The organism is Pseudomonas sp. MF6767, assembly GCF_016405475.1.
Taxonomy (GTDB): domain Bacteria; phylum Pseudomonadota; class Gammaproteobacteria; order Pseudomonadales; family Pseudomonadaceae; genus Aquipseudomonas; species Aquipseudomonas paracarnis.
The window spans coordinates 228,625-286,295 of the sequence record NZ_JAEKCY010000004.1 but is presented as its reverse complement, the minus strand read 5'-3'; the positions used below and the strand labels follow the sequence as shown (position 1 = coordinate 286,295).

Sequence of the window (57,671 nt, the reverse complement as noted above, 5' to 3'; positions counted from 1 at the left end):
CTTCGTAATATGAATATCGCCCCGAGGGCCTTCCTCGGCTTCGCGTTTATTGGCGCCTTGATGTTGTTGCTCGGTGTGTTCGCCCTGAACCAGATGAGCAAAATTCGTGCAGCCACCGAAGACATCACCTCGGCCAGCGTGCCCAGCATTCGCGCCCTGGATGAATTCACCCAACTGACCCTGCGCCTGCGCGTGCTGTCGTACCGCTTGCTGACCAACCGCGAGCCGGATGTACAGCAAAAGACCCTGGAAGCCTTCGAACTGCGCAATCAACAGATTCGCACAGCCCAGGACATCTACGAAAAACTGATCACCAGCACCGAAGAGCGCAACGTCTACAACGAGTACGTGCGCCTGCTGGGCCAGTACCGCCAGATTGAAGAGCGCATGAAGAGCCTGTCTCGCGCCAATCAGGTCAACGAGCTGCGCAGCCTGCTCAACACCGAGTTGCTGGACAACTCCGAGCAGGTCAATGCGGTCTTGACCCGCTTGCTGGATATCAATAACGACGACGCCAACGCCACCAACCAGCGCGCCAAAGACCAATACGACATGGCCTTTGACCTGGTGGTAGGCCTGCTGGTGATTGCCACGGCGCTGACCTTGCTGTTTGCCTGGTTGCTGACCCGCAGCATCACCCTGCCCATCGCCCAGGCGCTAGAAGCCGCCGAAGAAGTGGCCGAAGGTAACCTGACGCGCCCGATCACCGTGGACGGCAACGACGAAGCCGGGCGCCTGCTCGCGGCCATGGCCAAGATGCAACACAAACTGCGCGACACCCTGCAACGTATCGCCGGCTCCGCTACCCAGCTGGCGTCTGCCGCTGAAGAGCTGAATGCGGTCACCGACGAAAGCGCCCGTGGCCTGACCCAGCAGAACAACGAAATCGAACAGGCCGCCACTGCCGTCAACGAGATGACCAGTGCGGTGGAAGAAGTCGCACGCAACGCGGTGAGCACCTCCGAAGCTTCGCGCAACGCCACCACCTCCGCCGGTGACGGTCGCGACCTGGTGCAGGAAACCGTTAGCGCTATCGAACGCATGAGTACCGACGTGCAGGCCACCGCTTCCCTGATTGGCGACTTGGCCAATGAATCGAGGGATATCGGTAAAGTGCTGGACGTGATCCGTGGCCTGGCTGACCAGACCAACCTGCTGGCCCTGAACGCCGCGATCGAAGCAGCTCGAGCCGGGGAAGCCGGGCGTGGTTTCGCCGTGGTGGCCGATGAAGTGCGGGCGCTGGCCCATCGCACCCAGCAGTCCACCAGCGAAATCGAGCGCATGATCGGCAGCATCCAGACAGGCACTGAACACGCGGTGGATTCGATGCGCAACAGCACCGAGCGCGCCGAATCGACACTCAACATCGCCCGAGGCGCGGGCCTGTCGCTGGACACTATCAACACGGCGATTGTGGAGATCAACGAGCGCAACCTGGTGATCGCCAGTGCGGCGGAAGAACAGGCTCAGGTGGCGCGGGAAGTGGACCGCAACCTGGTGAATATCCGTGACCTGTCGGTGCAATCGGCAACCGGCGCCAGCCAGACCAGCGCGGCGAGCGGTGAGTTGTCGCGCTTGGCGGTGGATCTGAATGGGATGGTCGGAAGGTTCCGCCTCTGAAATAAGCCTTTGCTCACACCGCATACCTTGTGGGAGCTGGCTTGCCTGCGATAGCAATCTGTCAGCTGACGCCCATGGCGCCTGGCACACCGCAATCGCAGGCAAGCCAGCTCCCACATTTGAGCGATGTGCAGCCACAAAAGCTTTTTGACAGCGCAGCAATTCAACAGGTTAGAATCCCTGGCACGCAGACTGCATGGTCAGTTTGCGCCCCGTCTTCCCCTGCCCTGGAGTACTGCCTTTGAATGCGACGACCATCAACAGCCTGTTCTTGATCGGCGCGTTGCTGGTGACTGCGAGCATTCTGGTGAGTTCGCTTTCGTCACGCCTGGGTATCCCTATCCTGGTGATTATCCTGGCCGTGGGCATGACCGCCGGGGTCGATGGCGGTGGCATCATTTTCGATAACTACCCCACCGCCTATCTGGTGGGCAACCTCGCCCTCGCCGTGATCCTGCTCGACGGCGGTTTGCGCACCCGGGTGGCGAGTTTCCGCGTGGCGCTGTGGCCGGCCTTGTCCCTGGCCACGGTGGGGGTGTTGATTACCACCGGCCTCACCGGCATGGCCGCGGCCTGGCTGTTTAACCTCAATATCATTCAAGGCTTGCTGATCGGCGCCATCGTCGGCTCCACAGACGCCGCGGCGGTATTCTCGTTGCTGGGCGGCAAGGGCCTCAACGAGCGGGTCAGCGCCAGCCTGGAAATCGAATCCGGCAGCAACGACCCGATGGCGGTGTTCCTCACCGTCACCCTGATCGACATGCTCGCCAGCGGCCAGACCGGCCTGCACTGGAGCCTGCTCACGCACCTGATCCGCGAATTCGGCATCGGTGGCCTGGTGGGCCTGGGCGGCGGCTGGCTGATGTTGCAGCTGGTCAACCGCATCAACCTGGCCAACGGCCTGTACCCGATCCTTGTGATCGCCGGTGGCCTGTTCGTGTTTGCCCTGACCAACGCCCTGCACGGCAGCGGCTTCCTCGCCGTGTACCTGTGCGGCTTGGTCATCGGCAACCGCCCGGTGCGCAGCCGGCATGGCATTTTGCATATGCTCGACGGCATGGCCTGGCTGGCGCAGATCGGGATGTTCTTGGTGCTGGGCCTGCTGGTCACGCCTCACGATTTGCTGCCCATCGCCCTGCCCGCCCTGGGCCTGGCGCTGTGGATGATCCTGTTTGCCCGGCCGCTGTCGGTGATGGTTGGCCTGCTGCCATTCAAGGCGTTCCACGGGCGCGAAAAAGCCTTTATAGCCTGGGTGGGCCTGCGCGGCGCGGTACCGATCATCCTCGCGGTGTTCCCGCTGATGGCCGGCCTGCCCCATGCGCAGCTGTACTTCAACCTGGCATTCTTTATCGTGCTGGTCTCGCTGTTGGTGCAGGGCACCAGCCTGCCGTGGGTGGCCAAGTTGCTCAAAGTCACCGTACCGCCAGACCCGGCGCCGATCTCCCGCGCGGCCCTGGAAGTGCACGTTACCAGCGAGTGGGAGCTGTTCGTCTACCGCCTGGGCGCCGAAAAATGGTGCATCGGCGCGGCCCTGCGCGAGCTGAAAATGCCCGAAGGCACGCGCATCGCCGCGCTGTTTCGTGGCCAGCAACTGCTCCATCCGTCGGGTAGTACGGTGCTGGAAGTCGGCGATTTGCTCTGTGTGATCGGCCACGAACACAACCTGCCGGCCCTGGGCAAATTGTTCAGCCAGGCGCCGCAACGGGGCCTCGATTTGCGCTTCTTCGGTGACTTCGTACTCGAAGGCGACGCCCAGCTGGGCGCGGTTTCCGCCTTGTACGGGCTCAAGCTTGAAGGTATCGACCCGGACATGCCATTGAGCCGCTTCATTACCCAGAAGGTTGGCGGTGCACCGGTAGTCGGCGACCAGGTGGAGTGGAACAACACCATCTGGACCGTCGCCGTCATGGACGGGAACAAGATTGGCAAAGTCGGCGTCAGATTCCCCGAAGGAAGTCGCCCGGGCCCCGGACTCTTCCTCTAAACTGCGGGACAACGACGCCCCGATTCTTCACTTTGCAAGACCGGTCTCTATGCCAACCCTGCGTACTTTTCTCGCCACTGCCCTGCTGGGCCTGACCCTTTGTGTTGGCAGCGTATACGCCGCCGACCCGCCCAGCGCCGAAGCCGTCCAGCAAAGCCTGGATAAACTGCCCGACCGCAAGCTGCCTGACGCCGACATGAAGGCGCTGCAGGCGACCCTGCAACAGACCCTGACCTACCTGGGCAATCAGCAGGACTACGAGCAGCGCCTGGCCGACCTCAAGCGCCAGCTGGAAGAGGCCCCGCGCCAGACCAATGAGAACCAGCGTGAGCTGGCGCGCCTCAAGGCCACCAAAATCATTCCGGTGGCCCAACGCTACGCCAGCCTGCCGGTGCCGCAGCTTGAGCAGTTATTGGTGCAACGCAGCACCCAGCAAGGCGACCTGCAAAAAGAACTGGCCGACGCCAACAGCCTGACCATCGCCGCCCAGACCCGCCCTGAGCGCGCCCAGACCGAGATCAGCAGCAGTCAGACGCGCATCCAGCAAATCAACGCGACGCTCAAGCTTGGCAAAGACAATGGCAAACCTCTCAGCGGCGACCAGCGCAACCAGCTCAACGCCGAACTGGCGGCCCTGAATGCCTTGATTCCCCTGCGCCGCCAGGAATTGGCCGGCAACAGCCAACTGCAAGACTTGGGCAACAGCCAGCACGACCTGATTCAGGAAAAAACCGCACGCCTGGAGCAAGAAATCCAGGACCTGCAAACCCTGATCAACCAGAAACGCCTGGCCCAGTCCCAGCAGACGGTGACCCAACAGTCCATCGAAGCGCAGAAAGCCGGCGGCAGTAGCATCCTTGCCAAGGAAAGCGCAGACAACCTGAAGCTGTCCGACTACCTGCTCAAAAGCACCGACCGCCTCAACGACCTGACCCAGAAAAACCTGCAGACCAAGCAGCAACTGGACACCGTGACCCAAAGCGATTCGGCCCTGGACGAGCAGATCAACGTGCTCAAGGGCAGCCTGCTGCTGTCCAAGATTCTCTATAAACAAAAGCAGGCCCTGCCGCGTCTCACCGTGGACAAAGACCTGGCCGACGACATCGCCAACATTCGCCTGTATCAGTTCGAGGTCAACCAACAGCGTGAGCTGATCAGTTCCCCAAGCGCCTATGTGGACAACCTGCTGGCGAACCAGCCACCGGATGAGGTCACCCCGCAACTGCGCCGCACCTTGCTGGAAGTGGCGATCACCCGCAGCGACCTGTTGGAGCGTCTGAGCCGCGAGCTGAGTGCACTGCTCAACGAATCCATCACCCTGCAACTGAACCAGAAACAACTGCTCAGCACCGCCAGCACCCTGCGGGCCACGCTCGACGAGCAAATGTTCTGGATCCCCAGCAACAAGCCGCTGGACACTGAATGGCTGGAAACCGTACCGGCGCATCTGAGCAAACAGGTCACCACCCTGCCTTGGGCGTCCAGCGTCAGTGAGCTGTATGACGGCCTGACCCAACGCCCACTGCTGTTCCTGCCGTTGCTGTTGCTGATCGGCGCGCTGTTGTGGCGACGCAATGCGCTGTATGTGCGCCTGAAAAAGGTTCACCAGGACATCGGCCACTTCAAGCGCGACAGCCAGTGGCATACGCCGCAGGCCATCCTGATCAACATCCTGCTGGCGATGCCCGTGGCCCTGGGCCTGGCGCTGTGCGGCTACGCGTTGCAGATCGACGCCCGCGGGCAAAACGCCAACCTGGGCGCGGCCTTGCTGCAGATCGCCCAAGCCTGGCTGGTGTTCTACACCGCCTACCGCATCCTCGCGCCGGGCGGCGTGGCGGAGCTGCACTTTCGCTGGGAGAGGCCGCAGGTCGAATTCCTGCAAGGCTGGATACGCAAGCTCGGGCTGGTGGTACTGGCGCTGGTGGCCGTGGTCGCGATTGCCGAACATCAACCGGCCGCGCTGGCTGACGACGTGCTGGGTATCGCCGTGGTACTGACCTGCTACGGGCTGATGGCCTGGCTGCTGGGCCGCCTGCTGCTGAACAGCCCGACCCACGAAAAGGCCTCGTTGTTTCGCAAAGCTATCGGCGTGGTGTTCACCGCCCTGCCCATCGCACTGTTTATTGCCGTGTGCTTTGGCTATTACTACACCGCACTGAAACTCAGCGACCGGCTGATCAATACCCTGTACCTGCTGATGTTCTGGCTGGTGATCGAAGCCACCTTCGTGCGCGGCCTGGGTGTTGCCGCACGGCGCCTGGCCTACGCCCGGGCCCTGGCCAAACGCCAGGCAGCCAAGGAGGCCGGTGACGGCGAAGCGGTGATCGAAGAGCCGACCCTGGACATCGAGCAGGTCAACGAACAGTCCATGCGCCTGATCCGCCTGGCCCTGCTCGGCGGCTTTATCGCGGCGCTGTACTGGGTGTGGTCGGACCTGATCTCGGTATTTTCCTACCTGGACAACGTCACCCTGTACGAATACACCAGCGGCACAGGTGCAAATATCAGCATGGTGCCCATCAGCATCGGCGACCTGCTGGGCGCGTCGATCATCATCGGTATCACCTTCGCCCTGGCGCGCAACCTGCCCGGCCTGCTCGAAGTCCTGGTGCTGTCCAAGCTCGACCTGGCCCAAGGCAGCGCCTACGCCACCACCACCTTGCTGTCCTACATCATTGCCGGCGTGGGCTTTGTCACCACCCTTTCCACCCTCGGTGTGAGCTGGGACAAGCTGCAATGGCTGGTGGCCGCGCTGTCGGTGGGCCTGGGTTTCGGCATGCAGGAGATCTTCGCCAACTTCATCTCCGGCATCATGATTTTGTTCGAACGCCCGGTGCGCATCGGCGACACCATTACCATCGGCAACCTGTCGGGTACGGTAAGCAAGATCCGCATTCGTGCCACCACCATCACCGACTTCGACAACAAGGACATCATCGTCCCCAACAAGACCTTCATCACCGGGCAACTGATCAACTGGTCGCTGACCGACACCATCACCCGTGTCACCCTGAAACTGGGCGTGGACTATGGCTCCGACCTGGACCTGGTGAAGGAATTGCTACTCAAGGCGGCGCGAGAAAACCCACGGGTACTCAAAGAGCCGGAACCCCACGTGTATTTCCTCAACTTCGGCGAAAGCACCCTCGACCACGAACTGCGCATGCATGTTCGCGACCTGGGCGATCGCAACCCGGTGTTGGACGAGGTCAACCGCTACATCAATCGTGAGTTCAAGAAACAGCACATCAACATCTCGTTCCGGCAGATGGAAATCTACCTGAAGAATCTTCACGGCCAGGAATACAAATTGGTGCCGGCCGAAGACGAGCGCAAGACCATTGCCGAGCCGCTCGACAAGCCCGACGCCCCCGAGCCTCCTGCAGGCAAAGTCGTGGATGCGCCGGAGCCGCCACCCAGCAAACTCGACTAAACGCCCTATCCCCAGCAGAATGCTCGGACATTCTGCTGGAGATGGCCGGTGAAAGCCCTCGACGAACTGACCTTCGACAACCGCTTCGCACGCCTGGGCGACGCATTTTCGACCCACGTACTGCCAGAGCCCCTCGATGAGCCGCGCCTGGTCGTCGCGAGCAAGGCCGCCATGGCCCTGCTTGACCTCGACCCGGCCGTGGCCGAAACCCCGGTATTTGCCGAGCTGTTCGGCGGCCACAAGCTGTGGGCCGAGGCAGAACCACGGGCGATGGTGTATTCCGGGCATCAATTCGGCGGCTACACCCCGCAGTTGGGCGATGGCCGCGGGTTATTGCTGGGCGAGGTCTATAACGAGGCCGGCGAGCATTGGGATTTACACCTCAAGGGCGCCGGGATGACGCCTTACTCGCGCATGGGCGACGGGCGTGCCGTGTTGCGCTCTTCGATTCGTGAATTCCTCGCCTCCGAGGCCCTGCATGCGCTAGGCATCCCCACCAGCCGCGCCCTGTGCGTGATCGGTTCCAGCACGCCGGTATGGCGGGAGAAACAGGAACGCGGGGCGATGGTTTTACGCCTGGCCCACAGCCATATTCGCTTCGGACACTTCGAATATTTCTACTACACCAAGAAGCCTGAGCATCAGGCCGAACTCGCCGAGCACGTGCTGAACCTGCACTACCCCGAATGCCGCGAGCAACCCGAGCCTTACCTGGCGATGTTCCGCGAGATCGTCGAGCGCAACGCCGAAATGATCGCCAAATGGCAGGCTTATGGTTTTTGCCACGGCGTGATGAACACCGACAACATGTCGATCCTGGGCATTACCTTCGACTTCGGGCCCTTCGCGTTTCTCGATGATTTTGACGCGCACTTCATCTGCAATCATTCCGACCATGAAGGGCGCTACTCCTTCAGCAACCAGGTGCCGATCGGGCAGTGGAACCTCAGCGCCTTGGCCCAGGCGCTTACACCGTTCATCAGCGTTGACGCACTGAAAGAAGCCCTCGGCCTGTACCTGCCGCTGTATCAAGCGCACTACCTGGACCTGATGCGCCGCCGGCTGGGGCTGACCACCGCCGAAGAAGACGACCAGACGCTGGTGGAGGGTTTGCTCAAGCTGATGCAGAACAGCGGTGTGGACTACACGCTGTTCTTCCGCCGCCTGGGCGACGAATCGGCGACGTTAGCCGTGGCGCGGTTGCGTGATGACTTTGTCGACATGGCCGGGTTTGATGCCTGGGCCGAGCGGTACAAGGCCCGTGTTGCACGGGATGGGGATTACACCCAGGAACAGCGCCGTGAGCGCATGCACGCGGTCAACCCGCTATATATCCTGCGTAACTACCTGGCCCAAAACGCCATCACCGCCGCCGAATCAGGCGACTACAGCGAAGTGCGGCGGCTGCATGACGTGCTGACCAGGCCGTTTGAGGAACAAGCGGGCATGGAGCAGTACGCGCAACGGCCCCCGGATTGGGGTAAGCATTTGGAGATTAGTTGTTCGTCGTGACCCCTTAGATAAAGGTCTCCACCGACACCCCGAAACGCTCGGCCAGCCAACGAATCTGGCGCACGTTGAGCTGGCGTTTTCCGCTCAGTATCTCCGAGACAACCGATTGCGCCCCAACGCCAGGAAGGTCACTCTGGGTAAGATTGTGCTCGCGCATCATGTAGCGCAGCACATCGACCCCGCTGGCTACGGGCATTGGGCGATGCTCACGATCATAAGCTTCGATCCAGTCGCTCAGAATGTCGACCAGGCTCATCAGCGGGCTGTCCTCGTCTTCACCCACCAGACTCAATAGCTCATCCAAACCGCATACCAATGCGTCGTAGTCTGCCTCGTTTTCCGGCTTGCGCAGCACAGGCGAAACGAACTGCCAGTGCTCTGCCGCCACTCGCATAAGTGCGCTCATCTGATTTTTTCCTTCCATTTGTTTTTCTCATAATCACGGTGGTCAAGCAGGTGTTTGATGTAAACGCGCTGCATTCGATACTGCACCGACGCAATCAACCTCAGCTTGTTACCGCCAATATCAAATACATGAAATTCACCTACCTTGTCGGTGGCGGGAAACATGGCTTTCATTGCGGCAAAGTCATTGGGGGCGTTGCGCTTGATCACGCGATACCACTGATCCAGAGCTGTTGCAGAGCGCGGCCATTTTCCTTTTGCTTCCCAGATCCTGCTTTCACTGATGACTCGCATGCAACGTCCTTATCGCATCTTGCTATGAAGGGTAAACCTGAATTCGAACTATCGCAATTTGCTATAGCCGCAAACAGACCGGTGGTGCACAACAAAAAGCCTAGCCACACCGTTCACGCTGGCGAGGACGAAAATGTGAGCGAATAAGTATCTATATCCTTGATAAACCTCTGTCTCGACACCAAATACCCAACTGGCCAAACCCCAGGAGCCTCCGATGTCCGAACCTCTTGTCATCCCCTGCCCTCATTGCAACGGCCTCAACCGTATACCCGGCGAACGCCTGGGTGACGCGCCCAAGTGCGGGCGTTGCAAGCAGCCGGTGTTGCTGAACAAACCCTTTGATTTGAAACAGGGCGACTATGCCAGCCAGATCAAGGGCGACCTGCCGCTTTTGGTCGATGTGTGGGCCGACTGGTGTGGGCCGTGCAAGTCGTTTGCGCCGGTATTCGAACAGGCAGCCGGGCAGTTGGAAGGCAAGTGCCGGCTGGCGAAGCTGGACAGCGAAGCTAACCAGCAGTTGTCGGCGCAGTTGGGGATTCGCTCGATTCCCAGTTTGATTCTGTTCAAGAACGGCCGCGAAGTGGCGCGCCAGAGCGGGGCATTCCCGTTGCCGCAGTTGATGAGTTGGTTGAGCAGCCAGGGGGTGTAAACATCCCCCTCAATCAACTCGGTCAATGTGGGAGCTGGCTTGCCTGCGATGCAGTCAACTCGGTGATTCAGGCACACCGAGTCGATATCTTCGCAGGCAAGCCAGCTCCCACATTTGGATCGCGGTGCCTCATCTCGATCAGCGTGGGCTGTCAGGCCGTAACCGGCAAGCCCGGCTCCCACCGTGTTCGGTGTTGCCTGTTGGGTCAGGCGTTTTCCAGCAGGTTGTGCAGGTCTACGAACTGCTGCGTCAGCTTATGCCGTGGGTCCAGGTGGATCAGCGGCTTGCTCTCCTGGTGCGACTCGCGCATACGCACGGAGCTGGCCAGGTACACCGGCAGTACCGGCAGCCCTTCGGCAATCAACTCATCGAGAATCTGTTGCGGCAGGCTCGCCCGTGCCTGGAATTGGTTGACCACGATGCCTTCCACTTCAAGGCCTTCGTTATGGTCGTCCTTCAATTCTTCGATCTCAGCCAGCAGGCCATACAGGGCCTGGCGGGAAAAGCTGTCGCAATCGAAGGGGATCAGTACGCGATCGGCGGCAATCAGCGCCGAAACCGCGTAAAAATTCAGCGCTGGAGGCGTATCCAGGTAGATTCGATCGTAATCTTCGCTCAGTTCATCCAGCAGCTTTCGCAGCTTGTTGATCTTGTGCTTGGCCTCAAGCTTGGGCTGCAGGTCGGCCAGTTCCGGGGTGGCGGTGATCACATGCAGGTTATCGAACGGGGTTTCGTAGATATCTACCCTGTTTTTCTTCGAAAACGGCCCCGTCGACAGGGTTTGCTTGAAAAAATCCGCGATTCCCATGGGGATGTCGTCGCCCGTCAGCCCGGTGAGGTACTGAGTTGAGTTGGCCTGTGCATCGAGGTCCACCAACAGGGTTCGATAACCTTCGCTGGCGCTGACCGCCGCCAGGTTGCAGGCGATGCTGGACTTGCCCACACCGCCTTTTTGATTGAACACCACGCGCCGCATGGAAAAACCTCCGTGTATCAATGAATCCCCCGAGTGTAGAGCGCAAAAGCGCTGGTTAGCTACCTCGTTCATCCTCACGCGCTGTCTGGCTCACAAATGAATGGAAACCGCGCAACGATCGAGTCCGGCCTTCGCTCGCCGATAATCTGTAAATTCTTCCAACTTATTTGTGATCAATAGTGAACAAACTTTCACCACTATTTGCTAGAACCCCACGGCACCGGGATAATGCGCGCCATACGGCCATTGCTCCCTGTCCCGGAATCCGGGGCCATTGGCCGCACATGGAAGCCCGCAGGGGCGGGATAACTTCTCAGTGATCAACTTCAACATCGCCCAATGGCGCGCCTGGGCTCCTGGCCTTGCGAGTGCGGACGACTGGTACGCCTGGTGCCGGGACCCGGTGTTGCCGCCTGTCAGCGAAGCGTCCCCCGATGTGTCATTTTTGCCAGCCATGCAGCGCCGCCGTCTGAGCCGGCTGGCGCGCATGGCGTTCAGCGTCGGCTGGCCGCTGGCCGAGGGCCTTGAAGACCTGCCACTGGTGTTTATTTCCCGCCATGGTGAAACCCCGCGCACCTTGGACATTCTCAGCGACCTGGCCAACGAGCAGCCGCTGTCGCCGACTCAGTTCAGCCTGTCGGTGCATAACGCGGTAATTGGCCTGTGGTCGATCCTGCGCAATGAAACCAGCGAGATGACCGCCCTCGCCGCCGCCGGCGATGGCCTCGAACATGGCCTGCTCGAAGCCGCCGCTCTGCTCAACGAAGGCGCCGCTGCCGTATTGCTGGTGATCACTGAAGAACAACCGCCCCACGCCTACGCCAGCTGGATTACGGATGTGCCGTTCCCCTATGCCCTCGGCCTGTTGCTCACGCCGGGCGACGAGTGGCAACTGGAACTCACCACTGGCACTGTCCAACTCACTCAAACCCAGTGGCCCCACGCCCTGAACCTGCTGCGCACCCTGCTGACCGAACAGGGCGCCTGCCAACATGCCTGGAAGAACCGAGTATGGAACTGGCAACGCAAGCCCTGACCCACAAGCCACGGCAGGCCTATTATTGGCGCCTGTTCGCCACGGCCCTCAGCTTTTGCCTGTTCGGCATCGGCGGGCTGTGCCTGCGTTTGCTGGTGTTTCCGCTGCTCAGTTGCCTGCCGGGCGACGCCACCCAGCACCAACGGCGCGCACGCCACACCATCAGTTGCCTGTTCTGGTTTTTCATTCGCCTGATGAAGGGCCTGGGCATTCTCACCTACAGCGTCGAGGGTGCCGAAAAGCTTGGCCGCCCTGGCCAGATGATCGTCGCCAACCACCCGTCGCTGATCGACGTGGTGTTCCTGATCGGCCTGATGCGCCAGACCAACTGCGTGGTCAAGCAGAGCCTGTTCCAGAACCCGTTCACCCGCAGCCCGGTACGCGATGCCGGCTATATCAGCAACGACGGCAGTGCCGATATGCTCGATGCCGCAGCCGATGCCCTGCGCGCCGGCCAGACGCTGATCATCTTTCCCGAAGGCACACGCACCACGCCGGGCGCGGCGCCGGCCTTTCATCGCGGCGGTGCGGCCATTGCGCTGCGCGGTGCGACAATCATCACGCCAGTGGTGATCAAGGTCAGCCCCACCACCCTGACCAAGGCCGAACCCTGGTATCGCATCCCCCACCGTCGATTTCACTTCAGTTTGCGCGTGGGCGCCGATATAGAGCCACAAGCGTTTGCCGCAGTCGGGCCCGCGCCCCAGGCTTCACGCAAGCTCAACGATCACCTGCATCACTATTTCATTAAGGAGCTCGCCGAAGATGAGCGACCAACACCGCCTTGAGCACGACATAAAGACGCTGATCATCGAGGCCCTGGGCCTGGAAGACATCAGCCCCGACGATATTGGCAGCGACCAGACCCTGTTTGGCGAAGGCCTGGGCCTGGATTCGGTCGATGCGCTGGAATTGGGCCTGGCGATCCAGAAAAAATACGGCATCAAAATCGATGCCGACGCCAAGGACACCCGCAATCACTTCACCAACGTGGCCAGCCTTGCGGCGTTCGTCACGGCCCGACAGGCAGCTTGAGACCGTACCATGCAAACTCGTGACGATATCTTCAACACCCTGCGCGACGCCTTGGTGGAACTGTTTGAACTGCCCCCGGAACGCGTCACCCTCGACGCCAACCTGTACCAGGACCTGGAAATCGACAGCATCGACGCCGTGGACCTGATCGACCACATCAAGCGCCAGACCGGCAAGAAAATCGCCGCCGAAGAGTTCAAGGCGGTACGCACGGTGAACGACGTGGTAGAGGCGGTGTACCGTCTGGTCCAGCCCGCCGCATGAGTCGGCTGATCGGCCTTGGCCTGTTATTGGCGGGGCTGCTGTACCCCTTCGCGGTGTATTACGGCACCGAGCACTTTGCACCTTGGCAGTTCGGCTTGCTGCTGGGCAGCCTGTGGCTGTTGCGCGCGCTCACCGCTGCGCGGCGCCCGGGCAGCCGTTGGATGGCGGTGGTGGTGATCGTGTTTTGCCTGGCACTGGCATGGTTCGATAATCCCCAGTGGCTGCGCTGGTACCCGAGCCTGGTCAGCGGATTCATGCTGGCGCTGTTCGGCCTGAGCCTGAAGTACGGCCCGCCGATGGTCGAGCGCCTGGCACGCATGACCGACCCGCACCTGCCGCCCCACGCGGTGGTGTATACCCGCCGGGTCACCCTGGTGTGGAGTGTGTTTTTTCTCTGTAATGGCCTGCTCGCCGCCGCGCTCACCCTGTGGGCGCCGCTGAGCTGGTGGACGTTGTACAACGGCCTGATCGCCTACGGGTTGATGGGCTTGTTGTTTGCCGTGGAATGGCTGGTACGACAAAGGGTTCGAGGCCGCGTATGAAAGGGTTGAAACTTGAGCACTTGCTGCTTGAGCCACTGCAAGATCGCGGGGTGACCGCCGAGCCTCTCATGAATCACGCGCAACTGTGCGAGCACTCCCTGAGCCTCGCCGCAGGCCTCAAGGCCCGGGGTATCCGGCGCCTGGCCGTGCACCTGGAAGACGCCGGCCTGCTGGCGATTGCGCTGCTGGGCGCCTGGCGGGCCGGTGCGAGCGTACTGCTGCCCGCCGACCTGCAACCCCAGACGCGCCAGCGCTGGGCCGACGCCGTGGATGCCTGGCTGGTCGAAGCCAGCGACCTGGACGCGCTGTATCAAGCGCCCTTGAGTGCCGCCGCCCTCGATCTGGACAACTGCCAACTGAGCCTGTGCACCTCCGGCTCCAGCGGCGAGCCCAAGCGCATCGACAAGTCCCTGCGCCAGTTGGCCAATGAAGTAGAGGCGCTGGAAGCCCTGTGGGGCAAAGATCTCAAGGACGCCTGCATCATCGGCAGCGTCGCTACCCAGCATATCTACGGCTTGCTGTTTCGCGTGTTGTGGCCGCTGTGTGCCGGCCGCACCTTTGTACGCAAGCAACTGGCGTTCCCCGAAGACATGCAGCGCGCCAGCCGTGAGCACCCGCAATTTGCCTGGGTGGCCAGCCCGGCGCTGCTCAAGCGCATGGGCGACAACCTCGACTGGCCGGCACTGAGCCAGGTTGCACGGGTATTTTCCTCCGGTGGCGCGTTGCCGGTTGATGCGGCCGGCAGCCTCTACGACCGTTTACAGCAATGGCCCACAGAAATCCTCGGCAGCTCGGAAACCGGCGGCATCGCCTGGCGCCAGGGTGCGCAACCCTGGCAGCCGTTTGCCGACGTGCAACTGAGCCAGGATGCCGACGGCGCTTTACGCATCGCCTCAAAGTACTTGCCCGAAGGGCATGTCGAACAGACAGCCGACGCCGTTCGCCTGCATGCCGATGGGCGCTTCGAACTGCTGGGCCGCCTGGACCGTATCGTCAAGCTGGAAGAAAAACGCATCTCCCTGCCGATGTTGGAACAAGCGCTGATCGCCCATGAATGGGTGTGCGACACCCGCCTGGGCGTGGTGCAGGAAAACCGTGCGTCCCTGGGTGCCGTGGTGGTGCTCACCGACGCGGGGCTGCATGCCTTGCGCAACCAGGGACGCCGCACGCTCACCCAGACCCTGCGCCAGCACCTGAGCCAACATTGCGAAGCCCTGGCCTTGCCACGCCGCTGGCGCTTGTTGCGCCAACTGCCGCTGAACAGCCAGGGCAAATTGCCCCAGGCCGATATCGAAGCCTTGTTGCTGGCGCCTCGCCCCAAGGGGCCTGAGGTGTTGGCACAAGTCGAAACCGAAGGTGAATGGACCTTGCAACTGAGCATCCCACCGGACCTGGCCTATTTCAGCGGGCACTTCCCGGTCACCCCGGTATTGCCGGGGGTGGTGCAGGTGGAATGGGCGTTCAACCTGGGCCAACAATTGCTCGACCTGCCAACCCGGTTCGCCGGCATGGAAGTGCTCAAGTTCCAACAACTGGTGCGCCCGGGCGATCACATCGAACTGCACCTGCGCTTTGATCGGGAGCGTAGCAAGCTGTACTTCGCCTATCGCAATGGGGTTGCAGCGTGCTCAAGCGGGCGGATCGTGCTGGAGGCCGCGTATGCATAACCTGTTCTTGTGGCGAGGGAGCTTGCTCCCGCTGGAGTGCGAAGCGCTCCCAACCCAGGCATCACCCACTCCCAGGATGATCTCGGTCGCCTCCATTGGGGCTGCTTCGCAGCCCAGCGGGAGCAAGCTCCCTCGCCACGGGGTTTGCGCAGGCTTTGAATATGCATAACCCCTGCGCTTTGATCCCGGTATACAACCACGAAGCCGCCGTGCCGGCCGTGGTCCACAGTGTGCTGAAGAGCGGCCTGCCCTGCCTCTTGGTGGACGATGGCAGCAGCGCCGCGTGCGCAGCCGTGCTGGCGCAGTTGGCGACGCTGGATAACGTCACCCTGCTGACCCTGCCCAGCAACCAGGGCAAGGGCGCCGCCGTGATGGCCGGTTTTCGCGAAGCAGCACGGCAGGGCTATACCCACGCCCTGCAAGTGGACGCCGATGGCCAGCACGACCTGCGCGAAGTCCAGACCTTTATCCACACCTCACGCCAGCACCCCGAGGCCGTCATCTGCGGCTACCCCGAATACGACGACAGCGTGCCCAAGGGTCGCCTGTACGCACGTTACCTGACCCACGTGTGGGTGTGGATCAACACCCTGTCGCTTGAGATTCGCGACTCGATGTGCGGCTTTCGCGTGTACCCGCTGGCGCCGACGCTGGCGCTGATGGACTCGGCCTACATCGGCACGCACATGGATTTCGACTCGGACATCCTGGTGCGCCTGGCCTGGCGCAACCAGCCGATGCGCTGGCTGCCCACCCTGGTGCACTACCCCGCCGACGGCCTGTCGCACTTTCGCTTGTTGCGCGACAACCTGCGCATCAGCGCCATGCACACGCGGTTGTTCTTCGGCATGCTCGTGCGTGCGCCGATGATCCTGTGGCGACGGTGGCAAGCATGAACGACAGCACCAAGCATTGGGCCGACCGCGAGGAACGCGGCAGCTTCTGGCTGATGAAATTCACCGCGGTCGCGGTCAAAGTCCTCGGCCGTCGCCTATTGAGCCCGTTGCTCTACAGCATCGTCTTTTACTTCTTCCTGTTCGGCCGCACCGCACGCCACAGCGCCTGGCAATACCAGCAGCGGCTGGCGCAATGGAGCGGGCGCAATGACTTGCTGCCGAGCCACCGCACAGTCTTTGCCCAGTTCATGGCCTTCGCCGATTCGCTGCTCGACAAGCTGGACGTGTGGAACGGCAAGCTGCGCCTGGAGCAAATCGAAATCAACGACCCGGCACAGTTACGCAGCCAACTGCGTGGCGAGCGTGGGCAGATGCTGGTGGGCGCGCACCTGGGCAACCTGGAAGTGTGTCGCGCCCTGGCGGAGATCGGCGAACAAGTCACCATGAATGTACTGGTGCACACCAAGCACGCCGAGCGTTTCAACCGTCTGCTGGGCGAGGCCGGCGCGACCCATTTACGCCTGATCCAGGTCAGTGAACTGGACCCGGCGACCATGCTGCTGCTCAGCCAGCGCCTGGACGATGGCGAGTGGCTGGCGATTGCCGGCGACCGCATCCCGCTGCACGGCGGGCGCACGGTGCGCGTGGATTTCCTCGGTCATACGGCGGCATTCCCCCAAGGCCCATGGCTGCTGGCAGGGTTGCTCAAGTGCCCGGTCAATCTACTGATGTGCCTCAAGCACCAGGGCCGCTATCGCCTGACTATCGAGCCCTTTGCCGACTTGATCGAATGGAAGCGCAGCACCCGCGAGCAAGTCATTGCCGAATGGACCACCCGCTACGCCGCACGCCTGGGCCAGTTCTGCCTGCAAGCGCCCCAACAATGGTTCAACTTTTACCCTTTCTGGAAGACCGATGACGACGCCTCTTGAGCCCATCACCTTTGGTGAACGCCCCCTGCGCATCGAAGACGTGCTGGCCCTGGCCAACCGCCAGGTGCCCACTCGCCTGCAGGACGATGCCGCGTACCGCCAACGCATCGCCAAGGGCGCGCAGTTCCTCGACTCGCTGCTGGACAAGGAAGGCGTGATCTACGGCGTGACCACCGGCTACGGCGACTCCTGCGTAGTGGCGGTGCCGCTGGAACACGTCGAAGCGTTGCCGCGTCATCTGTACACCTTTCACGGTTGCGGCCTGGGCAAATTGCTTGACGCTCAAGCCACCCGCGCCGTGTTGGCAGCGCGTTTGCAGTCGCTGTGCCATGGCGTGTCCGGGGTGCGTGTGGAACTGCTGGAACGCCTGCATGCCTTCCTCGAAAACGATGTGCTGCCACTGATCCCGGAAGAAGGCTCGGTGGGCGCCAGCGGTGATCTGACGCCGCTGTCCTACGTGGCCGCGACCTTGTCTGGCGAACGTGAAGTGCTGTTCCGCGGCGAACGCCGCCCGGCAGCCGACGTACACCGTGAACTGGGCTGGGAGCCGCTGATACTGCGGCCCAAGGAAGCCCTGGCACTGATGAACGGCACCGCCGTGATGACTGGCCTGGCCTGCCTGGCCTTTGCCCGCGCCGACTACCTGTTGCAACTGGCCACGCGCATCACCGCGCTCAATGTGGTGGCGCTGCAAGGCAACCCGGAACACTTCGACGAGCGCCTGTTCGCCGCCAAGCCGCACCCCGGGCAGATGCAAGTCGCCGCGTGGCTGCGCAAGGACCTGGCCATCGACGCGCCCACCGCCCCTCTGCATCGCCTGCAAGACCGTTATTCGCTGCGCTGCGCGCCCCACGTGCTCGGCGTATTGGCGGACAGCCTGAACTGGCTGCGTTCGTTCATCGAGATCGAACTGAACAGCGCCAACGACAATCCGATCATCGATGCCGAAGAAGAACGCGTGCTGCATGGCGGGCACTTCTACGGCGGGCATATCGCCTTCGCCATGGACAGCCTCAAGACCCTGGTCGCCAACGTTGCCGACCTGCTCGACCGCCAGCTCGCACTGTTGGTGGACGTGCGCTACAACCATGGCCTGCCGAGCAACCTCTCCGGCGCCCCGGCTGACCGTGCAATGATCAACCATGGCTTCAAGGCCGTGCAGATCGGCACCAGCGCCTGGACCGCCGAAGCACTGAAAAACACCATGCCGGCCAGCGTGTTCTCGCGCTCCACCGAGTGCCACAACCAGGACAAAGTGAGCATGGGCACCATCGCCGCCCGCGATGCGATCCGCGTGCTGGAGTTGACCGAACAGGTCGCCGCCGCGACCCTCCTCGCCGCCAACCAAGGCGTGTGGCTGCGCGCCCAGGCCGAGGATGCTCGCCCACTGCCACCTGCACTGGCCGCGATGCACGCGGAACTGGCCCAGGACTTTGCGCCGGTCATCGAAGACCGCGCCCTGGAAGGCGAACTGCGCCTGTGCCTGCAACGCATCGCTGCGCAACATTGGAGGCTGCATGCGTAGCCCCGGCGTGTTGCACAGCGACACTGAAATCCTCGTGCCGTTTTTCGACATCGACACCATGAACGTGGTGTGGCACGGGCATTACGTGAAGTACCTGGAAGTGGCGCGCTGTGCGTTGCTGGACAAGATCGGCCATAACTACACGGCGATGCTCGAAGCCGGCTACGCGTGGCCGGTGATCGACATGCAGCTACGCTATGTGCGTGGCGCGACCTTCGGCCAGACCATCAATGTGCGCGCCAGCCTGGTGGAATGGGAAAACCGTTTGAAGGTGAATTACCTGATTACCGACCTGGCCAGCGGCGAGCGCTTGACCCGCGCCAGCACCGTGCAAGTAGCGGTGCAAATCGCCAGCCGCGAGATGCAACTGGCCTCGCCCAAAGTCTTCACCGACGCCGTCGAAAGGGCCCTGAAATGAAATCCCCTGTAGGAGCGAGCTTGCTCGCGAAGATCGCCCATAAAAACGCGGGCCACCTGACACCCCGTGGCGCCCTCAGGTTTTTCGCGAGCAAGCTCGCTCCTACAGTGGCGGCGTTGTTGCTGAGCTTGAGCGCCCACGCCTTCGACCTGCAGCAGTTGAGCGATCAGCTTGCCAAACCCTCCGTGATCCACGGCAACTTCACCCAGGAAAAACACCTGCGCGCCCTGCCCCAGCCGTTGGTGAGCAAAGGCACCTTCGTGCTCGCCAAGGATCACGGCCTGCTGTGGCTGCTGAAAACCCCGCTGCAACAGGACTACCGCATTACAGCCCAGGGCATTGCCCGCCGTGACGCCAATGGCTGGCAACTACTGCCAAACAAGAGTGCCGGCGCCGAACAGAATCGTTTGTTCCTGGCAGTACTGCAGGGCGACAGCAGTGGCCTGCAGCGCGACTTCGACCTGCAACTGCAAGGCGAGGCCCAACAATGGAAGCTCACGCTGACCCCACGCTCACTGCTGCTCAAGCAAGTGTTCACCCAGATCAATATCGACGGCGGCGCACTGGTGCACAGCATTGAACTGCTGGAAACCCAAGGCGACAGCACGCTGTTGCGCATGCAGGACAGTACCGCCGACCAGCCGTTGAGCGATGCGGAGCAACACGACTTTGCCCAGTGAGCGCCTACTGCCGCGCCTGTTCCTGACCCTGCTGGTGGCCGTGCTGGCCCTGGCAGGCTGGCAGTGGCGTGATGGCGCGCCGTTGTCGGCCAACCTGATGGAGCTGGTGCCTGGCAGCACGCCAGACGCACTGGAACTGCAAGCCGAACAGCGCATGCAGGAGCCGCTCAACCGCGAAATGCTGGTGCTGGTGGGGCATGCCGACCGCCAGCAAGCGGTGGCCGTGGCGCAGCAACTGGGTGAGCGCTGGCAGGCCAGCGGCCTGTTTGAAAAGGTGCAGTGGAACCTGCAAGCCGACTTGCCAGCGTTGCGCGAGCAACTGCTGCGCGGGCGCTTGTCGATGCTCTCAGCCAAAGACCGCGAGCAACTGATCCAACAGCCGGACGCGTTCATCCAGCAGCGCGTGCAATCGCTGTTCGACCCCTTCACCGGCTTCAGCCTGGTGCCCAGCCAGGACGATTGGCTCGGCCTGACCGGGCGCATCCAGAACAGCCAACCGCAACACGGCGCGGTGCAAATGGACATCGGCAGCGGCGCCTTGATCGCCGATGCCGACGGCAAGAGTTGGGTGCTGCTGCGGGCGCGCACCACCGGCAACGCCTTCGACATGAAGCTGCCGCTGCAGGTGGCAGACTTGCTAAAAGCCAGCCGCGAGCAAGCCGGCGCACACGGCGCGCAACTGCTCGCCGCTAGCGGTTTGCTCTACGCGGCCAACGGACAACAGCAGGCCACGCGGGAAATGACCTGGGTCGGCGGCGGCGCCACCCTGGGCATCCTGTTGTTGCTGCTGCTGGCGTTCCGACGCTGGCGGGTGTTGCTGGCGTTCGTGCCGGTGCTGGTGGGCATGCTGTTTGGCGCGGTGGCGTGTGTGGCGCTGTTTGGGCATATGCATGTGATGACCCTGGTGCTGGGTTCCAGCCTGATCGGCGTGGCGGTCGATTACCCGCTGCATTACCTGTCCAAAAGCTGGAGCCTGCAACCGTGGCGCAGTTGGCCGGCGTTGCGCCTGACCCTGCCGGGGCTGAGCCTGAGCCTGGCCACCAGTGCTATCGGCTACCTGGCGCTGGCCTGGACGCCGTTCCCGGCGCTGACCCAGATTGCCGTGTTCTCGGCTGCCGGCCTGGTCGGTGCCTATTTGTGCGCCGTGTGCCTGTTGCCCGCACTGCTCAAGGGCGTGGAACTGCGCCCGGCGCAATGGCCGCTGCGTGTCGCCCAAAACTTATGGCAGCTACGCACGGCCCTGCTCAAACGCGTGCCCGGTTCGGTGCTGCTGGTGTGGGTGCTGCTGTTCTGCGCGGCGGGCCTGTGGCAACTGAACACTAAAAACGATATCCGCCAATGGATCGGTGCGCCGCCGCAGTTGCTGCAGGAAGCCCAGGCCGTGGCGCGCATCACCGGGTTCCAGCCCACCAGCCAGTTTTTCCTGGTGCGAGCGGACAATCAGCAGCAGTTGCTGGAGCGCCAGGCCGCCTTGGGCAAACGCTTGGACCAGTTGGTGCAGATGGACAAGCTCCAGGGCTACCTGGCGCTCAATCAACTGGTCAACCTTCCCGGCGAGCAACAACAGCTGCGCGAGGCGCTGAACAACCTGGCGCCACACTGGAAACCGCTACTGGACCTCGGCGTGCCCCTCAGCGCCCTGCAAGCCGAAGTGGCGCAGTTGCAGGCGCTGCCCACCGCAGACATCGACGCCGCACTGCAAGGCCCGCTGGCCGAGCCTTGGCGCACGCTGTGGCTGGGCCCGGTGGATGGCGGCGTGGTGGCCATGGTCAGCCTGCAAGGCTTGAACAACCCGGCGCTGCTGCGGGTGCAGGCGCTGAACTTGCCCGGCGTGCAGTTGGTGGACCGCTTGGGTGACTTGAACCGGGTGTTTGCCGACACGCAGATCAGTGCTGCCGAATTGAAGTTGCTGTCTTGCGTGCTGATCGTGCTATTGCTGATTGCGCCCTTCGGCTTTGGCGGCGCCTTGCGTATCGTCGCCCTGCCGCTGCTGGCTGCGTTGTGCAGCCTGGCCAGCCTCGGTTGGCTGGGCCAGCCGCTGACTTTGTTCAGCCTGTTTGGCCTGCTGCTGGTCACGGCCATCAGCGTCGACTATGCGATTTTGATGCGCGAGCAGATCGGCGGCCCTGCCGTCAGCCTGTTGGGAACACTGCTGGCGGCACTGACGACTTGGTTGTCGTTCGGCCTGCTGGCGGTCTCCAGTACACCGGCCGTGAGCAATTTCGGCTTGTCGGTCAGCCTGGGCCTGGCGTTCAGCTTTATGCTGGCACCCTGGGCCAGCCGCCAGAAACACGCCTTATGAATGTGATTAGCGCCCATGCGGCAAGGAGCCCTCGTGCCCACAGTTGAAATGGAACGTCGCCAGGTGGTGGTGATCGGTGCCGGGCCTTCCGGTGCCATCGCGGCCGCGCTGTTAAAGCGCAAAGGGCATGATGTATTGATCATCGAGCGCGAGCATTTCCCGCGTTTCTCGATTGGCGAAAGCCTGCTGTCGCACTGCATCGACTTTATCGAAGAAGCCGGCATGCTCGACGCTGTGCAAGCTGCAGGCTTCCAGGTAAAAACCGGCGCGGCCTTCGCCTGGGGCGAGCGCTACAGTGCCTTTGATTTCAGCGACACCTTCAGCAACGGCAAGCCCACCACCTTTCAGGTGCAGCGCGGCGAGTTCGACAAATTGCTGGCCGACCAGGCGGCGTTGCAAGGCGTGGAAATCCGCTACGGCCAAACCATTGTCGGCGTGGATTTTTCTGCCGAGAGCCGGTATTTGCATGTGCGCCGCCAGAATGGCAGCGAGTACCACCTCAAGGCCAGGTTCGTGCTCGATGCCAGCGGCTACGGCCGTGTGTTGCCACGCCTGCTTGACCTGGAAGCACCGTCGAATTTCCCGCTGCGCCAGGCCGTATTCACCCACGTCGAAGACCGTATCGAACACCCAGGCTTTGACCGCAGCAAAATCCTGGTGACCACTCACCCGACCAAGCGCGATATCTGGTTCTGGACCATCCCGTTCAGTAACGGCCGTTGCTCGGTAGGCGTGGTCGCAGCCAAAGAGCATTTCGAGGGTGCCGACAGCGACCTCGACGCCTGCCTGCGCGGCTTTGTCGAGCAAACCCCAAGCCTGTCCGCCGTGCTGCAAAACGCCGTCTGGGATACCCCGGCGCGCACCATCGGCGGCTACTCGGCCAACGTCAAAACCCTGCACGGCCCAGGCTTTGCGCTACTGGGCAATGCGGCGGAATTCCTCGACCCGGTGTTCTCTTCCGGCGTGACCATTGCCATGCGTTCGGCCAGCATGGCCGCAGGAGTACTGCACCGCCAATTGAGCGGCGAAACGGTGGACTGGCAAACCGAGTTCGCCGAACCGCTCAAGCGCGGTGTCGATACCTTCCGTTGCTACGTCGAGGGCTGGTACGCGGGCACGTTCCAGGACGTGATTTTCCATCCTGGCAGTTCACCGGAGATTCGCCGCATGATCAGCTCTATCCTGGCCGGTTACGCCTGGGATGAACGCAACCCGTTTGTCAGCGAGCCGAAGCGGCGCTTGCGGATGTTGTCGGATATTTGTGCGAGTGAAGCGGTATGAGCAGCCCTGGCGTCGAAAAAAACTACCTGAGTCAAAACTACGTCGAAGAAACCCGCTTCGGCTTCTGGTTCCTGCGCAGCCATACCTGGCAGCATCACGTATTGCGCGTGGCGATCAATGACCTGCGCAGCTTGTTCAGCGAGCCGCTGCCGGTGGCGCCGGTGTTGCTGGATGCCGGTTGCGGCCAGGGCAAATCCTTCCAGTTGCTGCATCAGGTGTTCGCGCCTTCGCGCCTGATCGGCCTGGATGCCGACCCTCACAGCCTGGCACTGAGCCGCGAAGAAGCCGCGCGGCTGGGCCTGGACGTCGAGTTGATCGGCAGCGACTGCGCGACCCTCAACCTAGCGGATGCCAGCGTCGATATCCTGTTCTGCCACCAGACCTTCCATCATCTGGTGGAACAACATCGCGCACTCAAGGAGTTCTATCGGGTGCTCAAGCCGGGCGGCTATCTGCTGTTTGCCGAATCCACCGAAGCCTACATCGACACCTGGGTGATTCGCTGGCTGTTCCGCCACCCGATGCATGTGCAGAAAAGCGCCGAAGAGTACCTGGAGATGCTGCGCGAGCAGGGCTTTGAGTTCGCTGCTCAGAACATTTCGTACCCTTACTTGTGGTGGAGCCGTTCCAGTGACTTCGGCCTGCTGGAACGTTGGGGCCTGCGCAAGGCACCGCCCGTGGGCCAGCGCGAGGAAACCCTGGTCAACTGCGTGGCCCGTAAACCTGTGGAGAATGCGGCCCCATGATGCGCCTGCTGTTGATAAGTTGCCTGTTGCTGCTCAGCGCCTGTGCCAGCCAGGCGCCGCTGCCGGAAAAAATGCCGGCCCTGGCCTTGCCGATGCAATTGCATGTGCAGCGCCTGGCAGACGGCCAGAGCCAGGACTGGCTGCTGGTGATCCAGCGCGAAGGCCGCGCGATTCGCTGGTCGATGATGGACCCGCTGGGCATTCCCCTGGCCCGGCAAAAACTGCTTGATGGGCAGTGGCAGGCAGACGGCTTGCTGCCGCCCAACCCCCAGGCGCGCACGCTATTTGCCGCGCTGCTGTTTGCCCTGACCGCGCCCGGTGACGTACCGGCGTTGTATCCCACTGCCCAGGCCATGGACCTGACGCGCACGCTGCCGGGCCACTGGCAGATCGTCTACCAGTCTTCGGAGGTGTTCAGCGTGAACATGGCCGACCCGCCGCTGAGTTACCGCATCAGCCCGCTGGGTGTGAGCCGATGACCGCCTACCTCAACGCCCTTGGCGTGATCTGCGCCCTTGGCCGTGGCCAGGCGCAAGTCAGCCGCAAGCTGTTTGCCGGCGACTGTTCGGGCATGCGTGCCGAAAGCGGCTGGGTGCCGGAACGCGTAGTGCCGGTGGCCGCCGTATACGGCGAACTGGCGAGCCTGCCCCCTGAACTGGCCCAGCAAAGCAGTCGCAATAACCAGTTGCTGTTGGAAGCGGCGCTGCAGATCGAAGATCAGATTCGTCAGGCCATCCAAACCTACGGCGCTGACCGGGTCGGGGTTGTGCTCGGCACCAGCACCTCGGGCATTGACGAAGCCAGCCGTGGCATTGCCCATTACCTGCAGAACACGCAGTTCCCCGCTGACTACGACTACCAGCAACAGGAACTCAGCGCTCCGGCCAACTTCCTCGCCGACTGGTTGAACGTGAGCGGCCCGGCCTATGTGATTTCCACCGCCTGCACCTCCAGCGCCCGTGCATTGATGAGTGCCCAGCGCCTGTTGGACCTGGGGGTGTGCGATGCGGTGATTTGCGGCGGCGTGGACAGCCTGTGCAAGCTGACGCTGAACGGGTTTACCGCGCTGGAAGCAGTGTCTGCCGAGCGCTGTAATCCGTTCTCGGTGAACCGCAACGGCATCAATATCGGTGAAGCGGCGGTGCTGTTCCTGATGAGCCGCGAGCCGGCCCCCATCGCCTTGCTGGGCAGCGGCGCCAGTTGCGACGCGCACCATATCTCTGCGCCCGAGCCCAGCGGCAAGGGCGCGTTGCTGGCCATGCGCAAGGCCTTAGCCTGCGCGAAGCTTTCGCCCGAGCAGATCGGCTACCTGAACCTGCACGGCACCGCGACCCAACACAACGACGCCATGGAAAGCCTGGCGGTCGCCAGCCTCTTTCCAGGCGGCGTCGCCTGCTCATCGACCAAGCCCATGACCGGCCACACCCTCGGCGCTGCCGGGGCACTGGAAGCCGCGTTCTGCTGGCTGAGCCTGACCCATCGCCTGCTGCCACCCCACGTATGGGACGGCCATCCCGACCCGGCGCTGCCCGCGTTGCAATGGGTGCGCAGCGGCGACAGCTTGAAAAAAACCTGCCTGATGAGCAACTCGTTTGCCTTCGGCGGTAACAATGTCAGCCTGATAATCGCAGAGGCCCCATGATCGATTGGCCACTCGCCGAACTGCTGCCCCATGCGGGCGACATGATCCTGATCGACCAGGTGCTGTCGTTCGATGAAGAGCAGATCCACACCCGCGTCACCGTCAAGCCCGGCGGCCTGTTCAACCGTGCTGACGGTAGCCTGCCCGCCTGGGTCGGTATCGAGCTGATGGCGCAAAGCGTCGCCGCCTATGCCGGTTGCCATGCACGCCAGCAAGGCAAGGCCGTGGAACTCGGTTTCCTGTTGGGCACACGTAAGTTCGAGTGCAACGTGGAGCACTTCCCGGCCGGTGCAGAGCTGCATATCCACGGCCTGCGCTCCCTGGAAGACGACAACGGCATGGGCGTGTTCGAATGCCACCTCACCGGCGACGGTATCCAGGCCAGCGCGCGCTTGAACGTATTTCGACCGCCCCAGGCGGCCAACTATTTAGATGAATCGAAGGACGAAACGCCATGACTGAATCCGTACTGGTCACCGGCTCCAGCCGTGGTATCGGCCGCGCCATTGCCCTGCGCCTGGCCCAGGCCGGCCATGACATCGTGCTGCATTGCCGCAGCGGTCGTGCCGAAGCCGACGCGGTACAGCTCGAGGTCCAAGCCCTGGGGCGCGAGGCACGCGTGCTGCAGTTCGACGTGGCCGATCGCGCTGCGTGCAAAGAGATCCTTGAGGCCGATGTGGAGCAGCATGGCGCCTACTACGGCGTGGTGCTCAATGCCGGCCTGACCCGCGACGGCGCCTTTCCTGCTCTGTCGGAAGACGATTGGGATGTGGTGATGCGCACCAACCTGGATGGTTTCTACAACGTGCTGCACCCGGTGATGATGCCGATGATTCGGCGCCGCGCCGCCGGGCGTATCGTGTGCATCACCTCGGTGTCCGGGCTGATCGGCAACCGCGGCCAGGTCAACTACAGCGCCTCCAAAGCCGGCTTGATCGGCGCGGCCAAGGCGCTGGCCATCGAGCTGGGCAAGCGCAAGATCACCGTCAACTGCGTGGCGCCGGGCCTGATCGACACCGCGATGCTGGATGAAAACGTGCCGGTAGAAGAACTGATGAAAATGATCCCGGCCCAACGCATGGGCACGCCGGAAGAAGTCGCCGGCGCCGTGAACTTCCTGATGTCGGCCGAAGCCCGCTACATCACGCGCCAGGTGCTGGCCGTGAACGGGGGCCTGTGCTGATGAAGCGCGTTGTCGTCACCGGCATGGCCGGCGTGACCTCCCTGGGCAGCGACTGGGACACCATCGCCGCGAACTTTCGCGCCAACCGCAGCGGCATCCGGCGCATGGATGAGTGGGACCGTTTCACCGAATTGAACACGCGCCTGGCCGGCCCTATCGACGATTTCGTCGTGCCTGCTCACTGGACGCGCAAGCAACTGCGCAGCATGGGCCGCGTCTCGCGCCTGGCCGTGTGGGCGGCGGAGCAGGCGTTGCAAGACGCCGGCCTGCTCGGTGACGAGTCGATCAAGGACGGACGCATGGGCGTGGCCTGTGGCTCGTCCACCGGCAGTACCGATGAGATCAAGGCGTTCGGCAATATGCTGCTCAATTCGGTGGCCGAGGGGCTCAATGCCAATTCCTATGTACGCATGATGCCCCACACCACGGCGGCAAATATCAGTATCTTCTTTGGCCTCACGGGCCGGCTGATTCCTACCTCCAGCGCCTGCACCAGCGGCAGCCAGGGCATCGGCTACGCCTATGAGGCAATCAAGTTCGGGCGCCTGCCGTTGATGCTCGCGGGCGGCGCAGAAGAACTGTGCCCCACCGAAGCCATGGTGTTCGATGCGTTGTACGCCACCAGCCTGAAAAACGATGCGCCGCAAACCAGCCCGCGCCCCTACGACAGCGGCCGCGATGGCCTGGTGATCGGTGAAGGTGGCGGCATGTTGGTGCTCGAAGAGTTGGAACACGCACTCGCGCGAGGCGCGCATATTCATGCGGAGCTGGTCGGCTTCGGCAGCAACGCCGACGGCCAGCACACCACCCGCCCGGAACAGAAAACCATGCGCCGCGCCATGGAGCTGGCCCTGGAAGACGCAGGTCTTGAACCGTCCGCCATTGGCTACGTGAACGGCCACGGCACGGCTACCGATCAGGGCGACATCGCTGAAACCCTGGCCACCAGCAGCCTGTTTGGCAGCCGCATGCCGATCAGTTCGCAGAAAAGTTTCCTGGGGCACACCCTGGGCGCGTGCGGGGCGTTGGAATCGTGGTTCAGCATCGAGATGATGAACCGCGACCAGTACGTGCACACCTTCAACCTGGACGCGGTCGACCCGCAATGCGGCGAGCTGGACTACCTGCAAGGTGGCTTTCGCCAGATGCACAACGACTACGTGATGAACAACAACTTTGCCTTCGGCGGGGTCAACACCTCGTTGATCTTCCGCCGCTGGGCCTGACTTTTTAATCGATTGGAGAAAACGGAATGTCTTCCCTGCTACGCGCTGCCCTGATCACCCTGGCCCTGCTGACCACGGCTGGCTGCACCAGCAAACCCGTGCTCAACACCCAGCATGAGTTACCGGCCACAAGCCAGGTCAGCGAAGAAAAAATGAAGCAAGTGATCGTCGCCGCCCTGCAAAAACGCGAGTGGACGGTACAACGCCTGAGCCCGCAACTGGTACAGGCCGAGATCACCGTGCGCGGCCAGTTCTACGCCGCCATCGACATCCGCTACACCCGCAACAGCTACGCCATCACCTACCGCGACAGCCGCGACCTGGGCTACAAGGACGGGAAGATCCATCGCAACTACAACCGTTGGGTGAGCATGCTGGATCGGGATATTCTGGCGGGGTTGCGTACTTACAGCGTGAATGAAGCAAATACTTCGCCCCAAAACTGACCCCCTTGTGGCGAGGGAGCTTGCTCCCGCTGGACTGCGCAGCAGGCCCATTTTTTAGGGCCGCTACGCGACCCAGCGGGAGCAAGCTCCCTCGCCACAGGTTATTGAGCGGCCTTACGCGTCAACAACTCCACAAACCCTTTCGCCATTGGCGTTTGCGCGCCCTTGCGCTGCACCAGCCACACCGCCGTCACTGCCTGCGGGTCGAGCAAGGTGCGATAGACCACGCCATCAATGCGGATGCGCTGGTAAGACGCCGGCAGCACCGACACCCCCAACCCCGCCGCCACCAGGCCGATGATGGTCATTGCTTCCCCTGCTTCCTGAGCAAAGTGCGGGCTGAACCCGGCGTCACGAGCGAGGTTGAGCAACTGCGCGTACAAGCCGCTGCCGTAACTGCGCGGGAAGAACACGAAAGGCTCCTCGGCCAATTGCTCCAGATGCAAGCCGCGCTCGCTGCCTTGCGCCAACGGGTGGCCGGCGCTCAATACCGCGACCAAGGGTTCGCGCATCAACTCGATCACGTTCAGTGAGTCGGGCAAGGGCAAAGGCCGCATCAACCCAACCTGAATCGACTCGTCCACCAGCGACTCGGCCACTTGGGTGCTGCTCATTTCTTGCAGGTTCAGATGCACCGCCGGGAATGCCTGGCGGAAGGCAAAGATCGCCTGGGGAATGCTGGCGTTGAACGGCGCAGACGAGGTGAAGCCGATCTTCAATTCACCCAGTTCCCCCAACTGCGCACGCCGCGCCACATCTGCCGCCTTGTCGACCTGGGCCAGCACCAGCCGTGCCTCTTGCAAGAACAAGCGCCCGGCCTCGCTCAGCTCGACCCGACGATTGGTACGCTCGAACAAGCGTGCGCCCAGCTCGTGTTCCAGCGCCTGTATCTGCTGGCTCAGGGGCGGCTGCGAGATGCCCAGCACCTGCGCGGCGCGGCCGAAGTGCAGCTCTTCGGCAACGGCGATGAAGTAGCGCAAATGGCGAAATTCCATGCAAGCCTCATTAGGTCGTAAAAGCTATCAAACCGGTCGAACAATATATTGGAAAGAATCATTAGCCAGCTATATTCTTTTTCGTATTGTCAGTCCTGGCAGACTTTCCTCCCCGAGGTCCCCCGTGAATCCTGCTGTTGCCCCACTTGCCCAACACACCTCGCCCTCAGCCCTTGATGACGTAGTGGCGCAGCTCAACGACGCGTACATCGAAAAAGGCACGCCGATGTTCATGCGCACCGTGCTGGCGCTGTTCTCCGGCGGCTTCGCCACGTTCGCCCTGTTGTATTGCGTACAGCCGATGATGCCGGCGCTGTCCCATGAGTTTTCCATCAATGCGGCGCAAAGCAGCCTGATTCTATCCGTCGCCACGGCGATGCTCGCCTGCGGCCTGCTGATCACCGGGCCGATATCCGACAGGCTGGGGCGCAAGCCGGTGATGGTCGCTGCGTTGTTCTGTGCGGCGCTGGCCACCATCGCCAGCGGCTTGATGCCGAGCTGGGAGGGCATCCTGTTGATGCGTGCACTGGTGGGCCTGTCCTTGAGCGGCCTGGCCGCCGTGGCCATGACCTATCTCAGCGAAGAGATCCACCCGCAGCACATCGGCCTAGCCATGGGCCTGTACATCGGCGGCAACGCGATTGGCGGCATGAGCGGGCGCCTGATCATCGGCGTATTGATCGACTTCGTCAGTTGGCACACTGCAATGCTGATCATCGGCGCCCTGGCGTTGATCGCAGCCACGGTGTTCTGGAAGATCCTTCCCGAATCGCGCAACTTCCGCGCCAGCAGCCTCAAGCCGCGCAGCCTGGTGGACGGCTTTGTCATGCACTTCAAGGACGCCGGCCTGCCGTGGCTGTTTCTCGAAGCCTTCCTGCTGATGGGCGCCTTCGTGACGATGTTCAACTACATCGGCTATCGCCTGCTGGCCTCCCCCTACGAGCTGAGCCAGGCGGTGGTCGGTTTGCTGTCAGTGGTGTACCTCTCGGGCATCTACAGCTCGGCCAAGATCGGCTCACTGGCCGACCGCCTCGGCCGCCGCCGCGTGCTATGGGGCACCATCGTGCTGATGCTCGCCGGCATGGCCCTGACGCTCTTCACGCCTTTGTGGCTGGTGGTACCGGGCATGCTGGTGTTCACCTTCGGCTTCTTCGGCGCCCACTCGGTCGCCAGCAGCTGGATCGGCCGCCGCGCAGTGAAAGCCAAGGGGCAGGCGTCGTCGCTGTACCTGTTCTGCTATTACGTCGGGTCGAGCATTGCCGGGACGGCGGGTGGGTTTTTCTGGCACTTTGCCGGGTGGAACGGGATTGGCGCGTTCATCGTCGCTCTGTTGGTTGGCGCGTTGCTGGTAGCGTTGAAGCTGGCGAAGTTGCCGCCACTGGGACAGCTCCAAAGCTAGTAACACCTACGCCCCTGGCGGTTCTGACGGGCCAAGGTACACTGTTGGCATTCGTCAGTCTTGGTAAAGGAAAGCCAGAATGCGCCTGGACCAGCTTCATATTCAGAATTTTCGTTGTTACGAGGATGCCACTTTTGACTTTCAGCCGGGATTTAACCTGGTGGTGGGAGTTAATGGGAGTGGAAAAACTTCATTATTGCAGGCAGTTGCGTCTAGCCTCTATAACTTTTCCACAGCAATGGGAAATAGAGACGCTCAAATTACTGATCAAGATGTTCGATTTACCATCCAGCAGTACGATGATCGCTACAGATTCGAGCATTTATACCCTTTAAAACTTAATGCCAAAGGCTCAGCTTTCGGCCTTGACAATTGGGAAATATTTAAAGAGCGAAAAGACCAAGGGCAATCTTACAATCACGTAGTCCATACAACTGTATCTACGCAGCTCGACAATTTAGACTCCAAAGGTCAAATGGACCTTCCCATAATAGCTTTTTATCGTGCCAACCGCCGTTGGGCTTCTCCGAACGTGACCGCTGAGTTCGCGGCCACACAAAAGTCATCACGTCTGGATGCCTACGCAAACTGGTCCGATGCCGCAATAAATCTTACAAATTTTGAAAGTTGGTTTATTGGAAAAACGCTGGAGCGCCTACAACGGATGTCGCGATCAGAAGCTAAAAACTCTTTCGACGATGAGTTGCTCTGGGTCAATCTGGCACTTAAATCCGTATTACCCGATTCAAAAGGTATCGAATACGACCTCGGACTGCGCACTCTGCTAGTTCAACTAAATCAAAACAAAACCCTGCCATTTTCAAGTTTGAGTGATGGGCAGCGTGGTTTATTTTCTTTGATCGCCGACATTGCACGCCGAATGTGCCTTATTAACCCCCACATGGGTAGCAAAGTCTTAGAGAAGACTAACGGCATCATCGTAATTGACGAATTGGACATTCATTTACACCCAGGTTGGCAGCGCAGTATCGTTTCGACGTTAAAAAAAGCTTTTCCAAAGATACAGTTCATAGCTGCAAGTCACTCTCCACAGATAATCGGTGGTTTGATGCCAAATGAAATCATGCTTCTGAACGACGGAGATGCTTCACACCCACGCGTATCCTACGGACTAGATTCCAGCCGAGTGCTCGAGGAGATCATGGGCGTATCCGAGCGCGAGCCAGAAGTGGAAACGCTCCTCAGCGAACTATTCAGCACCATTGAAGACAACAACCTGGTAGAAGCCAAAGCCCAGCTCAAAGCGCTCAGGAAAGTTGCGCCCGATCTTCCTGAGTTCGCAGGAGCACAAGCGTTGATCCGTCGCAAGGAGATCCTCGGAAAATGAAACAAATATTCAAAGGATCCGAGCCAGCGTCATTTACCCAATGGAAGGCGTCAACCAACGAAGAGTGGGAGCCTACCTATTCCACTCTTCAGAACCCTCAGAAACGCGACCTGCACAATAGCCTACTACTGGAGCAAGGTTATTTCTGTTGCTACTGTGGCCGAGACATTGATGCGACATCCAGTCATATCGAGCACTTTCGACCACAAGAAACTTTTGACGACCTCGCTCTGGCATACCAAAACCTTCATGCTTCTTGTATCAGGGAAACCAAACCCGGCGCCCCCTTACACTGTGGGCACGCGAAAGAAAACTGGTTCGACGAAGCCGAACATATTTCTCCCTTAGAGGAAAATTGTGAACAGCGCTTTCGATATCTTCTGACAGGACAAATACAGGCGGCGAGCACCTCTGATTCAGCAGCGACTAAAATGATCGAAGTTCTCGCCCTAGATATCGCCTATTTAAACAACAGACGCCAAGATGCAATTGAACGCGTCTTTGACCCCTCATTCATTGAGGCAGCCAATGTAGAAGACTTCAAGACTCTCATGGCGGTTTTGCGTTATACACCCTTAGGTGAACAACAAGCATTCGACCATGTAATAGCTCGGTTTGCAGAACAATTAATAGACACATGATCCAAATGTAAAAACGCCCGGCATAAACCGGGCGTTTTTTATTTGGTGGCGTTCATTCGTGGTACTGCGCCGACAGTTCGTGCACTGCGCGCAAGAACGCACCCGCGTGCTCCGGGTTCACTTCCGGTGTGATGCCGTGGCCAAGGTTGAACACGTGGCCACTGCCCTTGCCATAGCTGGCCAGGATGCGTCCGACTTCGGCGCGGATCGCTTCTGGCTTGGCGTACAGCACGGTCGGGTCCATGTTGCCTTGCAGGGCAACCTGGTTGCCGACGCGACGGCGCGCTTCGCCGAGGTCGCAGGTCCAGTCCAGGCCCAATGCATCGGCGCCCGCGTCAGCGATGCTTTCCAGCCACAGGCCGCCGCCTTTGGTGAACATGATCACCGGAACCTTGCGGCCTTCGTGTTCACGGATCAGGCCGCTGACGATCTTGCGCATGTAGGCCAGGGAGAACTCCTGGTACGCCGCCGACGACAGGTTGCCACCCCAGGTGTCGAAAATCTGTACCGCTTGGGCGCCTGCCATGATCTGGCCGTTGAGGTAGGACGTGACCGACTGCGCCAGCTTGTCCAGCAACAGGTGCATGGCTTGCGGGTTGTCGTAGAGCATGGCTTTGGTCTTGCGGAAGTCTTTCGACGAGCCGCCTTCAACCATGTAGGTGGCCAGGGTCCAGGGGCTGCCGGAGAAACCGATCAGCGGCACGCGGCCGTTGAGCTCGCGGCGGATGGTGCTCACAGCATCCATCACGTAGCCCAGGTCTTTGTGTGGGTCAGGGATCGGCAGGGCTTCGATATCGGCCAGGGTGCTGACGACTTTCTTGAAGCGCGGGCCTTCGCCGGTTTCGAAGTACAGGCCCTGGCCCATGGCATCCGGGATGGTGAGGATATCGGAGAAGAGGATGGCCGCATCCAGTTGTGGGTAGCGGTCCAGCGGCTGCATCGTGACTTCGCAGGCGAACTCCGGGTTCATGCACAGGCTCATGAAATCACCGGCGTTGGCGCGACTGGCGCGGTATTCCGGCAGATAGCGACCGGCTTGACGCATCATCCACACCGGGGTGACGTCTACGGGTTGCTTGAGCAGGGCACGAAGGAAACGGTCGTTCTTGAGGGCAGTCATGTCGGCATCCGCAAAAAAAGTGCGGGCATTTTCTCAGAGCGCGACGCAAAAGGCACGGAATGCACCGTGCCTTTTGTCTATCGGGTCAATTTGTCGCGGCAATGCCGCCGCAGGATCGCTCCCACGCTCCGCGTCATGCTGTTCGGGACGCGGAGCGTCCTGGCGGCATTCCCACGCAGAGCGTGGGAACGATCATCAGACTTGCAGGTAGTCCAGGATGCCTTCGGCGGCGTTACGGCCTTCGAAGATCGCGGTGACCACAAGGTCCGACCCACGCACCATGTCGCCACCGGCGAAGATCTTCGGGTTGCTGGTCTGGTGCTTGTACTGGCCTTGTTCCGGGGCCACGACGCGGCCCTGGCTGTCGGTCTGGATTTCGAACTGCTCGAACCACGACGCCGGGCTTGGGCGGAAACCGAAGGCGATGACCACGGCGTCGGCCGGGATGATTTCTTCGGAACCCGGGATCGGCTCGGGGCTGCGACGGCCACGGGCGTCCGGTTCGCCGAGACGGGTCTCGACCACCTTCACACCTTCCACACGGTCTTCACCGACGATGGCGATCGGCTGGCGGTTGTAGAGGAATTTCACGCCTTCTTCCTTGGCGTTCTTCACCTCTTTGCGCGAGCCGGGCATGTTGGCTTCGTCACGGCGATAAGCGCAGGTCACCGACTTGGCGCCCTGGCGGATCGAGGTGCGGTTGCAGTCCATCGCGGTGTCACCACCGCCCAGCACCACGACCTTCTTGCCCTTCATGTCGACGAAATCTTCCGGCGACTTTTCAAAGCCCAGGTTGCGGTTGACGTTGGCGATCAGGAAGTCGAGCGCGTCATACACGCCGGGCAAGTCCTCACCGGCAAAGCCGCCCTTCATGTAGGTGTAGGTGCCCATGCCCATGAACACCGCATCGTATTCGGCGAGCAGTTGCTCCATGGTGATGTCTTTGCCGATTTCGGTATTGAGGCGGAACTCGATACCCATGCCAGTGAACACTTCACGACGGTGGCTGAGTACGGTTTTTTCCAGCTTGAATTCAGGGATACCGAAGGTCAGCAGGCCACCGATTTCCGGGTTCTTGTCGAACACCACCGGAGTCACGCCGCCACGCACCAGCACGTCGGCACACCCCAGGCCAGCAGGGCCCGCGCCGATGATCGCGACGCGCTTGCCGGTTGGCTTGACCTTGGACATGTCCGGGCGCCAGCCCATGGCGAACGCCGTATCGGTGATGTACTTCTCCACCGAACCGATGGTCACCGCGCCGAAGCCGTCGTTGAGGGTGCAGGCACCTTCACACAGACGGTCTTGCGGGCACACCCGGCCGCAGACTTCCGGCAGGGTGTTGGTCTGGTGCGACAGCTCGGCGGCGGCGAGGATGTTGCCCTCGGCCACCAGTTTGAGCCAGTTGGGAATGAAGTTGTGCACCGGGCACTTCCATTCGCAATACGGGTTACCGCATCCCAGGCAGCGGTGGGCCTGGTCGGCCGAGTGCTGGGGCTTGAAGGGTTCGTAGATTTCCACGAACTCTTTCTTGCGTTGACGCAACAGTTTCTTCTTCGGATCTTTGCGCCCGACATCGATGAACTGGAAGTCGTTATTCAGACGTTCAGCCATGTTAAAACCTCATCAAACTGTTCAGGCGCATATCACTGCGGGTTGGCACGGATGCTGGAAAGCAACGATTTCAGGTTGGCAGCCTTGGGCTTGACCAGCCAGAAACGACGCAGGTAATCATCGAGGTTTTCGGCGAGGTTGCGACCCCATTCGCTGCCGGTTTCCTCGACGTACTCGTCCAGCACGTGCTGCAAGTGGTTCCGGTAGGATTCCATGGCTTCGCCGCTGATGCGCTGGATCTCGACCAACTCGTGGTTGACCTTGTCGACGAAGGTGTTGTCCTGGTCGAGCACGTAGGCGAAACCGCCGGTCATGCCCGAACCGAAGTTGTAACCGGTCTTGCCCAGTACCGCGACAAAGCCTCCGGTCATGTACTCGCAGCAGTGATCGCCAGTGCCTTCCACCACGGTGTGGGCACCGGAGTTACGCACGGCGAAACGCTCACCGGCAGTACCTGCGGCAAACAGCTTGCCACCGGTGGCGCCGTACAGGCAGGTGTTGCCGATGATGGCACTGTCCTGGGTCTTGTACACACTGCCAGCCGGCGGAACGATGACCAGTTTGCCGCCAGTCATGCCCTTGCCCACGTAGTCGTTGGCGTCGCCTTCCAGGTACATGTGCAGGCCGCCGGCGTTCCACACGCCGAAGCTCTGGCCCGCAGTGCCCTTGAAGCGGAAGGTGATCGGCGCTTTCGCCATGCCCTGGTTGCCGTGCTTGCGTGCGATTTCGCCGGAGATGCGTGCGCCGATGGAACGGTCGCAGTTGCAAATATCCAGGGCGAATTCGCCACCGCTGGCGTCGTTGATCGAGGAGCCGGCCATTTCGACCATTTTCTCGGCCAGCAGGCCTTTGTCGAACGGTGGGTTGCGGTCCACCTGGCAGAATTGTGGCTTGTCTGCCGGGATGTGATCGCTGCCCAACAGTGGGGTGAGGTCCAGATGTTGTTGCTTGGCGGTCTGGCCTTCGAGGATGTCCAACAGGTCGGTGCGACCGATCAGCTCTTCCAGCGAACGCACGCCCAATTTGGCCAGCCACTCACGGGTTTCTTCGGCGACGTAGGTGAAGAAATTCACCACCATGTCGACGGTGCCGATGTAGTGATCCTTGCGCAGTTTTTCGTTCTGAGTCGCTACGCCGGTGGCGCAGTTGTTCAGGTGGCAGATGCGCAGGTATTTGCAGCCCAGGGCGATCATGGGCGCAGTGCCGAAGCCGAAACTTTCGGCGCCGAGGATCGCGGCCTTGATCACGTCGAGGCCGGTTTTCAGGCCGCCGTCGGTCTGTACTCGCACCTTGCCGCGCAGGTCGTTGCCGCGCAGGGTCTGGTGGGTTTCGGCCAGGCCGAGCTCCCACGGCGCACCGGCGTACTTGATCGAGGTCAGCGGCGAAGCGCCGGTGCCGCCGTCGTAGCCGGAGATGGTGATCAGGTCGGCATAGGCCTTGGCCACACCGGCGGCGATGGTGCCGACGCCGGCTTCTGCCACCAGTTTCACCGAGACCAGGGCCTGGGGGTTGACTTGTTTCAAGTCGAAAATCAGCTGCGACAAGTCTTCAATCGAGTAAATGTCGTGGTGCGGCGGTGGCGAGATCAACGTCACGCCCGGCACCGCATAACGCAGCTTGGCGATCAAACCGTTGACCTTGCCGCCTGGCAGTTGACCGCCCTCACCCGGCTTGGCGCCTTGGGCCACCTTGATCTGCAGCACCTCGGCGTTCACCAGGTACTCCGGGGTCACCCCGAAACGGCCGGTGGCCACCTGCTTGATCTTCGAGCTTTTGAGCGTGCCGTAGCGCGCCGGGTCTTCACCGCCTTCGCCGGAGTTGGAACGCGCACCCAGGCGGTTCATGGCTTCGGCCAGGGCTTCGTGAGCCTCGGGCGACAAGGCGCCCAGGGAAATACCGGCGGAGTCGAAGCGCTTGAGGATCGACTCCAGCGGCTCGACTTCGGCGATGTCCATCGGCGTGTCCAGGGTCTTCACCTTGAACAGATCGCGGATCATCGACACCGGGCGGTTGTCCACCAGGCTCGTGTATTCCTTGAACTTGGCGTAGTCGCCCTGCTGCACAGCGGCTTGCAGGGTGTTGACCACGTCCGGGTTGTAAGCATGGTATTCGCCACCGTGCACGAACTTGAGCAGGCCACCTTGCTGGATCGGCTTGCGCGCGCTCCAGGCCTCCAAGGCCAGGGCTTTTTGCTCGGCTTCGATGTCGACGAAACGCGCACCCTTGATGCGGCTCGGTACGCCACGGAAACTCAGCTCGCAGACTTCTTCGGACAGACCGATGGCTTCGAACAACTGAGCACCACGGTACGAGGTGACCGTGGAGATACCCATCTTCGACAGAATCTTCAGCAAGCCCTTGGTGATGCCCTTGCGGTAGTTCTTGAACACCTCATAGAGGTCGCCCAGCACTTCACCGGTACGGATCAGGTCACCCAGCACTTCGTACGCGAGGAACGGGTAAACCGCCGAAGCGCCGAAACCGATCAGCACCGCAAAGTGATGCGGGTCACGGGCAGTGGCGGTTTCCACGAGGATGTTGGAGTCGCAGCGCAGGCCTTTTTCGGTCAGGCGGTGGTGCACCGCGCCGGTCGCCAGGGACGCGTGGATCGGCAACTTGCCCGGCGCGATATGGCGGTCGGTCAGTACGATCTGGGTACGACCGGCACGCACGGCTTCTTCAGCCTGGTCAGCAACGTTACGCACTGCGGCTTCAAGGCCCAGGCTCTCGTCGTAGTTCAGGTCGATGATCTGACGATCGAAGCCCGGACGCTCAAGGGTCATCAGCGAGCGCCATTTGGCCGGGGAAATGACCGGCGAGCTGAGGATCACACGGGAGGCATGCTCAGGCGATTCCTGGAAGATGTTGCGCTCGGCGCCGAGGCACACTTCCAGGGACATCACGATGGCTTCACGCAGCGGGTCGATCGGCGGGTTGGTCACCTGGGCGAACTGCTGGCGGAAGTAGTCGTACGGCGTGCGTACGCGCTGGGACAGCACGGCCATTGGCGTGTCATCGCCCATGGAGCCGACGGCCTCGTAGCCTTGCTCACCGAGCGGACGCAGCACCTGGTCGCGCTCTTCGAACGTGACCTGGTACATCTTCATGTACTGCTTGAGCTGGTCGACGTCATAGAAAGCCGAACCGTGGTCGTTGTCTTCCATGGTCGCCTGGATGCGCAGGGCGTTCTTGCGCAGCCATTGCTTGTACGGGTGACGGGACTTCAAGCGGTTGTCGATGGCGTCGGTGTCGAGGATCTGCCCGGTCTCGGTGTCCACGGCCAGGATCTGGCCAGGGCCCACACGGCCTTTGGCGATCACGTCTTCAGGCTTGTAGTCCCACACGCCGATTTCCGAGGCGAGGGTGATGAAACCGTTGGTGGTGGTCACCCAACGCGCCGGGCGCAGGCCGTTACGGTCGAGCAGGCACACCGCATAGCGGCCGTCGGTCATGACCACGCCGGCCGGGCCGTCCCACGGTTCCATGTGCATCGAGTTGTACTCGTAGAACGCACGCAGGTCCGGGTCCATCGTCTCGACGTTCTGCCACGCTGGCGGAATGATCATGCGCACGCCACGGAACAGGTCGATGCCGCCGGTGACCATCAGTTCGAGCATGTTGTCCATGCTGGAGGAGTCGGAACCCACGCGATTGACCAGCGGGCCGAGCTCTTCGAGGTCCATCAAATCGTTGGCGAACTTGGTGCGACGGGCCTGGGCCCAGTTGCGGTTGCCAGTGATGGTATTGATCTCGCCGTTGTGGGCGAGGAAGCGGAATGGCTGGGCCAGCGGCCATTTCGGCAGGGTATTGGTGGAGAAGCGCTGGTGGAACACGCAGATTGCGGTTTGCAGGCGCTCATCGCTCAGGTCTGGATAGAAGGCGGTGAGGTCCGCCGGCATCATCAGGCCTTTATAAATGATGGTCTTGTGGGAAAAGCTGCAGATGTAATGGTCGGTGTCGGCGGCGTTGAGCACCGACGAACGACGACGGGACGTGAACAGCTTGATCGCCATGTCCTGGTCGCTCAGGCCATCGCCGGCGATGAACACTTGTTCGATCTGCGGCAGGCGCTCCAGGGCCAGGCGGCCGAGTACGCTGGTGTCGATGGGCACTTTGCGCCATCCGACGATTTGCAGGCCGGCGGCGGCGATCTCGCGGTTCATGTTCTCGCGAGCGGCTTCGGCTTTTACCGGGTCCTGGTTGAAAAACACCATGCCCACGGCGTACTGCTTGGGCAGTTCGACCGCGAATTGCTCTTTGGCGACAGCGCGCAGGAACTGGTCGGGCTTTTGAATCAGCAAGCCACAGCCGTCACCGGTCTTGCCGTCGGCGTTGATCCCACCGCGGTGGGTCATGCAGGTCAGGGCCTCGATGGCCGTTTGCAAAAGGGTATGACTGGGTTCGCCCTGCATGTGGGCTATCAGGCCGAAACCGCAGTTATCCTTGAATTCATCGGGTTGGTACAGACCTGCTTTCATAGACACTTTCTCACCAGGCTGCCTCTTTTACCGAGGCAAATTTCTTTTCAATTCAACCGGTTACCTTCCACGCCGAACGTACGCCGGCTTAGCGGGGGCAAAAGGGAGGTCATTGTACACACCGACACAGACGCTCACAAATTTAGCGACGAAATGTCGCAAATCTATGTCGCATTTATGAAAGGTTTAAAGCGATATGCTGTGCTAGTCAAAACTTTTTTAATTCTGACCGCTACGACTCAAAAGCCACTGTGACGCAGACACCACAAAGCGCGCGGTCTCGGGAGACTGCACGCACTTGCGGATTTTTTTGAGGTGCCGGGAGGGCGGCCTGGGTAAGGCCGCCGGATCTTCAGCGAGTTGCTGCCAGTTCTTGTTGAACGCTGGCAACAGTGCGAGGCCAAGGTTTACCAGCCTGAACCTTCGCTGGCAAGGCCTTGATGGCAGAATCGGCTGCGGCGCGGCTTGGGAAGCTACCGTAGGTGATCACGTAGAGAGGCTTGCCGTTGAGCACTTTCTTGAAATAACGGTACTGGCCGCCCTGCTCTTTGACGAATGCCTGGGCATTGGCTTCGGAGCTGGTGCCGAGGATCTGCACCACAAAGTTACCGGTAGGCTGGCTGCTGTACCAGCTGCTGCCAGCAGCGCCGGCCTTGGCAACGGTGGCGGCTGGTTTTTCCGCTGGCTTGGCGGCAGGGGCTGGTTTGGCGGCTGGCGCTGGTGCGACAGGCTTGGTCACCGGAGCAGGCTTGGCGGTAGCAACGGTGGGCGCCGGCGTCGGAGTCGGCTTGGCGACCGGAGCAACCGGCGTCGCTGGCACACCGGCCGGTACGCCTGCAGGTGGCGCGGTGGTGGTCACGGTCGGCGGCGTGGCGCTGGAGCCTTCCACCGGCACACCGTCGTCGCCTTCGGAGATGCCACCGGCTTCTTCTGCCAGAGGGCCGCGCATCACAGGTTGGCCGACCATCGGCAGGTTGGTCGGTTGGCCGGAGTTGGCAAATTCGACGTTTGGCGTGGGCTTGCCCAGTGGCAACTGCGCCTGTTCGGTTGGCGCGCCAGTGGTTGTCGGTGCTTTGTTGCGGCCCGGGATCAACCAGGCGGCGGCAACAGCGACCACGACAACGGCGGAAATAGCCAATACGTGCTTCTTAGGCATAGTGAACCCCATCTTTGGACGCTTGACCGCAGAGCGGCTGGCAATCATGGCTTCGATCATGGCATCGCGGGCAACCTGGTTGATGTTTCCAGGCCAGCCATCGGAGCTTTCGTGAATATCAGAGATCTGCGCAGCGGTGAAAAGTTCGATACCCGCCCCTGCGCCTTCAAGACGTTGTGCAAGGTATTCGCGGGTTTCTTCCTCTTCGTACGGCTGCAACTCGATGACGTGAAACAGCTCCTGCTCACCGCTGATCTGCTCCAGATCGGCGATCAACGACGACTCACCGAACAGGAACACATGCGGGCGACCTTCCGGCGTACCCGCTGCCAGCGCCAGCAAGGCTTCCAGGGCCGATTCGTCGAGCTGCTCGGCGTCGTCTACCAGCAGGTAGACTTCCTGGCCGGTCAGGCCCAATTGCACCACCTGCTTGAGAATCGCGTTCGGCTCGGCGTTGGAGACGTTCAACGCTTGCGCCACCTCGCGCAGTACGCCAGCCGCATCACCGGCACCGCGGGCCGATACCACCACGCTCTGCACCGATTGTTTGTTGGTGCTGGCCACCAGCGCCTGGCGCAGCAAGGTCTTGCCGCTGCCCAGAGGGCCGGTCACCACCAGCAGCAACTGGCTGTAGCGCGCGAGGTGATGCAACTGCCCAAGTACCGGCTTGCGCTGGGCGGGGAAGAACTTGAAACCCGGCACCCGTGGAGCAAAGGGGTCGTGGCTCAAGTGATAATGGCCGAGGAACGCCTCGTCGGCATGCAAACTAGTCATCGGGTCTTATTAACCTTTGAGCTGGGCCAGGGCGCGGTAATCCGCTCCCAGCGTGGCCTGTAGAATCTCTTTTGGATAATCGTCGGTCACCACGGCTTCGCCGATGTGGCGCAGCAGTACCAGTCGAAGTCGACCGTCGATCACTTTCTTGTCTATCGCCATATGTTCAAGGAAATCCGCCTCGGTCATCTCCGTGGGCGGAACGACCGGCAAACCGGCACGCTGGAACAGGCGGATACCGCGATCACGCTCTTGGGCGCTGATCCAGCCCAGGCGCTGCGACATATCCAATGCCATCACCGTACCAGCCGCCACGGCCTCCCCATGCAACCACACACCATAGCCCATGTGAGTTTCGATCGCATGGCCGAAGGTGTGGCCCAGGTTCAGCGTGGCCCGCACGCCGGACTCGCGCTCGTCGGCATTGACCACCAGCGCCTTGGCCGCGCAAGAGCGGGAGATCGCTTCGGTCAGGGCTACCTGATCGAGGGCGCGCAAGGCGTCCATGTGTTCTTCCAGCCAGGTCAGGAACGGCTCATCGCAAATCAGGCCGTACTTGATGACTTCCGCCAGCCCCGCCGACAGCTCGCGCGGCGGCAAGGTGTTGAGGGTAGCGGTGTCGATCAGCACAGCCTGAGGCTGGTAGAACGCGCCGACCATGTTCTTGCCCAACGGGTGGTTGATACCGGTCTTGCCACCCACCGACGAATCGACCTGGGACAGCAAGGTGGTCGGCACCTGGATGAAATCCACGCCGCGCTGGTAGCAGGCCGCGGCAAACCCGGCCATGTCGCCAATCACACCGCCGCCCAGGGCGACCACAGTGGTTCGACGGTCATGGCGCGCAGTCAGCAGGCCATCAAAGATCAGTTGCAGGGTTTCCCAGTTTTTGTGGGCTTCGCCGTCAGGCAACACCACGGAGATCACCGAGTACGCCGCCAGGCTGCGGCTCAGACGCTCAAGATACAGCGGCGCGACCGTTTCGTTGGAGATGATTGCCACCTGTCGGCCGGCAATATGCGGCGCAAGCAGTTCGGGCTGGTCCAACAGACCTGCGCCAATGTGGATCGGGTAGCTGCGCTCGCCTAGATCGACCTTAAGTGTCTGCATGTGTCCCCGCGTTGAAGATGTATTAACGACCGGCACTGTCGACATCTCGACACCGCCTGGTGGCTCTACGCCATACCTTATAAGGTCATGGCGCGCCGCCGAGAATAGCGCATTTCGGGCCAGGCTTTAACGGGGTGGCAACCGTTGCAGGCGCTCAAGGATGTCAAGTACGACCATCCGAGGTGGCCGTTCATCGGTTTCCACCACCAGATCGGCGATTTCCCGATACAGCGGATCGCGCAGCGCCAGCAGGTCCCGCAGGGTTTTCGCCGGGTCGGCGGTGCGCAGCAACGGGCGATTGCGATCACGGGCGGTACGGCCCACCTGCTGTTCGACCGACGCGTGCAAATACACCACCCGACCACCGGCATGCAGCGCTCGACGGTTTTCATCGCGCATGACGGCGCCACCGCCGGTCGCCAATACCACGCCATCGCAGCCGCACAGCTCGGCAATCATCGCCTGCTCGCGGTCACGAAAGCCCAGCTCGCCTTCTTTATCGAAGATCCATGGGATATTGGCACCCGTGCGCAATTCAATTTCCTTGTCGGAATCTTTGAACGGCAGGCGCAGCTCTTTGGCCAGCAAACGGCCGATGGTGCTTTTTCCAGCCCCCATCGGCCCTACAAGAATCAAATTTCGCACAGAATCAACGACTCACAGCAATCGCCTGGTTATTCATGATACGCGGAGTCAGGAATACCAGCAGCTCGGATTTTTTCTCCGCCAGCACATCGCGCCGGAAAAGGCGGCCAAGATACGGCACATCGCCCAAAAATGGCACTTTATCTACCACTTTGCTCTGGGTGTTGGAGAAAACCCCGCCAATGACGATGGTCTCGCCATCCCTGACCAGAACCTTGGCGTTGACCTCGTTTTTCTTGATCGGCGGCACGTCATTGAGCCGGTTCAGGTAGTCGGGCTCATCCTTGGTGACCTTGACCGCCATGATCACATGGTCGTCGGGGGTGATTTGCGGCGTGACTTCAAGCGACAGCGAAGCCTCTTTGAACGACACCGAGGTGGCGCCCTGGGAGGTGGATTCCTGATAAGGAATCTCGGTGCCTTTGAGGATGCGTGCAGTCTCTTTGTCGGAGGTGACGACCTTGGGCTGCGAGACGATCTCACCGTTGCCGGTTTTTTCCATGGCGGTCAGCTCCAGGTCCAGCAACAGGTTGTCGGTGATATAGGCGATCCCCAGGCCCGAGGTTCCGGCCAGCGACCCCAAGTCGACAAAGGGTGAACTGGGTGGGTTTTGCGGCGGCTCGGCACCCTCCGCCGGCGGCTTGGCAATACCGCCAACGCCGCCGTTGCCGCGGGTGAGCCGCCCACCCCAGCGCACACCCAGGCTTTTGTCGTAGTCGACATTGGCCTCCACAATCCGCGCCTCGATCATGACCTGGCGTACCGGGATATCCAGTTGCGCCACGATGCGCCGCAGCTCTTCGAGCCGCTCGCCAGTCTGGTAGGCGATGATGTTGTTGGTGCGGTCATCCACCGCCACCGAACCGCGCTCATCGGTGGCGCCCTCAAAGCCGGTCACCGACTGAAACAGCTTGGCCAGGTCGGCGGCCTTGGCGTAATTGACCTGCAGCAACTCCCGACGCAAGGGCGCCAGCTCGGCCATCTGCTTGCGCGACTCCAGCATCAACAGCTCGCGAGCAGCCAATTCATCGGCGGGCGCCACCAGCAACACGCCCGCCTTGACTCGCTTGTCCAAGCCCTTGGTTTGCAGTACCAGGTCCAGAGCCTGGTCCCAGGGCACATCCTTGAGCCGCAGGGTGATCGAGCCCTGCACATCATCGCTGGTCACCAGGTTGAGCCCGGCGACATCGGCAATTTGCTGCAAGACCGCGCGCAGGTCGATGTCCTGGAAATTCAGGGTCAGCTTGGCGCCTGTATAGCTGAACGGCTGGGCACTGTCGGGCGGCGGCAGTTGGATAAGGTCCAGGCGATTGGGCACAGCAGCAGCCATCGGTGCCGTCAACGCTATCCATAGCGCCACACCGAAGGACGAGAAGGTCCTTTTCATTGTTTGATTCCGTTATGAGTTGACGTTCAGCACAAGGGTTCGCGGGCGTTCCAGCCAGGCGCCCTGTCCATCGGGAAACAGCTCCACCAGCTCGACAGCAGCGTCTTGAATGGCCGTGACCTGGCCATGGTCCGGCCCCAGGTAATCACCCACCGCCAGCCGATACACCCTGGCCCCAGCCCGCAACAAGGCAAAGGCCTGCGCACCACGGGACAACGTACCGACCATTTCGAACTGATCGAGGCGCATACCCTCCAACAGTCCCCGTCGCCGGGTGAAATCCGGGGCAAAGGCCGGGCGGCCCGGAACGTGCGGCGCCTGCAAGGCGGGCGGCGTGAACGGGTCGCGCAAGGACGAGGGTTCGTAGACAAATTGCGGCCCTGGGTCGAGCACCTGACGGGCCTTGCCGTTTTGCAGGGTGCTGCGATAGGTCTTGGCGAGCATGTTCAGACGCAACAAGGCGCCCTGATGCCCGAGCGCAATATCCTGCACGGTAACGACCCGTGGCAACCCACCCAAGGCACTGACAAACGTCGCCAGGTCGTGGTAAACCCCGGACGCGCTTATCTGCATGGGTTGTTCGATATAAAGCTGCCGAGGCGCTTCATCCAGCACGGTGATGCCTTCGACCCACACCCCATGAACAGCCGCCAGCCGGGCGATGTCTTCCAGCACGGCAGGCACCTCGGACTCGCCGGGCAATTGCCCTAGAAGGCTGGCGAGATTGTCTTCCATGCTCCGGACTTGCCGGGTGCGCAGCTCAAGGCTCGCGGCCAGGCCGATCTTTTCTGTGAGTTGCTGCTGCAGCGCCTGCTCCCGCGCCTCAAGCCCGTGCAATCGCTCCCGCTGCGGCCCCCCATGCGAAACCTCGCCTAGCACTAACACCATGCCGGCCAGCGCACAGCCAAGCAGCACCTTGCCCGGCAGGGACCATTTGGCAGCGTTGTAAGAGAGCGTGGAAAAATCGAGCCTGGGCAGGCTCATGGTTGCGCCCCGCTGGACTCTCCCTGGCGCACCATCAGCTGGAATTCACTTTCGCCGCGTGCACCTTCGGTTTGCACGCGCTGCAGACGGGTCGAACTGGAGCCGTGGATTGGCTTGAGTTGCTGCATCAAACGGGCGATATCCTGGTTGCTTTCTGCCGTGCCGCGAATGCTGATGGTGTCGCCGTTCGCAACCACCTCATGCAGATGGACACCTTCAGGCACCGAGCGAGCCAATTGCTCGAACAATCGGGCACCGGAAGAGCGGGCATCGTGCAGGTCCTGAACCACCTTCATGCGTTCGGCCAGTTGCTGGCTTCGCGCCTGCAAGTCGTCGATAGTCCTGATCCGCGAGTCCTGGGTAGCGATGTGCTCTTCCAGGCGGCTGTTGCGGCTTACCTGCCGGTCTATCGCCTGGTCGATCACTTGATCAGCCAACCACAGTGCCGCGAGCGCCACGCAGGCAAACGCCAGCAATAGCACCAACAGGTATTTGCGCCTGCGCTCCGCGAGGGCCTGGCGCCAAGGCAAAAGATTGATTCGTGTCATCCAGCGAAACTCCTAAGGGCCAGCCCGCAAGCCACTCCCATCCCTTGGGCATCCAAGGCCCATTGTGCACCATCGACTCTATTACCCGGCGTGAAGCTGGCAAAATCCTGAAGGCAAGCGCGCTCCAATGCAAACCCTTCTACATCGACCACCCGCGGCACCAGCCCCGCCAGGGCCAAAACCGCCTCGCGCGCTTCGACCTGCTCACGCAGGCACGCCGCCAGCATCACCTCTACCCACTGCGGGCCTTGAGCCGATGGCCCTTGAACCTGAAAGTCGATGGCCACCTCGTCCAATGGATAGGGGATGAACTGGTCGGCTTCCATCTGGATCTTCCAGGCCATTTCCTCATCACTGAGGCCGGCGTCCATGTCAATCAGCCGGGTAATTACCGACGGGCCCGCAACCGCCACGGCGGCGTACCGGGCCGAGGTACCCAGGCGCGACAGTGCCTGTTGCAGCATACGGCCCACACCCTCAAGGTCCAGCAAGGTGCCGTCCACCACCGCCTGGGGCGGCAGCATTTGCATAACGTAGCCCTGGACGCTGAAACCGCCTGATGAACGGCCCAGTTCGATCAGCTTGATGCCGCTGTCATTGATATCGACCCCCAACACCGTGTCGACTTTTCGCCTGAAAAATCCCTTTCCCATAAAACTCCCCAAAACTTTCCCTGTCATACCGGCTGTCATCTCGCCTGATTGCTGCCAGGCACCTTGCATTCGGTCGGCTTGTTCAAGGCTCGCGAATGACGCCCCAAGCTGAAAAATGCTTTAATGCCCAGCGTTTTTTCCCGCTTTTTATCTGCTGCCCGGGTCGATCCATCGTTTGCCATGCATCCCCGACGCGTAACTCATTCTTTTCTCTGGAAATCCAAAAGCCTTGATTCGTCTGCTGAAGTTTTTCGGGTACTCCATTGTCGCCATCGTTTGCGGGCTGCTGCTCGTACTCAGCGGGGCCTACCTCTACCTTAGTCCGGGTTTGCCCTCCGTAGAGGCCCTCAGAAGTATCCAGTTGCAGATTCCTTTGCGGGTCTACAGCAGCGATGAAAAACTGATCGCGGAGTTCGGCGAAATGCGCCGCACACCGATCCGTTTCGCCGACATTCCACCCAATTTCATCAGCGCTTTGTTGTCTGCCGAAGACGATAATTTCGCCAACCACTACGGCGTAGACCCCAGCAGCCTGGTGCGTGCAGCCACGCAATTGGTAAAAAGTGGACACATTCAATCGGGTGGCAGCACCATCACCATGCAGGTGGCGAAGAACTTCTTCCTCACCAGCGAACGCAGCTTTTCCCGCAAGGCCACCGAAATCCTGCTGGCGCTGCAGATCGAACGCCAGTTGACCAAGGATGAAATCCTCGAGCTGTACGTCAACAAGATCTACTTGGGCAACCGCGCCTACGGCATCGAGGCCGCGTCCCAGGTCTACTATGGCAAGTCGATTCGTGACGCCAGCCTGGCGCAAATGGCGATGATCGCCGGCCTGCCCAAGGCACCGTCGCGCTTCAACCCGCTGGCCAACCCGGCGCGCAGTAAAGAACGCCGTGACTGGATCCTGGGCCGCATGTACAAACTGGGCAAGATCGACCAGGCCGCTTATGAAAGTGCCGTAGCCGAGCCGCTGAACGCCAGCTATCACGTGCCGACCCCAGAAGTGAATGCACCCTATATCGCCGAAATGGCCCGCGCCGAGATGGTTGGCCGTTATGGCAGCGAGGCCTACACCGAAGGTTTCCGCGTCACCACGACGGTGCCGAGCAACTTGCAGGAAATCGCCAACCATTCGGTACATGAAGGCCTGATCACTTATGACCAGCGTCACGGCTACCGTGGCCCCGAGTCGCGCCTGCCGGGCAAGACCCTGAGTGCCTGGACCACCGAATTGGGCAAACAGCGTTCGATCAGCGGCCTGGACCCGGCCATCGTCACCCAGGTAACCAAGGACGGCATCCAAGTGCTGACCCGCTCTGGCGAAGCCCATTTAGCCTGGGACAGCATGAAGTGGGCACGCCCGTTCCTGAACACCAACAGCATGGGCCCGATGCCCAAGCAGCCATCCGACGTGGCCCAGGTGGGTGATTTGATCCGCGTGCAACGCCAAAAGGATGACAGCCTCAAATTCAGCCAGGTGCCGCTCGCCCAGGGCGCCCTGGTGTCCCTGGACCCGCAGAACGGTGCGATCCGCGCACTGGTCGGCGGCTTTGCCTTCGAGCAGAGCAACTACAACCGCGCTACCCAGGCCAAGCGCCAGCCGGGCTCCAGTTTCAAGCCGTTTGTCTACAGTGCCGCGCTGGACAACGGCTACACCGCCGCCAGCCTGGTCAACGACGCGCCAATCGTGTTTGTCGATGAATATCTGGACAAGGTCTGGCGCCCGAAGAATGACACCAACACGTTCCTCGGCCCGATCCGTATCCGCGAGGCGCTGTACAAGTCACGCAACCTGGTGTCGATCCGCCTGTTGCAGGCGATGGGCGTAGGCAAGACCATCGACTATATGACGCGCTTTGGCTTCGCCAAGTCGGACCTGCCGCCAAACCTGTCCCTGGCCCTGGGTACCGCGACCCTCACGCCGATGGAAATCGCCACCGGCTGGAGCACCTTTGCCAACGGCGGCTACAAGATCGCGCCGTACCTGATCGACAAGATCGAAAGCCGCAATGGCGACACCCTGTTCACCGCCAACCCGCCACGGGTACCCGGCGATGTGGTCAATGGTGTGGCCGCGACCGACGGGCTTGCGGTACCGAGCAACGGCGGTATCACCATCGAGGCGACGCCAGGCACACCGTCGGCCGCAAACGCCGGCGCACCGGCCGAACCGCAAGCGCCAGCGGTTGCCGAGCGCATCGTGGACGGCCGCACTACCTACATCCTCAACAGCATCCTGCAAGACGTGATCAAGAAGGGCACCGGCCGCCGCGCACTGGCTCTGGGCCGTGCGGATATCGCTGGCAAGACCGGTACCACCAACGAGTCCAAGGACGCGTGGTTCTCCGGCTACAACGGCGACTACGTGACCACCGTGTGGACCGGCTATGACCAGCCTGAAAGCCTGGGCCGCCGCGAGTTTGGTGGCACCGTCGCCCTGCCGATCTGGATGAGCTACATGGGCGCAGCGCTCAAGGACAAGCCGCTGCACACCCAGCCAGAGCCAGAAGGCATCCTCAGCCTGCGCATCGACCCGATCAGTGGCCGCGCAGCTTCACCGAGCACGCCGAATGCGTACTTCGAGCTGTTCAAGAGCGAAGACACACCGCCATCGGTCAACGAACTGGGCAACGGCGCAGTGCCGGGCAGCCCGCTGCCGGCGGATGAAGGCGCGCCGATCGATTTGTTCTGACCTGATCACGCTGATCGGCCGATCGTTCCCACGCTCCGCGTGGGAATGCATCCTGTGACGCTCTGCGTCACGATCTTAAAAGCAGACGCGGAGCGTCCAGGTGGGCATTCCCACGCAGAGCGTGGGAAAGATCAGCCACGGGACATCAGCCACAAAAAAGCCCCGACTGATCACTCAGGCGGGGCTTTTTTTGCGGGTGTGTCTACAACGGCTTAGCCGTTGAACACATCATCCACGCTTTGCAGCGGGTAGTTCTTTGGATACGGCAGGGTAGCCACACCAGTCTCGATAGCGGCCTTGGCCACGGCATCGGAGATCAGGGTGATCAGGCGCTTGTCCATTGGTTTCGGAATGATGTACTCACGACCGAATTCCAGCTTGGCGCCACCGTAGGCGTCGCACACGTCCTGAGGTACCGGCAGCTTGGCCAGTTCACGCAGGGCGTTGGCAGCGGCCACTTTCATTTCTTCGTTGATGCGCTTGGCGCGAACGTCCAGGGCACCACGGAAGATGAACGGGAAGCCCAATACGTTGTTGACCTGGTTCGGGTAGTCCGAACGGCCGGTGGCCATGATCACGTCGCTGCGAGTGGCGTGGGCCAGTTCTGGAGAGATTTCCGGATCCGGGTTGGAGCAGGCGAACACGATAGGGTTCGGCGCCATGGATTTGAGGCCTTCAGCGCTCAGCAGGTTCGGGCCGGACAGGCCAACGAACACGTCGGCACCGTCGAGGGCGTCAGCCAGGGTGCGCTTGGAGGACGGATGGGCAAACATCGCCTTGTACTGGTTCAGGTCGGTGCGCTCGGACTGAATCACGCCCTTGCTGTCGACCATGTAGATGTTTTCCAGCTTGGCGCCCATGCTGATGATCAGCTTCATGCAGGAAATGGCCGCGGCACCGGCGCCCAGGCAGACGATTTTCGCCTCGCCCAGGGTTTTGCCAGCAATTTCCAGGGCGTTGATCATGCCGGCTGCGGTAACGATCGCGGTGCCGTGTTGGTCATCGTGGAATACCGGAATGTCGCACTGCTCGATCAGGGCCTTTTCGATCTCGAAGCACTCAGGTGCCTTGATGTCTTCCAGGTTGATGCCACCGAACGTGATGGAAATGCGCTTGACGGTGTCGATGAACGCCTGCGGGCTTTCGGAATCGACTTCGATGTCGAAAACGTCGATGCCGGCAAAGCGCTTGAACAGCACGCCCTTGCCTTCCATGACTGGCTTGGAAGCCAATGGGCCGAGGTTACCCAGGCCCAGAATCGCGGTGCCATCGGAAATCACTGCAACCAGGTTGCCTTTGCCGGTGTACTTGTACGCCAGCTCTGGGTCACGGGCGATTTCACGTACGGGTTCGGCAACACCAGGGCTGTAGGCCAGCGACAGGTCGCGGGCAGTGGCAGTGGCTTTGGTGAGCTCTACACTCAGCTTTCCTGGACGAGGATGGGCATGGTATTCGAGAGCGGCAGTTTTCAAATCAGACATATCGGCATTCCGCTTTTACTGTTGGTCGACGGACCGCCGAGGATACGCGTGTCGTAAAGTCCCTACAAGACTGGGCAGTCACAGGTGTCAAGGGCCCTGCGCTACGACTTTTGGCCAAGAGCCACGGGATATAAGGGCTCAACTGTTCACAATCGAAATAAAAAATGTCTACAATTTTTTATTCAAAGCGCCGATTTCAGCATGCCGGGGTCGGTTATTGGCAACAGCCAGCGCGCTTGGCCTTTTTTCAGGCCGCCACGGCGGGCTCGATCCTGCACCCAACCGCGCGCCTCAATGGTGCGGCCTTGCAGACCATCGAGCATGGCCGTATCGAACTGGCTGATCAGCTCGGGCGCAATACGCAATACCAGTGAACCCTGCAGTTCAATCCAGATTCCACCGCGATTGCGCTCGATCTTGCTGACCCGACCGGCCACCAGGGCAAACCCGGAGCGCTTGAGATTCGCCACGCTGTGCACTGGCGATTGGCGCCACAGGCCGAGCCGTGCCTGGCGGGCGCTGTTTTCGGCCGCCTGCTGGCAGGCCATCAGGTCGACATTCGGCGCGACGCCCACTTGGTACCCCAAACCCTCGGCCAGCAGTTGCGCCTCCAGATTCTCGCCATTGGCGCCGTAGAGGTGAGCCAGGGTGCGCCCGTAATGATCTTTGCCTTCGCGCCCCGCCACCAGGCCGACACGCCCATCGCTGGCCTTGACCAACGCCTGCAGGCGCTGACGGGCGGCGACAGCGAATGGCTCGTCAGGGCGACCCTTCTTGCCGGTTTCCGGCGCGTTGAGGCCGATCATGCGCACGCTGCGACCGTCCTTGAGGCGCACCGTGTCGCCATCCACCACACGCTGTACCTCCACACGCACGATGGCCGCCGGGGCGGGGCAGAAGGGGTTGGCCTGAGCGGTCGCCAGCCAAATCCCAGGCACAAAAAAGGCGCCCACAAGGGACGCCTTTTTCAACCGCGGGTAAAAGCCCATAAGGCTCTTGAACCTTACTCTGCTGGAGTAGCAGCAGGCTTCTTGCCGAAAGCACCAAAGCGATCTGCGAAGCGCTGTACGCGGCCGCCGGTGTCCAGAGTTTTCTGCTTACCGGTGTAGAACGGGTGGCACTCGTTGCATACGTCAGTACCCAGTGGCTTGCACAGGTTCGAACGAGTTTCGAACTTGTTGCCGCAGCTGCAGGTGACTTCGATGGTTTCGTACGCTGGATGGATATCGGCTTTCATGGCACTTCCTCGGGCTAGCGTGCCGCCACTCGACACTATTGTCGAATACCGCACGTAATTAGGCCGCGGATTCTACCAGACCTTTTTAATCACGCAAGCGGCGGGAATGGTCGAAAACTTCCTTTCATCAGATATTCCTCACACACCGCCGTCAATGTGGGAGCCGGGCTTGCCCGCGAAGGCGGTGTGTCAGTCACTGCATCTGTTACTGCACTAGCGCTTTCGCAGGCAAGCCAGCTCCCACAAGATCCGATTCCAGTACTGGAGACGGGACACCCCCGGTCTGCTAGGCTCGCGCCCCTGCGCCACCGCTTGCCTTTATTGATGAGAATCCTCGCGTGCCCGACGCCATTTTGCGCCTAGCCCTGCCCTCGCCCCTGCGCCGCCTGTTCGATTACCGGGCCCCGCCCGGCGTGTCGCGTGCGCAGTTGCAACCGGGCATGCGCGTGCGCGTGCCGTTCGGACGCCGGGAAATGATCGGCATTCTGGTGGAAGTCACCGACCACAGCGAAGTGCCTGCCGAAAAGCTCAAGCCGGCAATTGCCCTGCTCGACGCCACACCACCGCTGCCGCCCGCGCTGTTCAAGCTGTGCCTGTGGACCGCGCAGTATTACCAACACAGCCTGGGCGATACCTTGAGCTGGGCGCTGCCGGTGCTGCTGCGCCAGGGCGAACTGGCCGAAGCGCGCCAGGAGCGTTTCTGGTCGATGGTGCCGGGCGCACGCCTCGACGACCCGCGCATCGCCCGCGCCCCGCGCCAGCGTGAGGCCCTGGCCACCTTGGCACAGCACCCACACGGCGTGGCCCATCAGCTATTAAGCAAGCTGATGCTGAGCAAAGACAGCCTCGACCTGTTGCTGGCCAAGGGCTTGGTGCAGGTGGAAATCCGCAAACACGCTCCGGACCCGCGCCACGAACACTGGCTGGCCCAGCCGGAGTTGCCGCTGAACCCCGAGCAACGCGCCGCGTATGAGGCGATTCGCGCCGGTTTCGACAGTTTCCATGCATTCCTGCTGGCCGGCGTCACTGGCAGCGGCAAGACCGAAGTCTATTTGCAGCTGATCCGCGAAACCCTGCAGGCGGGCAAGCAGGCACTGGTGCTGATCCCCGAGATCAACCTGGGCCCGCAGACCGTGGCGCGTTTCGAGCAACGCTTCAATGCCCGGATCGCCCTGGTGCACTCGGCAGTCAATGACCGTGAACGCCTGGAGTCGTGGCTGGCGGCGCGGGATGGCGAGGCCGACATTATTATCGGCACGCGCTCAGCACTGTTCACGCCGATGAAAAACCCCGGGCTGATCATCGTCGACGAGGAGCACGATGGCTCCTATAAACAGCAGGAAGGTTTGCGCTACCACGCCCGCGACCTCGCGCTGGTACGCGCCCGCCAGGAAGACATCCCGATTGTGCTGGGCTCGGCCACGCCGTCCCTGGAAAGCCTGCACAACGCCTACACCGGCCGTTACGGGCTGCTGCGCCTGAACGAGCGTGCTGGCGGCGCCAAACAACCGCGCTTCCTGCGCCTGGACGTGAAAAGCCGCCCGCTGGACAGCGGTATTTCCGGCCCGATGCAACAGGCCATTGGCCAGACCCTGGCCGCCGGCCAGCAAGTATTGGTATTTCTCAACCGCCGCGGCTTTGCCCCGACGTTGCTGTGCCATGACTGCGGCTGGATGTCCGGGTGCGAGCGCTGCGATGCGCGCATGACGGTGCATCAGCGCCACGGCGAGTTACGCTGCCATCACTGCGGCCATGTGGAACGGGTACCGCGCCATTGCCCGCAGTGCGGCAAGGTGGACCTGCGGCCCGTGGGCGCCGGCACCGAGCGCGCCGAAGAACGCCTCGGCATTCTGTTCCCGGACTACCCGGTGCTACGGGTGGACCGCGACAGCACGTCGCGCAAAGACGCCATGAACCAACTGTTCGCCACCATCCACAAAGGCCAACCGTGCATCCTGGTGGGCACGCAGATGCTTGCCAAGGGGCATCACTTCCCACGGGTGACCCTGGTGTCGATCCTGGATGCCGATGGCGGGTTGTTCTCCGGGGATTTTCGCGCCAGCGAACGCATGGCGCAGTTGATCGTGCAGGTGGCAGGACGCGCCGGTCGGGCCGAAGAGCCAGGCAGGGTGATTATCCAGACGCACCTGGCCGACCACCCGCTGCTGATTCAACTGACGGAACAAGGCTACTTTGCCTTCGCCGAACAGGCCTTGAGCGAACGCCGCGCCGCCGGCCTCCCGCCCTTTGCGCACCTGGCGCTGCTGCGTGCCGAAGCCCACAAACCCGGGCAGGCCGAAGGCTTTCTTGATGAGGCCTGCAGCGCCGCCGAACGTTTATTGGGCGAACTGGCCCTCAGTGGCATCGAACTACTCGGCCCGGTGCCAGCGCCCATGGAGCGGCGCGCCGGACGTTATCGCGCTCAGCTACTCTTGCAGGCAACCTCCCGCGCCCCGCTGCATCGGCTATTAAGTCGCTGGATGCTTGAGCTGGAGCAACTGCCCAGCGGTCGGCAGGTGCGATGGTCGTTGGATGTAGACCCGGTAGATTTGTATTGAGGGTAATTACGTCATCGCAGGCAAGCCAGCTCCCACATTATGAAATGTGAATACCCTTAAATGTGGGAGCGGGCTTGCCCGCGAAGAGGCCCGCAGGTCCGCCATATAGTCTGAACGGTTGGCAAGCCCGCCCTCGCCACGGATAATGCCCAGTTTTTCCACCTGCGCATCGCGCGCCGCCGCTTGCGGTCGAAAGAGAACACCATGAAAGACACCATTCGCCAGCTGATCCAACAAGCCCTCACCCAACTCGTCCACGAAGGTGTGTTGCCTGAAGGCCTGTCGCCGGCGATCCAGGTGGAGAACACCCGCGACAAGACCCATGGCGACTTCGCCAGCAACATCGCGATGATGCTGTCCAAGCCGGCCGGCATGAAGCCGCGTGACCTGGCAGAAAAAATCATCGCAGCCCTGCCGGCTGACGCCAGTGTCACCAAGGCCGAAATCGCCGGCCCAGGCTTTATCAACTTCTTCCAGAACACCCAGGCCCTGGCGTCACGCCTGGATGCCGCCCTGGCCGATGCGCGCATCGGTGCACGCAAGGCCGGCGACAGCCAGCGCGTGGTCATCGACCTGTCGGCACCGAACCTGGCCAAGGAAATGCACGTGGGCCACCTGCGCTCCACTATCATTGGCGATGGCGTGGCACGGGTGCTGGAATTCCTCGGCGACACCGTGATCCGCCAGAACCACGTGGGCGACTGGGGTACCCAGTTCGGCATGCTGATGGCCTATCTGCAGGAAAACCCGATCACCAGCAACGAGCTGGCCGACCTGGAAAATTTCTACCGTGCTGCCAAAAAGCGTTTCGATGAATCCGAAGAGTTCGCTGACCGCGCCCGCGGCCTGGTGGTCAAGCTGCAAGCCGGCGACGAAGAATGCCTGGCGCTGTGGAACCGCTTCCGTGAAATTTCCCTGTCTCATTGCCAGGAAATCTACGAGCTGCTCAATGTGAAACTGACCATGGCCGACGTGATGGGCGAAAGCGCCTACAACGACGACCTGATCAACGTGGTCAACGACCTCAAGGCCAAGGGCCTGCTGGTCGAAAGCAACGGCGCCCAGTGCGTGTTCCTCGAAGAATTCAAGACCGCCGACGGCGAGCCGCTGCCGGTGATCATCGTCAAGGCCGATGGCGGCTACCTCTACGCCACCACTGACCTGGCCGCCGTGCGTTACCGCAGTGGCGTGCTCAAGGCTGACCGTGCGCTGTACTTCGTCGACCAGCGCCAGGCCCTGCACTTCCAGCAGGTGTTCGAAGTGGCGCGTCGCGCCGGTTTCGTCACCCACCCGATGCACATGGAGCACATGGGCTTTGGCACCATGAACGGCGCCGATGGCCGCCCCTTCAAGACCCGCGACGGCGGCACCGTGAAGCTGATCGACCTGCTGACCGAAGCCCAGGAACGTGCCTACAACCTGGTGAAGGAAAAGAACCCGGAGCTGGCCGAGGCCGACCTGCGCAACATCGCCCGCGTGGTGGGCATTGGCGCGGTGAAATACGCCGATCTGTCCAAGCACCGCACCAGCGACTACAGCTTCAACTTCGACCTGATGCTCAACTTCGAAGGCAACACCGCGCCGTACCTGCTGTACGCCTACACTCGCGTGGCCGGGGTATTCCGCAAGCTGGGCAAGGACTTCAGCGAAGTCGAAGGCCAGATCGCGCTGGACGCCGCCCACGAACAGGAACTGGCGGCCAAGCTCGCGCAATTTGGCGAGGTGCTCAACAGCGTTGGCGAAAAAGGCACGCCGCACATCCTGTGCACCTATTTGTACGAAGTGGCCGGCCTGTTCTCCAGTTTCTACGAGAACTGCCCGATCCTGACCGCCGACGACGAAGCCCAGAAACAAAGTCGCCTGCGCCTTGCCGCATTGGCTGGACGCACCCTCAAGCAAGGCCTGGAACTCTTGGGCCTGGAAACTCTGGAGCGTATGTAAGTTGGCTGCCAAGAAAAAACCTGCACCCAAGCGCGGCGCCAGCCGCTACCAGGCCCCGGCGAAGCAACCGATTCCGGGTTGGCTGTGGATGGCCATCGGCCTTACGGTCGGCGCATTTATCGTGTTTCTGATGAAGCTGGAGCCCGGTCAGGGCGATGACGTCAAGCGCGTCAAACAGGAGCAGCAAAAGGCCACGAAAATCGCCGAAGC

48 protein-coding genes and 2 pseudogenes (2 of these 50 only partly in view) are annotated in these 57,671 nt (G+C 61.5%); 33 read left to right on the top strand and 17 right to left on the bottom strand.

The features are described from left to right. The 5 genes and pseudogenes from JFT58_RS30750 to selO all read left to right on the top strand — a co-directional run. A pseudogene (locus tag JFT58_RS30750) lies at positions 1–717 on the top strand (MCP four helix bundle domain-containing protein) (its annotated part extends 6 nt beyond the left edge of the window); the annotation flags it as partial. Positions 718–747: 30 nt separating this feature from the next. After that, on the top strand, positions 748–1,620 hold the full coding sequence (locus JFT58_RS30745; RefSeq protein ID WP_370694794.1) for a methyl-accepting chemotaxis protein: 873 nt from the start codon (positions 748–750) through the stop codon (positions 1,618–1,620). Positions 1,621–1,861: 241 nt separating this feature from the next. After that, positions 1,862–3,604 carry a potassium/proton antiporter gene (locus tag JFT58_RS09850; protein ID WP_034125605.1) on the top strand — a complete coding sequence of 581 codons (1,743 nt, stop codon included), beginning with the start codon at positions 1,862–1,864 and terminating at the stop codon, positions 3,602–3,604. Between the two features lie 49 nt (positions 3,605–3,653). Further along, positions 3,654–7,037 (top strand): mechanosensitive channel MscK, encoded by a 3,384-nt coding sequence (gene mscK / locus JFT58_RS09845; protein WP_054896228.1) that lies wholly within the window; start codon positions 3,654–3,656, stop codon positions 7,035–7,037. Positions 7,038–7,085: 48 nt separating this feature from the next. Further along, complete coding sequence (selO, locus tag JFT58_RS09840; RefSeq protein WP_054896227.1) at positions 7,086–8,549, top strand: protein adenylyltransferase SelO; 1,464 nt, start codon at positions 7,086–7,088, stop codon at positions 8,547–8,549. Positions 8,550–8,553: 4 nt separating this feature from the next. On the opposite strand, the gene JFT58_RS09835 is transcribed toward selO, so the two are convergent. Beyond that, positions 8,554–8,955 carry a helix-turn-helix domain-containing protein gene (locus JFT58_RS09835; RefSeq protein ID WP_034125602.1) on the bottom strand — a complete coding sequence of 134 codons (402 nt, stop codon included), beginning with the start codon at positions 8,953–8,955 and terminating at the stop codon, positions 8,554–8,556. Next, entirely contained in the window at positions 8,952–9,248 is a 297-nt protein-coding gene (locus JFT58_RS09830; RefSeq protein ID WP_054896226.1) for a type II toxin-antitoxin system HigB family toxin, read from the bottom strand. The genes JFT58_RS09835 and JFT58_RS09830 overlap by 4 nt, the downstream gene beginning before the upstream one ends. A gap of 217 nt (positions 9,249–9,465) precedes the next feature. Between JFT58_RS09830 and trxC the strand changes: the two genes are divergently transcribed. After that, on the top strand, positions 9,466–9,900 hold the full coding sequence (gene trxC, locus JFT58_RS09825; protein WP_054896225.1) for a thioredoxin TrxC: 435 nt from the start codon (positions 9,466–9,468) through the stop codon (positions 9,898–9,900). A gap of 205 nt (positions 9,901–10,105) precedes the next feature. Here trxC and JFT58_RS09820 read toward each other — a convergent pair whose 3' ends face one another. Beyond that, positions 10,106–10,876, bottom strand: a complete 771-nt coding sequence (locus JFT58_RS09820) for a ParA family protein (protein ID WP_034125599.1) — start codon at positions 10,874–10,876, stop codon at positions 10,106–10,108. Positions 10,877–11,192: 316 nt separating this feature from the next. Here JFT58_RS09820 and JFT58_RS09815 point away from each other — a divergent pair, with 316 nt between their 5' ends. The 20 genes from JFT58_RS09815 to JFT58_RS09720 all read left to right on the top strand — a co-directional run bounded on the left by JFT58_RS09815 (position 11,193) and on the right by JFT58_RS09720 (position 28,697). Further along, positions 11,193–11,912 (top strand): beta-ketoacyl synthase chain length factor, encoded by a 720-nt coding sequence (locus tag JFT58_RS09815; RefSeq protein WP_054896224.1) that lies wholly within the window; start codon positions 11,193–11,195, stop codon positions 11,910–11,912. After that, the gene (locus JFT58_RS09810) at positions 11,888–12,700 is read left to right on the top strand and encodes a lysophospholipid acyltransferase family protein (protein ID WP_054896223.1); all 813 of its coding nucleotides are present in this window, start codon (positions 11,888–11,890) and stop codon (positions 12,698–12,700) included. The genes JFT58_RS09815 and JFT58_RS09810 overlap by 25 nt, the downstream gene beginning before the upstream one ends. Continuing rightward, positions 12,678–12,947: a phosphopantetheine-binding protein gene (locus JFT58_RS09805; protein WP_034125597.1), complete on the top strand. Its 270-nt coding sequence runs from the start codon at positions 12,678–12,680 to the stop codon at positions 12,945–12,947. Before JFT58_RS09810 ends, JFT58_RS09805 begins: the two co-directional genes overlap by 23 nt. A gap of 9 nt (positions 12,948–12,956) precedes the next feature. Continuing rightward, on the top strand, positions 12,957–13,211 hold the full coding sequence (locus tag JFT58_RS09800) for an acyl carrier protein (protein WP_003187949.1): 255 nt from the start codon (positions 12,957–12,959) through the stop codon (positions 13,209–13,211). Next, positions 13,208–13,753: a membrane protein gene (locus JFT58_RS09795; protein WP_014716602.1), complete on the top strand. Its 546-nt coding sequence runs from the start codon at positions 13,208–13,210 to the stop codon at positions 13,751–13,753. The genes JFT58_RS09800 and JFT58_RS09795 overlap by 4 nt, the downstream gene beginning before the upstream one ends. Further along, on the top strand, positions 13,750–15,420 hold the full coding sequence (locus tag JFT58_RS09790) for an ApeI family dehydratase (RefSeq protein WP_054896222.1): 1,671 nt from the start codon (positions 13,750–13,752) through the stop codon (positions 15,418–15,420). The genes JFT58_RS09795 and JFT58_RS09790 overlap by 4 nt, the downstream gene beginning before the upstream one ends. 161 nt (positions 15,421–15,581) lie before the next feature. Beyond that, positions 15,582–16,316, top strand: coding sequence for a glycosyltransferase family 2 protein (locus JFT58_RS09785; RefSeq protein ID WP_054896221.1), 735 nt, complete (start codon positions 15,582–15,584; stop codon positions 16,314–16,316). Further along, positions 16,313–17,248 (top strand): LpxL/LpxP family acyltransferase, encoded by a 936-nt coding sequence (locus JFT58_RS09780; RefSeq protein ID WP_054896220.1) that lies wholly within the window; start codon positions 16,313–16,315, stop codon positions 17,246–17,248. The genes JFT58_RS09785 and JFT58_RS09780 overlap by 4 nt, the downstream gene beginning before the upstream one ends. Continuing rightward, a complete protein-coding gene (locus JFT58_RS09775) occupies positions 17,232–18,773 on the top strand; it encodes an HAL/PAL/TAL family ammonia-lyase (RefSeq protein ID WP_054896219.1) in 1,542 nt (513 codons plus the stop codon). The genes JFT58_RS09780 and JFT58_RS09775 overlap by 17 nt, the downstream gene beginning before the upstream one ends. After that, positions 18,766–19,191: an acyl-CoA thioesterase gene (locus JFT58_RS09770; RefSeq protein WP_054896218.1), complete on the top strand. Its 426-nt coding sequence runs from the start codon at positions 18,766–18,768 to the stop codon at positions 19,189–19,191. Before JFT58_RS09775 ends, JFT58_RS09770 begins: the two co-directional genes overlap by 8 nt. Next, complete coding sequence (locus JFT58_RS09765) at positions 19,188–19,871, top strand: outer membrane lipoprotein carrier protein LolA (protein WP_054896217.1); 684 nt, start codon at positions 19,188–19,190, stop codon at positions 19,869–19,871. The genes JFT58_RS09770 and JFT58_RS09765 overlap by 4 nt, the downstream gene beginning before the upstream one ends. After that, entirely contained in the window at positions 19,843–22,173 is a 2,331-nt protein-coding gene (locus tag JFT58_RS09760) for an MMPL family transporter (protein WP_054896216.1), read from the top strand. Before JFT58_RS09765 ends, JFT58_RS09760 begins: the two co-directional genes overlap by 29 nt. Before the next feature lie 33 nt (positions 22,174–22,206). Beyond that, entirely contained in the window at positions 22,207–23,454 is a 1,248-nt protein-coding gene (locus JFT58_RS09755; protein ID WP_054896215.1) for an NAD(P)/FAD-dependent oxidoreductase, read from the top strand. Continuing rightward, on the top strand, positions 23,451–24,200 hold the full coding sequence (locus JFT58_RS09750) for a class I SAM-dependent methyltransferase (RefSeq protein ID WP_054896214.1): 750 nt from the start codon (positions 23,451–23,453) through the stop codon (positions 24,198–24,200). The genes JFT58_RS09755 and JFT58_RS09750 overlap by 4 nt, the downstream gene beginning before the upstream one ends. Further along, a complete protein-coding gene (locus JFT58_RS09745; RefSeq protein WP_054896213.1) occupies positions 24,197–24,679 on the top strand; it encodes a hypothetical protein in 483 nt (160 codons plus the stop codon). Before JFT58_RS09750 ends, JFT58_RS09745 begins: the two co-directional genes overlap by 4 nt. Further along, positions 24,676–25,842, top strand: a complete 1,167-nt coding sequence (locus tag JFT58_RS09740) for a beta-ketoacyl-[acyl-carrier-protein] synthase family protein (protein ID WP_054896212.1) — start codon at positions 24,676–24,678, stop codon at positions 25,840–25,842. Before JFT58_RS09745 ends, JFT58_RS09740 begins: the two co-directional genes overlap by 4 nt. Continuing rightward, positions 25,839–26,300: a hotdog family protein gene (locus JFT58_RS09735; protein ID WP_054896211.1), complete on the top strand. Its 462-nt coding sequence runs from the start codon at positions 25,839–25,841 to the stop codon at positions 26,298–26,300. Before JFT58_RS09740 ends, JFT58_RS09735 begins: the two co-directional genes overlap by 4 nt. After that, positions 26,297–27,025 carry a 3-oxoacyl-ACP reductase FabG gene (gene fabG / locus JFT58_RS09730; RefSeq protein ID WP_054896210.1) on the top strand — a complete coding sequence of 243 codons (729 nt, stop codon included), beginning with the start codon at positions 26,297–26,299 and terminating at the stop codon, positions 27,023–27,025. The genes JFT58_RS09735 and fabG overlap by 4 nt, the downstream gene beginning before the upstream one ends. Then, complete coding sequence (locus JFT58_RS09725; RefSeq protein ID WP_003187928.1) at positions 27,025–28,251, top strand: beta-ketoacyl-ACP synthase; 1,227 nt, start codon at positions 27,025–27,027, stop codon at positions 28,249–28,251. Before fabG ends, JFT58_RS09725 begins: the two co-directional genes overlap by 1 nt. Positions 28,252–28,277: 26 nt before the next feature. Beyond that, positions 28,278–28,697: a hypothetical protein gene (locus JFT58_RS09720; protein WP_020301670.1), complete on the top strand. Its 420-nt coding sequence runs from the start codon at positions 28,278–28,280 to the stop codon at positions 28,695–28,697. A gap of 101 nt (positions 28,698–28,798) precedes the next feature. Here JFT58_RS09720 and JFT58_RS09715 read toward each other — a convergent pair whose 3' ends face one another. Then, on the bottom strand, positions 28,799–29,692 hold the full coding sequence (locus JFT58_RS09715) for a LysR family transcriptional regulator (protein ID WP_034125583.1): 894 nt from the start codon (positions 29,690–29,692) through the stop codon (positions 28,799–28,801). A gap of 184 nt (positions 29,693–29,876) precedes the next feature. Here JFT58_RS09715 and JFT58_RS09710 point away from each other — a divergent pair, with 184 nt between their 5' ends. The 3 genes from JFT58_RS09710 to JFT58_RS09700 all read left to right on the top strand — a co-directional run bounded on the left by JFT58_RS09710 (position 29,877) and on the right by JFT58_RS09700 (position 33,080). Further along, complete coding sequence (locus JFT58_RS09710) at positions 29,877–31,091, top strand: MFS transporter (RefSeq protein WP_054896209.1); 1,215 nt, start codon at positions 29,877–29,879, stop codon at positions 31,089–31,091. 79 nt (positions 31,092–31,170) lie between these two features. After that, a complete protein-coding gene (locus tag JFT58_RS09705) occupies positions 31,171–32,439 on the top strand; it encodes an AAA family ATPase (protein WP_054896208.1) in 1,269 nt (422 codons plus the stop codon). Beyond that, on the top strand, positions 32,436–33,080 hold the full coding sequence (locus JFT58_RS09700) for a retron system putative HNH endonuclease (protein ID WP_054896207.1): 645 nt from the start codon (positions 32,436–32,438) through the stop codon (positions 33,078–33,080). Before JFT58_RS09705 ends, JFT58_RS09700 begins: the two co-directional genes overlap by 4 nt. Positions 33,081–33,132: 52 nt before the next feature. Here the strand turns inward: JFT58_RS09700 and hemE are convergent, their stop codons facing one another. The 10 genes and pseudogenes from hemE to pilM all read right to left on the bottom strand — a co-directional run bounded on the left by hemE (position 33,133) and on the right by pilM (position 47,549). Continuing rightward, positions 33,133–34,200, bottom strand: coding sequence for a uroporphyrinogen decarboxylase (hemE, locus tag JFT58_RS09695; RefSeq protein WP_034125581.1), 1,068 nt, complete (start codon positions 34,198–34,200; stop codon positions 33,133–33,135). A gap of 195 nt (positions 34,201–34,395) precedes the next feature. Beyond that, a complete protein-coding gene (locus JFT58_RS09690) occupies positions 34,396–35,814 on the bottom strand; it encodes an FAD-dependent oxidoreductase (RefSeq protein WP_046070563.1) in 1,419 nt (472 codons plus the stop codon). Positions 35,815–35,846: 32 nt separating this feature from the next. Then, complete coding sequence (gene gltB, locus JFT58_RS09685) at positions 35,847–40,292, bottom strand: glutamate synthase large subunit (protein WP_054896206.1); 4,446 nt, start codon at positions 40,290–40,292, stop codon at positions 35,847–35,849. 352 nt (positions 40,293–40,644) lie between these two features. Continuing rightward, positions 40,645–42,222, bottom strand: coding sequence for an SPOR domain-containing protein (locus JFT58_RS09680; protein ID WP_054896205.1), 1,578 nt, complete (start codon positions 42,220–42,222; stop codon positions 40,645–40,647). 9 nt (positions 42,223–42,231) lie between these two features. Further along, complete coding sequence (gene aroB, locus JFT58_RS09675) at positions 42,232–43,332, bottom strand: 3-dehydroquinate synthase (RefSeq protein ID WP_034125577.1); 1,101 nt, start codon at positions 43,330–43,332, stop codon at positions 42,232–42,234. 126 nt (positions 43,333–43,458) lie between these two features. Then, positions 43,459–43,977 (bottom strand): shikimate kinase AroK, encoded by a 519-nt coding sequence (aroK, locus tag JFT58_RS09670; RefSeq protein WP_003187914.1) that lies wholly within the window; start codon positions 43,975–43,977, stop codon positions 43,459–43,461. A gap of 4 nt (positions 43,978–43,981) precedes the next feature. After that, a pseudogene (locus JFT58_RS09665) lies at positions 43,982–45,241 on the bottom strand (type IV pilus secretin PilQ); the annotation flags it as partial. A 135-nt stretch (positions 45,242–45,376) separates the two neighbouring features. After that, positions 45,377–46,348, bottom strand: a complete 972-nt coding sequence (locus JFT58_RS09660; RefSeq protein WP_103299429.1) for a pilus assembly protein PilP — start codon at positions 46,346–46,348, stop codon at positions 45,377–45,379. Then, positions 46,345–46,896 carry a PilN domain-containing protein gene (locus JFT58_RS09655; RefSeq protein WP_054896202.1) on the bottom strand — a complete coding sequence of 184 codons (552 nt, stop codon included), beginning with the start codon at positions 46,894–46,896 and terminating at the stop codon, positions 46,345–46,347. The genes JFT58_RS09660 and JFT58_RS09655 overlap by 4 nt, the downstream gene beginning before the upstream one ends. Beyond that, positions 46,893–47,549, bottom strand: coding sequence for a type IV pilus biogenesis protein PilM (gene pilM / locus JFT58_RS09650; RefSeq protein ID WP_054896274.1), 657 nt, complete (start codon positions 47,547–47,549; stop codon positions 46,893–46,895). Before pilM ends, JFT58_RS09655 begins: the two co-directional genes overlap by 4 nt. A gap of 232 nt (positions 47,550–47,781) precedes the next feature. Here pilM and JFT58_RS09645 point away from each other — a divergent pair, with 232 nt between their 5' ends. Next, the gene (locus JFT58_RS09645; protein WP_371264130.1) at positions 47,782–50,244 is read left to right on the top strand and encodes a penicillin-binding protein 1A; all 2,463 of its coding nucleotides are present in this window, start codon (positions 47,782–47,784) and stop codon (positions 50,242–50,244) included. Between the two features lie 212 nt (positions 50,245–50,456). Here the strand turns inward: JFT58_RS09645 and JFT58_RS09640 are convergent, their stop codons facing one another. The 3 genes from JFT58_RS09640 to rpmE all read right to left on the bottom strand — a co-directional run bounded on the left by JFT58_RS09640 (position 50,457) and on the right by rpmE (position 52,962). After that, on the bottom strand, positions 50,457–51,725 hold the full coding sequence (locus tag JFT58_RS09640) for a malic enzyme-like NAD(P)-binding protein (protein ID WP_005784034.1): 1,269 nt from the start codon (positions 51,723–51,725) through the stop codon (positions 50,457–50,459). A gap of 182 nt (positions 51,726–51,907) precedes the next feature. After that, positions 51,908–52,714, bottom strand: coding sequence for a thermonuclease family protein (locus tag JFT58_RS09635; RefSeq protein WP_054896200.1), 807 nt, complete (start codon positions 52,712–52,714; stop codon positions 51,908–51,910). Positions 52,715–52,728: 14 nt separating this feature from the next. Next, on the bottom strand, positions 52,729–52,962 hold the full coding sequence (rpmE, locus tag JFT58_RS09630; RefSeq protein ID WP_005784030.1) for a 50S ribosomal protein L31: 234 nt from the start codon (positions 52,960–52,962) through the stop codon (positions 52,729–52,731). Between the two features lie 338 nt (positions 52,963–53,300). Here rpmE and JFT58_RS09625 point away from each other — a divergent pair, with 338 nt between their 5' ends. From JFT58_RS09625 to JFT58_RS09615, 3 genes are all read left to right on the top strand, one after another. Then, the gene (locus tag JFT58_RS09625; protein WP_034125571.1) at positions 53,301–55,520 is read left to right on the top strand and encodes a primosomal protein N'; all 2,220 of its coding nucleotides are present in this window, start codon (positions 53,301–53,303) and stop codon (positions 55,518–55,520) included. 204 nt (positions 55,521–55,724) lie between these two features. Continuing rightward, positions 55,725–57,461: an arginine--tRNA ligase gene (gene argS / locus JFT58_RS09620; protein WP_014716573.1), complete on the top strand. Its 1,737-nt coding sequence runs from the start codon at positions 55,725–55,727 to the stop codon at positions 57,459–57,461. Position 57,462: 1 nt separating this feature from the next. Next, positions 57,463–57,671, top strand: partial view of an SPOR domain-containing protein gene (locus tag JFT58_RS09615; RefSeq protein ID WP_003187899.1) — the 5' portion only. 493 nt of this gene lie beyond the right edge of the window; the window shows 209 of its 702 coding nt (coding positions 1–209); the start codon lies at positions 57,463–57,465; its stop codon lies off the right edge, out of view.

Coding starts and splice junctions, on each gene's coding strand:
- JFT58_RS09775 (WP_054896219.1), top strand. CDS start 17,232: ATGACGACGCCTCTTGAGCCCATCACCTTTGGTGAACGCCCCCTGCGC.
- JFT58_RS09725 (WP_003187928.1), top strand. CDS start 27,025: ATGAAGCGCGTTGTCGTCACCGGCATGGCCGGCGTGACCTCCCTGGGC.
- JFT58_RS09795 (WP_014716602.1), top strand. CDS start 13,208: ATGAGTCGGCTGATCGGCCTTGGCCTGTTATTGGCGGGGCTGCTGTAC.
- mscK (WP_054896228.1), top strand. CDS start 3,654: ATGCCAACCCTGCGTACTTTTCTCGCCACTGCCCTGCTGGGCCTGACC.
- JFT58_RS09690 (WP_046070563.1), bottom strand. CDS start 35,814: ATGGCTGAACGTCTGAATAACGACTTCCAGTTCATCGATGTCGGGCGC.
- JFT58_RS09820 (WP_034125599.1), bottom strand. CDS start 10,876: ATGCGGCGCGTGGTGTTCAATCAAAAAGGCGGTGTGGGCAAGTCCAGC.
- JFT58_RS09780 (WP_054896220.1), top strand. CDS start 16,313: ATGAACGACAGCACCAAGCATTGGGCCGACCGCGAGGAACGCGGCAGC.
- JFT58_RS09660 (WP_103299429.1), bottom strand. CDS start 46,348: ATGAGCCTGCCCAGGCTCGATTTTTCCACGCTCTCTTACAACGCTGCC.
- JFT58_RS30745 (WP_370694794.1), top strand. CDS start 748: ATGGCCAAGATGCAACACAAACTGCGCGACACCCTGCAACGTATCGCC.
- fabG (WP_054896210.1), top strand. CDS start 26,297: ATGACTGAATCCGTACTGGTCACCGGCTCCAGCCGTGGTATCGGCCGC.
- JFT58_RS09745 (WP_054896213.1), top strand. CDS start 24,197: ATGATGCGCCTGCTGTTGATAAGTTGCCTGTTGCTGCTCAGCGCCTGT.
- JFT58_RS09800 (WP_003187949.1), top strand. CDS start 12,957: ATGCAAACTCGTGACGATATCTTCAACACCCTGCGCGACGCCTTGGTG.
- JFT58_RS09750 (WP_054896214.1), top strand. CDS start 23,451: ATGAGCAGCCCTGGCGTCGAAAAAAACTACCTGAGTCAAAACTACGTC.
- JFT58_RS09760 (WP_054896216.1), top strand. CDS start 19,843: ATGCGGAGCAACACGACTTTGCCCAGTGAGCGCCTACTGCCGCGCCTG.
- gltB (WP_054896206.1), bottom strand. CDS start 40,292: ATGAAAGCAGGTCTGTACCAACCCGATGAATTCAAGGATAACTGCGGT.
- aroB (WP_034125577.1), bottom strand. CDS start 43,332: ATGCAGACACTTAAGGTCGATCTAGGCGAGCGCAGCTACCCGATCCAC.
- JFT58_RS09635 (WP_054896200.1), bottom strand. CDS start 52,714: ATGGGCTTTTACCCGCGGTTGAAAAAGGCGTCCCTTGTGGGCGCCTTT.
- JFT58_RS09810 (WP_054896223.1), top strand. CDS start 11,888: ATGGAACTGGCAACGCAAGCCCTGACCCACAAGCCACGGCAGGCCTAT.
- hemE (WP_034125581.1), bottom strand. CDS start 34,200: ATGACTGCCCTCAAGAACGACCGTTTCCTTCGTGCCCTGCTCAAGCAA.
- JFT58_RS09700 (WP_054896207.1), top strand. CDS start 32,436: ATGAAACAAATATTCAAAGGATCCGAGCCAGCGTCATTTACCCAATGG.
- trxC (WP_054896225.1), top strand. CDS start 9,466: ATGTCCGAACCTCTTGTCATCCCCTGCCCTCATTGCAACGGCCTCAAC.
- JFT58_RS09785 (WP_054896221.1), top strand. CDS start 15,582: ATGCATAACCCCTGCGCTTTGATCCCGGTATACAACCACGAAGCCGCC.
- JFT58_RS09830 (WP_054896226.1), bottom strand. CDS start 9,248: ATGCGAGTCATCAGTGAAAGCAGGATCTGGGAAGCAAAAGGAAAATGG.
- JFT58_RS09720 (WP_020301670.1), top strand. CDS start 28,278: ATGTCTTCCCTGCTACGCGCTGCCCTGATCACCCTGGCCCTGCTGACC.
- JFT58_RS09740 (WP_054896212.1), top strand. CDS start 24,676: ATGACCGCCTACCTCAACGCCCTTGGCGTGATCTGCGCCCTTGGCCGT.
- JFT58_RS09735 (WP_054896211.1), top strand. CDS start 25,839: ATGATCGATTGGCCACTCGCCGAACTGCTGCCCCATGCGGGCGACATG.
- JFT58_RS09790 (WP_054896222.1), top strand. CDS start 13,750: ATGAAAGGGTTGAAACTTGAGCACTTGCTGCTTGAGCCACTGCAAGAT.
- JFT58_RS09835 (WP_034125602.1), bottom strand. CDS start 8,955: ATGAGCGCACTTATGCGAGTGGCGGCAGAGCACTGGCAGTTCGTTTCG.
- JFT58_RS09805 (WP_034125597.1), top strand. CDS start 12,678: ATGAGCGACCAACACCGCCTTGAGCACGACATAAAGACGCTGATCATC.
- argS (WP_014716573.1), top strand. CDS start 55,725: ATGAAAGACACCATTCGCCAGCTGATCCAACAAGCCCTCACCCAACTC.
- JFT58_RS09640 (WP_005784034.1), bottom strand. CDS start 51,725: ATGTCTGATTTGAAAACTGCCGCTCTCGAATACCATGCCCATCCTCGT.
- rpmE (WP_005784030.1), bottom strand. CDS start 52,962: ATGAAAGCCGATATCCATCCAGCGTACGAAACCATCGAAGTCACCTGC.
- JFT58_RS09705 (WP_054896208.1), top strand. CDS start 31,171: ATGCGCCTGGACCAGCTTCATATTCAGAATTTTCGTTGTTACGAGGAT.
- pilM (WP_054896274.1), bottom strand. CDS start 47,549: ATGGGAAAGGGATTTTTCAGGCGAAAAGTCGACACGGTGTTGGGGGTC.
- JFT58_RS09770 (WP_054896218.1), top strand. CDS start 18,766: ATGCGTAGCCCCGGCGTGTTGCACAGCGACACTGAAATCCTCGTGCCG.
- JFT58_RS09655 (WP_054896202.1), bottom strand. CDS start 46,896: ATGACACGAATCAATCTTTTGCCTTGGCGCCAGGCCCTCGCGGAGCGC.
- JFT58_RS09680 (WP_054896205.1), bottom strand. CDS start 42,222: ATGACTAGTTTGCATGCCGACGAGGCGTTCCTCGGCCATTATCACTTG.
- JFT58_RS09765 (WP_054896217.1), top strand. CDS start 19,188: ATGAAATCCCCTGTAGGAGCGAGCTTGCTCGCGAAGATCGCCCATAAA.
- JFT58_RS09715 (WP_034125583.1), bottom strand. CDS start 29,692: ATGGAATTTCGCCATTTGCGCTACTTCATCGCCGTTGCCGAAGAGCTG.